A 41,201-nucleotide genomic window follows, 5' to 3' on the forward strand; every position below is an offset into this window, starting at 1 on the left:
TCATCCACTCTTTCAACCTTGTTATAATATAATTCTGCCTGCTTTATATCCTTTTTTTCAATTTGGTAAATCACACCTAAATTACATTGCGCTCTGGCATAGGCTTGGGCATCATCCTCTCTTACAACCTTGTTATAATATAATTCGGCCGTCTCAATATCTCTTTTATCAATTTGGTAAATCTGACCTAAATTACATTGCGCTCTGGCATAGGCTTGGGCATTATCCTCTCTTTCAACCTTGTTATAATATAATTCGGCCTTCTCAATATCGTTTTTATCAATTTCGTAAATCTGACCTAAATTACATTGCGCTCTGGCATAGGCTTGGGCATTATCCTCTCTTTCAACCTTGTTATAATATAATTCGGCCGTCTCAATATCTCTTTTATCAATTTGATAAATCTTACCTAAAATGAATTGCGCATCGGCATAAGCTTTAGGATTAGCCTGCTTGTCAATCGTTAATAAACAAACTTCTGCTTGTTCGATATCTTTTTTATCTAAATAATAAATGGTAGCCAATTGAAACTGAGCATCTATATATTTTTCGATGTCATCTTCCCGAGTTATTTTTTTGAGCTGTTCAATTTTTTGATCAATCGTCATTTCTTCCATTTTAATTCCTATTGTGTTTTATTGTTATATCTAAAAATAAGTTTAATACTTTAGTTTGTTTAGGTAGCATGTTTTAGGTGGGTATTTATTATTTTTGTTTGTATTTTATAGTTTAGTTATGCTAGCTAAACTTATTGCCAATAATTGTGGCAGTAACAGTAATACATAGTTTAGCGTTAAGTTAAAAATTTACCAATAGAATAGATTATATGGAGAAAATCTAAATTTGTTATTGCAAGCCATCCTAAACTTATTTTCATGTCATTTGGAACTAGTTCAAATCATTTTTTTGATTCTAGCAATATGACCATTGTAATTCGGTGGTCACAAATAGTTGCAAAAGCAAGCCTTTACTCGGCACTATCAACATAATAAATAGCATTGTTTAATAAACAATACGTCCATTAAACAAATAACCATATTTGTTTATTTTTATAACGTTATTTCAAACCACACAAGAAAAAATTGAAATCACTCTTTAACACATTGGTAATGTGCTTATATAACATGAATTAAAACTGGTTAAAAAATTTAATAATCTATAAAATAACCGACTCATTTTTATTATAAAAAAACTATAAGGATTTTTGAACTATGCCTGTATTTTATATCGTCATTGGTGTTATTGTTTTACTTGCTTTAATTACTGTCTTAAAAGGCATTACGATTGTTCCTCAAGGTTACCAATATACTATTGAGCGTTTTGGTAAATATACGCATACGCTTGAACCTGGTCTAAATATTATTATTCCATTTATGGACGGTGTTGGCCGTAAGATTAATATGATGGAACAGGTACTTGATATTCCATCACAAGAAGTCATTTCAAAAGATAATGCCAACGTACAAATTGATGCGGTGTGTTTTATTCAAGTACAAGAAGCAGCAAGAGCGGCATATCAAGTAAATCAACTAGAGCGTGCAGTAATTAATTTAATGATGACTAATATCCGTACGGTTTTAGGTAGTATGGAATTGGATGAAATGTTATCACAACGTGATCATATTAACTCAAAGTTGCTAAATATTGTCGATGATGCAACAAGCCCATGGGGAATCAAAATTACCCGCATTGAAATTCGAGACGTTCGCCCACCAGCAGAATTAATTGCTGCAATGAATGCGCAAATGAAAGCAGAACGTAATAAACGTGCTGAAATTCTTGAGGCGGAAGGTGTTCGCCAAGCCGCAATTTTACGTTCAGAAGGTGAAAAACAATCTGAAATATTAAAAGCTGAAGGTGAAAAACAAGCTGCCTTTTTACAAGCCGAAGCGCGCGAACGTGCTGCCGAAGCAGAAGCAAGAGCCACTCAAATGGTATCTGAAGCAATTGCTGCGGGTAATATTAATGCCATTAACTACTTTGTTGCGCAAAAATATACTGAAGCGCTACAACAAATTGGCTCATCTGATAATAGTAAAGTGATTATGATGCCACTTGATGCGTCAAGTTTAATGGGTAGCATTGGCGGTATTGCTGAATTACTTAAAAACACGAAATAAAAATCAAATTTTATACTTAAACATAGTGTTTCCTGAAACTTTTTGACAAAATCTATAAACGCTATGTTTAAGATTTTTACTGAATGGATTTTAAAGGGAATTGATGATGACTGATTTTTTTATGGCTTTTTATAACTCCCCTCATTGGGTGTTTATCGCTTTAGGTGGAATTTTGCTAATTGCTGAACTACTAGGCACTGGTGGATACGGACTTTGGAGTGGGATTGCAGCCATTATTGTGGGTTTAATTGCTTGCGTTATATCGCTTTCTTGGCCAACTTTGTGGATCTTATTTGCAATACTAACCCTTGCATCTGCTTACCTTTGGTGGCTTTGGCTTAAAAAGCAAGGAAAAGATAAATCAACTAAAGGCGAAATTAATCAACCACAACAAGATTTGATTGGTATTAAAACGGTTGTCACTGATGCGATTGTTAATGGTTCTGGCCGTGTAAAAATCAAAGATGGAACATGGTCAGCAAGATGCAATCAAGATCTTAACGTTGGTCAACGTGTTGAAGTTATTGCTGTAGATGGCTTAATTTTGAATGTACTACCTATAAATCATGAATAGTCTTAATTAATTTTATTTATGTGTAAAAATAACCATATACCGATAGTTAGCAAAGAACTCGCATTTTAGCGAGTTCTTTGCCCTAGCAGGCATGTAAAAATAACCTAAGATATTCACTCTGCATACTAGCCTCAGCCCCATACAGCCCTTCCCTTACTCTAGGGGGCAATGTTGTTCAACCACTCTTTCAACTTATTTTCAAATTGAGCTAGTGCAAGATAATTTGATTGTGAGACTGTTTTACACAATTATAATAAGCCTGAATATACAATAAGGTCATTAATTTGATCTGAATCATAATATCTAACTTATCGCTATAAAACCATTGTGCTTGTAACAACCGTTTTTGTTTTTACGGAGTTCAAATTATTTTTTCATTACTTTATTTTGGTGCTCTAGCCCCCTTAATAACGCATACTTTTTATGCGTTATAATTGCTTGTTATGTCGTTTTTTTCATGGTTTTATTACGTTCATTAACAACGCTTTTTATCATTTATCCCTAAACCTTCCGCCATTTACCGATAACCTGTCTGCTATTAAGAGCGAAAAAACGAAAAATAAAAAAGACGCTTTTTTATTTTTTTGATCAACGTACAAATAATAATTTATATTTGGCCATAATAAGCATTTTTACCATGTTTGCGATAATAATGTTTATCTAACAATTCGCGTTGAATTTTTATGCCAAGATTAAGATTGCGGGTCGCTAATGCCATTGCGGCCACCTCTTCTAAAACAACAGCATTATGCACAGCATTGTCGGCAGTTGTTCCCCACGCAAAAGGACCGTGTCCGTATACCAATACGCTAGGTATCGCCATCACATCTATCGAACGTTTAACAAATTCTTCAATAATAACTTTACCAGTGTTTTGTTCGTAATCGGTTGCAATTTCTGCGGTTGTTAACATCCGTGTACAAGGAATGTCGCCATAAAAATAATCAGCATGGGTGGTACCTAATGCGGGAATGTCTAATCCTGCTTGCGACCATATAGTTGCATTGCGTGAGTGAGTATGAATAATACCGCCAATTTGCTCACATGCTTTATAAAGTTCAAGGTGTGTGTCGGTATCACTTGAGGGATTAAGCCGGCCTTCTACTTTATTGCCATTAAGATCAATGATAACAATATCATCAACAGTAAGCTTATCATATGCAACTCCAGATGGTTTAATGGCAATAACCCCATTTTGCCTATCAATTTCTGATACATTACCCCAGGTAAAAGTGACAAGTTGGTAATAAGGCAGTAATAAGTTTGCGGCAAGTACGCGCTCTTTTAATAATGTAAACATGCAAAGCATCCTATTTTTAATACAAATGAATCAAATGATAAGTAACGAAGGTTTAATTTAACTTATTGTTACTTGTTACTTATCATTTATCCTTTAGTGATCACCACCGATATAACGTAATTTTTTCCCTTCCATTAAGTTTTTTTCAATGCGTTCTAATGAAATATTTTTTGTTTCAGGAACAAAAAAGATAACAATAAAAATGAACAAAATATTCATGCCGGTATATAACCAAAATGTTTGTGCGACCCCAATGTGATTTAATAATGTAAGGAAAGTTGCGCCAATAATCATATTGGATATCCAGTTTGTTGTCGTTGAACAAGTTACTCCAAAATCTCGACACTTGAGCGGTTGAATTTCAGAACACAGAATCCAAACTACAGGTGCTGCGCTCATTGCATACCCACCAATACACATAATGGCCATACCTACTGCCGCATAAGAAATGATTGATGATGGGTGACCATTTTCAATAAGTTGTAAGCAGATGCCTAATATAAGCGTACCAAATGCAATAATGCCGAAACCAACTTTTAAGATTGGTTTACGTCCTAATTTATCAACAGTAAAAATGGCAATAAATGTCGCTAAAACAAAAGTAAGCCCCACAATAATTGTTGCTATCATTTGTTGTTCAGTTGTTTGGAAACCAGCAAGGCTAAAAATTCTAGGTGCATAGTACATAATAATATTCATACCAGTAAATTGTTGCATTGCTTGTAATGCCATACCAAGGTAAACGGTGCGACGTACATTTTTATTTACCTTAAATAAAGTCCATCCTTGTTGCTTTTGGGTTAAGCTATTTTTGATATCATCAAATTCTTGTTTGATTTTTTCAGGTTTTCTGCGAATCGATTTTAGTACCTGTTCTGTTTCTTGTAATCGACCTTTCGATGCAAGCCATCTAGGGCTATTAGGTAGAAAAATGACAACAATAAATAAAATAATTGCCGGCACTGAAATGATACCTAACATCATTCGCCAATTACCTGTAAAACTAAAATAGGTATCAGACAAAAAGGCTAATAAAATCCCAATGGTCACTAACAATTGATATCCCGCTATCATTTTTCCCCGAATATGTTCGGGCGCCATTTCAGAAAGATACAGTGGCGCAGTATACGATGCGATCCCAACTGAAAACCCTAAAATGACTCGCCAAATAAGCAGCACTTCAACATTTGGCGCCATGGCGGATCCAAAACAACTTATTATAAAAAACAGGGCTCCTGCTAATAAGCTGTATTTTCTACCTAGATAAAAAGATAACCAACCATTTGATAATGCACCCACAGCGGCACCTAACATCATCGAACTCACTACCCATCCTTGCAGTTCAGTGGTAAGTTCAAATTGAATAGTGATAAACGGTAACGCCCCAGCAATAACGCCAATATCCAAACCAAACAATAATCCTGCCATTGCTGCCGAAAAGCCGATTAAAAATGTCATCGTTCTAGCCGAGTTTTTTGTCGTATTCATCGGTATAGGTGTATGCATATCCATCTATTTACCCCCATTAATTCTGTATTGTTAACAATAATTGGCAACAACAAACCCAATTATCAGCTTAAACTATTCAGTTAAGCATAAGGATGACAATAGGCAATTTCGTTCCAACGCAACTCATTTCTGAAGTGATTAATGTCTGTTTCATCATCAATGACTAATAATTCAATATTATGAAGTTGTGCATAGAGTCTAAAATAGTCCATTGATAGTGCTTGGGTATACACGGAGTGGTGTGCTGCTCCAGCTAAAATCCACGCTTCGGCAGACACCTCTAACGATGGTTTAGTTTTCCAAACAGCGCAGGCAACCGGTAATTTTGGCAATGGTTGTGGCTGTTTAACGGTTTCTAATGCATTTGTGACCAGTCTAAAACGGTTGCCCATATCAATTAAACTCGCATTGATGGCAAACCCCGGTTTAGCAGCAAAAATAAGGCGTGCAGGATCCGCTTTATTACCAATTCCTAATGGTTGAATATCTAGCAATGGTTTAACATCATCATCGACAATAGATGGACAGACTTCTAACATATGTGACCCAATCACCAGTTCATTACCTTTGGTGAAATCATAAGTGTAATCTTCCATAAATGCGGTACCACCTGATAGGCCTTTTGCCATCACTTTTAGGGTTCGAAGCAACGCAGATGTTTTCCAGTCGCCCTCAGCAGCAAAACCGTAGCCTTTTGCCATTAATCGCTGAACAGCCAGTCCCGGCAACTGAGCCATACCGTGCAAATCTTCAAAAGTTGTGGTAAATGCCGTATACCCTCCTTGCTCCAGGAATCGCTCAATACCCAATTCTATTCTTGCTGCATCGATTAGATTTTGACGTTTTGCACCATTGATTTGAGCAACAGGGCTAATTTGATATAGTGCTTCATATTCATCAATTAATTGTGCGACATCTGTGTCACTAACAGCATTAATAACAGACACCAAATCACCCACCGCATGAGTATTGACAGAGTAACCAAATTTAATTTGTGCCGACACTTTATTACCTTCTGTTACAGCAACTTCACGCATATTGTCACCAAAGCGAACCACTTTCATATTTTTTTCTGCATTGATAGCCACACAAACTCTCATCCATTGTGCGATTTTCTCGTGCACAGTTTTGTCTTTCCAATAGCCAGTTACAATTGAATGAATAAGGCGCATACGTGAACCAATAAATCCAAATTCGCGCCCACCATGCGCTGTTTGATTGAGATTCATAAAATCCATATCCATTGAATCCCAAGGCACCTGTTCGTTAAATTGCGTATGAAGTTGCAGCAAAGGTTTTTGTAAATGTGTTAAGCCCCTTATCCACATCTTTGCGGGCGAAAACGTATGCAGCCAAGTGATCAAACCAACACATTTAGGCGAATAGTTAACTTCTTGGCATAATGTATAAATATCATCAGGTTTCGTTGCCAATGGTTTAAGCACAATTTTTACGGGTAAATTAGCGTGTTGATTAAAATAATCTGTTACCAATTGAATATTTTTTTTAATTTGTTCAAGTGTCTGATGTCCATAAAGATGTTGACTACCGGCAACAAACCAAATTTCAGCTTCGTTATAAATAAACATTATGGTCTCCTTCAAAATTTTATCGCTAGGGCACAAACTAAAGATAATAGTTAGGTTCGCAAGTCGCTGACCAAACTAAATACTTTTCATACAGTTGTTGATATTTTGCAACCCGGTCAGCATTAGGCATAAAAGTGATTTCGATCTGACTAGACATAACTTTTTGCGCGGTTGGAATGTCTGGGTAGAGATTGGCAGAAACAGCCGCAAAAATGGCAGCACCAAGTGCACAACACTGTTCGGAATTAACGACTTTTAAGGGACGATTCATCACATCTGCACAAACTTGCATAATCACAGGCGATTTTTTGGCGATGCCACCTAAAGCAACAATATTATTTACCGGCACATGCTGATTAATAAAACATTCCATAATCGCTCTTGCCCCAAATGCGGTAGATAAGATCAATCCACCAAATATCGTTAAAGCGTCGGTCGAAATAGTTAAATTGGTCATAACACCTTTAAGTCTTTGATTTGCATAAGGCGTTCTGCGACCATTGAACCAATCAAGAATCACTGGAATATTGTCTAGATTTGGATTTTGTGACCATTGTATAGCCAATTGATGCAATAATTGCTGTTTTAGTTGTTCAATATTTAATTGCAATTCGGGCGATTGTATTGCTAACTGATCAAGTGGCCAACTAAGTAACTTTTGATACCATGCATAAATATCACCAAACGCCGACTGCCCAGCTTCAAGCCCAATATAATTGGCCATCACACTACCATCAACTTGACCACAAATACCTTTGATAGCACGATCTTTAATGACATTTCGTTCAGCCAATAAAATATCGCACGTGGATGTACCAATTACCTTTACCAAAGTATAAGGTTCAGCGCCGGCACCGACTGCCCCCATATGACAATCAAACGCACCGCCGGCAATAACAACTGATGGTGGTAAACCTAATTTTTTAGCCCATATTGGGGTTAAGGTGCCAACTTTTTCCTCGGCAGTATACGTGTCTTTAAATAGTGGGTATGGCAGTGCATTAACTAATGACTCGTCAAGTTTTTCAAAAAATGCATAAGGTGGCAATCCCCCCCATTGTTCGCTCCAAAAACATTTATGACCAGCAGCACATCGACCTCGCTTTATCTTACTTGGTGCTGTTGTACCTGATAATAAAGCCGGTACCCAATCACATAATTCAACCCATGAAGAGGACGCTTTCTTTACTGCATTATCTTGACCAAAAATATGCATGATTTTTGCCCAAAACCATTCAGATGAATATACGCCACCACAATACGCCAAGTACTTAGAATAAGGTTCTGTTGCACACAGCTGATTGATAACTTCAGCTTCATTTACTGCAGTATGATCTTTCCACAAAATAAACATCGCATTGGGATTATTCATAAATTCTGGTTTTAAAGCTAAAACATCACCATTTTCATCGATCGGTGCTGGTGTTGAACCGGTTGAATCAACACCAATGGCAACAACATAGTTAACATCAGTGTTAAGTTGTTTGACGACAGATTGAATAGCTTGTGTCATTGATTCAATATAATCAAGAGGATGGTGTCTAAATTGATTTTTTTTAGGATCACAAAACAACCCTTTTGCCCAACGAGGATAATAGACAACATCGGTGGCTAATTCCTGACCATTTTGACAATTAACCGCCAAAGCCCTGACAGAGTCACTACCAAAATCTAACCCAATTGCTATTTTTTTACTCATCCAATTACACCTCACACACTTGTTAGTATGGATTTTTTTGGAAGAATAATTAATTTAACTTCAAATAAGTAGGTAATTTACTGCTAAAAATATAGACAATTCTGTCTAGATAATTTGTTTTGTGATAAAGATCTCACAATTAATACTATTCAAAAAAAAATTTTATGTAAAAATAAAAAATGTATAAGAATTAGGAAGTAATAGATGAGTAATGTGCAGCAAAATGATCCTTTACTACCGGACTATTCATTTAATGTCCATCTTGTATCTGGATTAACACCGATCGAAAAGTCGGGTAAATTTGATTTTTTTATAGATCGCCCAAAAGGATTAAATGGTTATATCATCAATCTGACCTATGCAGGTCAAGGCACGATATACCGCAATAATGATTCATTTAACTGTCATCCTGGCGATTTTGTACTTTTTCCACCTAAAGAACCGCATCTTTATGGCCGTAAAGAGGATGAAAGTAACTGGTTTCATTTTTGGATCTATTTCAAACCAAGATCTACATGGAAATATTTACTCTCTTGGGAAAACCGCATAGAAAACACCGGATTTTATCGCCCCAATATCAAAGTAAAAAAAGAACTAGAACAACTATTTATTAAAATTGTCGAAATAGGACAATCCACCTCGATCTATTCAGAAAATTTAGCGATGAGCATGTTAGAACAATTTTTGATAAGACGAGCACAAGAAACATCCAACATATCTTCTAAAGACATTGATATAAGGGTGTTACAGGTTTGTAATTATTTGATTGATACCTTAGATGAAAACGAATTTATGTTAGATAACGTCGCACAAAAAGTGTGTTTATCTGCATCACGAATTTCACATATTTTTAAAGATCAGATGGGAATGTCAATTGGCGAGTGGCGGCAAGAACAACGAATAAGCCGTGCAAAAATATTATTACAAACCACAAATATGAGTATTGCCAATATTGGTCGATCAATTGGGTTTGAAGACCAGCTATATTTTTCGCGTATATTCAAAAAAAGAATCGGACTTAGTCCACAAAAATATCGCAATAGTAGCCAAGAACAACATGAAAGGAAAATTAAAGACATTAATTCGCTTGCTCTATACGATAAAATAACCAAATAGCAGAATTGGTATAAAACTTAATAATCTTGCTAAATATGGCTATTGAGTTTTAAAAAAAGGGCAAACTATATAGCTTATCCTCATATTATTTGCAGTAATTTGAGAAAAGACTGTAATAAATATATACAAACAGCAAGATTATCCCCTTATCTGTTTTTAGACGATTATTTCAATCATAAGAAGATAAAAATTTATTTTTTCAACATATTAAATTTTATGTCTCAATCATTTATCAAATTATAATTAGATTTATCTGAAATTTTTCCTTAATCAACACAGGAATGGAACAACTGAACAATCAAATACAACCTAATGATAATTTTTTTTAGTAATAGATATCTTCTAGTGAAATGGTATTTTCACTTAAACGGAGATATTTGCAATTAAAACAAACAATTGTTTATAAAAATACCGTTCAATAAGGTTACATTATTGGGCAAAAAATAAATTAATATTAAAAACAATAGGATACCTTATTGATTTGGTATCCTATTGATTACAGCTAGTGTGACATTGACGTTTTAACACCACCTTTAGGAATTGGTACGTAAACGGTTTCTTTATCGGTTCTTTGTTTATTATTATGTGCTTTCAGTGCCGTTTTAATACCAAAGAAAATAATACTGTAAACAACCAATAAGAATAAAACACTTAACCCAGCATTGGTGTAATTATTAATGACAATATGGTGCATATTATCGATTTGTTGTGGCATTAAATCACTACCTTCAGCAATTCGACGATTATATTCATTCGCTAAATAGAAGAAACCTTCTAATTGAGGATCTTGACTAAATAACTTCAATGCTAATGCCCATGTGGTACAAATTAACAACCATATAGCAGGAATGATTGTTACCCAAATATATTGAGCACGTTTCATTTTGATTAATACAACGGTTGCTAAAACTAACGCAACCGCAGCTAGCATTTGGTTAGAGATACCAAATAGTGGCCACAAGCTCTTAACGCCGCCTAATGGATCAACCACACCTTGATAGAGTAAATAACCCCATAAACCCACACAACCTAAAGTGCCAATAAAGCCAGCAATAAGAGAGTCTGTTTTTTTCAAAAATGGCACAAAATTACCTAGTAAATCTTGCAACATAAAACGACCAGACCGAGTGCCTGCATCAAGAGCAGTTAAAATAAATAGTGCTTCAAACAAAATACCAAAATGGTACCAAAAGCCCATATTTGCGCCAGGTAGGATTTGATGAAATACGTGCGCAATACCTACGGCTAATGTTGGTGCCCCACCAGCACGATTTAAAACTGATGGTTCACCAATGTCTTTTGCGGTTTGGATAATTTCTTCAGGCGAAATAACAAATCCCCAAGAACTCACTGTTGCTGCGGCATGGGCTGTCACATCTTGTAATTGAGCCATAATCATTGGCGCATCTGCGGTGCCAAGTCGATGTAGATCTGGCATAGTAACGCCTAACGCTGCAGGTGGCGTATTCATTGCAAAATACAGACCTGGCTCAATGATTGACGCGGCCACTAAAGCCATCATTGCAACAAATGATTCCATCAACATTGCACCATAACCAATAAAACGCGCGTCGTTTTCATTGGCAAGTAATTTTGGTGTAGTACCTGATGCAATTAAAGCGTGGAAACCAGAAACTGCGCCACAAGCGATGGTAATAAATAAAAACGGGAATAATGTGCCTTTCCAAACTGGTCCTGTACCATCAACATATTGTGTAATTTCTGGCATTTTTAAATCAGGATTTAAAATAACAATACCAATAGCTAAACCAACAATCACCCCAATTTTTAGGAATGTGGCTAAATAATCACGTGGAGCTAAAATTAACCACACAGGTAACATGGCAGAAACTAAGGCATAACCAACCAATACATAAGTGATAGTTGTTGCTTTAAAGGTTAAAGCCGGTCCCCAATATACATCATGTGCAATAACCCCACCAAACCAGATAGATAAGACAAGTAACACAATACCAATAATTGAAACTTCGGCTACTCGGCCTGGCCTAATAAATCGCATATAGATTCCCATAAATAAAGCGATTGGTACCGTTGAGCAAACTGTAAAAACGCCCCATGGACTTTCAGCTAAGGCCTTAACAACAATTAGTGCTAATACCGCTAAAATGATTAACATAATCAAAAAGCAACCAAACAGGGCAATAGTTCCTGGTATAGGCCCCATTTCTTCTTTGATCATTTCACCTAAAGATGAACCATTACGTCGAGAAGATAAAAATAGCACCATAAAGTCTTGCACCGCACCGGCAAAAACCACACCCGCAAGTAGCCAAAGTGTGCCAGGTAAATAACCCACTTGCGCCGCAAGTACCGGACCGACTAAAGGACCAGCGCCTGCAATTGCCGCAAAATGATGCCCAAATAATACATATTTATTTGTTGGGACATAATTTAAACCATCATTATTAATGACAGCTGGCGTTGCACGAGTTGGATCTAATTGCATCACGCTTTTAGCTATATACAGGCTATAATATCGATATGCGACCAAGTAAATCGAAACCGCTGCTGCAACAACCCATAGCGCACTAATATGTTCACCTCGCCGCAGCGCTATAACTGCTAGGCAGCATGCACCAACTAAAGCTAAGATGAACCATAGAATATGTTTACATACTTTATTATTCATAATGATTCTCTTTGTGATTGATAAGATTAATTAGTTTGATATTTAATACCATAATGCATATTGCAAAAAACTTGTGTCTCATAACATAATAAAATTTAACATGTTATTGTCATTATTGTGTAGTTATTTTTTACACACAGTTAAGGTGGTAAATACCAATTAAAGGTCTTTTTATGCTCAAGCGTATAGTAATTTTTTACTTTTAAGAATGGTAATAGTATTTATCTTATAGGCTAGATTAGGTGGTTGAGTGGTTAAAATTAGCGAATTAGCGGTAAAAAAACAGCAATAAAACAAAGAACTTTTGCGTTGGTTATAAACCCAAACTCTCTTTAAATGGTTTTAAATAACGACGGCTAATCGGCACAGAAACATCATTAATAAGAATGACATCAACACCACCAGTTTGATTGAAGCGAATTTCTTTAATTTTTTTTAGATTAATCAGATATTGCCGATGACACCGAACAAAGGGAGTTTTATCCTCCAGTGTTTTTAAGGTTAGTTCAGTCCGATACTCATTATTTGTTTGATTAAATACATAAATGCCACTTATTTTAGAGGTCACATAAAGTACATCATCAAGATTTAATAAGTAAATTCGGTTATGCCCAATGCATGGAATGTATTTCAAGGTTTGATTAACACCGTCTAATTGATTAATACTCCCTGAAAAACAATGATTATGCAGACGATGCAAGGTTTTATTTAACCGTTCTTGTTCTACTGGTTTGAGTAAATAATCAAAGGCTTGTTCTTCGAAGGCTTTAACCGCAAATTCACCATAAGCCGTTAAAAATACAATCCTTGGCATAGTTTCAGGATCGAGCATTGATAGCATTTCAATGCCATTGATTTTGGGCATTTGAATATCTAGAAATACGACATCGGGTTGACGTCGATGAATCTCACGAATCGCTTCTATGGCGTTATTACATTCAGCAACAATACAAATTTCGGGATCTGTTTCAAGCAAGCAGCGTAGATTTTCGCGTGCAGGTAATTCATCATCAACAATAATAACGTTTAACATTGAATACTTATATCCTTGTGCAAAGGTAATATTAGCATTACTTTAGTATACTCATCGGGTTTACACGCTATCTTTATACCATATTTTTTGCCATAACGAATCTTAATTCGTTTATCGACTAAATTAAGCCCTAAACCTTTGGTATCTTTTTTATGTTCGCGGTAATGTCCAGCATTATCAATCACTTCTAAAACTAACAATTGATTCTTCTTATAAGCCAAAATAGTTACATTGCCATTACCAAGCGACTGGGATGTACCATGTTTAATGGCGTTTTCAACAATAGGTTGTAACGTAAAAGCTGGAAGTTTTGTATATTCTAATTCAGAGGGGATATCGATATTGATCGTTAACTGATCCATAAAGCGCATTTTTTCGATTTGTAGGTAAGCATTCACGTGTTCTATTTCATCTTTCAAGGGAACAATTTCTTCGGTTCGCTTTAAATTTTTTCGGAAAAAGGTGGAAAGGTTTTGTACAAGTTGTGATGCTTGCGTTTTATCTCGACGAATAACAGCCAGCAGTGTATTTAAGGCATTAAATAAAAAGTGAGGATTGACTTGTGCATGCAACAGTTTAATTTCGGTTTTAGATAACAGTTGCTTATAGTACTCATTTTGCCCAGCTAAGATCTGTGCAGATAATAAACTGGCGATACCTTCACCAAGGGTTCGATTGATGGAACTAAACAGCGTATTTTTTGCTTCATAAAGCTTAATTGTACCCACAACCGTATTGTTTTCTCCTCTCAGCGGAATAACGAGTGTTGAACCTAAACGGCAACTTTTATTTATTGAGCATTGATAAGGTTGATGAACCCCATCAAGGTATTGTACTTCATTTTTTTCGATCGCCTCTAACGTACTATTGGATGTGATTAGTGTTCCTGGTAAATGATGATCATCACCAATACCAATAAAAGCTAGTATCTTTTCTCGATCGGTAATAGAAACAGCGCCAATATCAAGCTCTTGATAAATAATTTCGGCCACTTTAGTACTATTTTGTTGATTAAAGCCATCACGCAATAAACCTTCAGTACTGACCGCGATTTTTAACGCCTTAGCCGAAAAGGCTGAAGTATATCGTTCAAATATAGCTCTCCTATCAAGCAAAATCTGCATAAACATTGCAGCGCCAATGCTATTTGCAACAATCATTGGCGCAACAATACTTCTGACCGCATGCAACACCACATCAAAAGGTCTTGAAATTAATAACACTAAAATCATTTCGAGTGATTCAACCAACAAACCTAGCATACCAACTAAAAGCGGGTTATAGATAAGATCGACTCTCCCCTTTCTCATCAACAAATAATGCAGAACCCCACTAATCAACCCAATTAACATGGTGGATAACATACAGCTATCAGCGGTAATACCGCCTAAAGTATATCGATGAAGGCCACCTGTGATACCCACTAAAAGCCCAACTACGGGTCCGCCAAGTAAGCCTCCTAAGATAGCACCAATGGCTCGTGTATTGGCGATGGTATCTTCAATATGCAAACCAAAATAACTACCCATAATACAAAATAATGAAAAAATACAGTAACAAACTAATTTGTGAGGTAAATGAACTGTCACTTGCATAAGTGGAATAACGATCGGCGTTTTGCTAAGTAAATAAGCAATCACCAAATAAACGCACATTTGTTGAAGAAGCTGTAGGACAAGATCAAATTCAAACATAATAATGACTACAGAATAAAAACCGTCGACAAATGTCGACGGAAAAGGATAATATTGCCGACATTTAGTGGCAATATCCATTCAATAATAATTAGTCTCTAAAATTAGTAAATTGAAATGGTTGGCCGAATTCGCCATTTTTGACTAAAGCCATAGTGGCTTGTAAATCATCGCGAGATTTACCTGTAACTCGAACTTGTTCACCTTGCACTTGAGCTTGTACTTTAATTTTGCTGTCTTTGATCGCTTTTACAATTTTTTTAGCTAACTCTTTATCAATACCCTGCTTAAGTTTAACAGTAACACTATAGAGTTTACCGCTATGCTCCATTTCTTCGGGGATCTCAAGTGCACCACCGTCAATCCCACGTTTAGCAAGCTTATCACGTAAAATATCGAGTAATTGTTGCACTTGGAAGTCAGATTGGCTCGTTGCTTTGATCGTCTCATTTTTTTCATTTAATTCAAACGATGCTTCAACGTTTTTAAAATCCCAACGAGTAGTCAACTCTCGAGTTGCATTTTCAACACCATTTTTAACTTCAGGCATTTGGATTTCTGAAACGATATCAAAAGAAGGCATAGATTCTCCTCTTCTAATGGTTATAAACTAAAATTAACTAGTGATTAATAAATGAAATCATCGTCGCCTAACAATTTAGGCGACTTTAAAATATAAATGCGAATTAATCGATAGTACGAAGCAATTCGTTAATACCGACTTTACCTAACGTTTTGGCATCTACTTTTTTAACAATAACTGCACAATACAAACTATATTTACCCTCTTTAGTTGGTAAATTACCAGAAACGACAACTGAACCAGCAGGCACACGACCATAATGCACTTCGCCGGTTGCCCTATCGTAAATTTTAGTGCTTTGCCCAATAAATACCCCCATTGAAATGACGCTACCTTCTTCAACAATCACACCTTCAACAATTTCACTGCGAGCACCGATAAAACAGTTATCTTCAATGATGGTTGGATTAGCTTGTAATGGTTCTAAAACCCCGCCAATACCCACTCCCCCCGATAGATGGACATTTTTACCAATTTGTGCACAAGATCCAACAGTTACCCAGGTGTCAACCATAGTACCCTCATCAACATAAGCACCAATATTGACATAAGATGGCATTAATACGGTATTACGAGCAACATAGGCACCTTTACGCGCAATAGCTGACGGAACAACACGGAAACCTTCTTGTTGAAATCTTGCTTCATCATATTCAGCAAATTTTAATGGCACTTTGTCATAATAGTTAGTTGGCCCGCCATCGATCAGTTGGTTTTCGTTAATACGGAAAGAGAGCAAAACAGCTTTTTTTAACCATTGATGAGTCACCCAGTCCCCATTGAGTTTTTCAGCAACACGCATTTTACCGCTATCTAATAAGGCGATACATTGGTTAATCGCATCACGTGTAACCGTATCTACATTTGATGGTGTAATTTCAGCACGACGTTCAAATGCTGCTTCAATAATAGTTTGTAATTGTTGCATCTCTAGTTTCCTTTAACTTATAAATCCGTTAGCAAATAATAAATGGATAAACAGTATAATATAATCCGCTTTGCTTTTTAAGTGGTTTAATAAGATCATCTAAATCTATACATTTCCCATCGTTGTTTATTATTATGTGATTAGCGCTTGCGCAAAAAAATAAAAAAACCAAAACAAAAAATTCAATAAAATCAACAATCTACCTGAACGATTTTGGGTTGGCTTTTATCAAATTTTTTATTAAAAATAAAAAATCCAATTTATTTGGAGAGTAAATCACAAATTAAGATCACGAAATAACCCATTATTTTATTCAAAGCTACACTAGCTTTATCACAATATTCAAAAAAAACACTATTATGCAAGATTGGGGATTTTCATTACTGGAGTTATTAATAACCATTTGTATTAGTGCCATTTTAGTCTCAATTGGCATAGGGCATTGGAAAGAACAGCAACTCCGCAACGAATTGGTATCCACTACCAAACAATTGGCTTATTTTATATATGAAGTTCAAATAAAAGCATCCAGTAAAAACGAAAATTATATTATTCATCAATATACATCACCTTGGTGCATTACCATTACTCACGATGAAAAACCCAGTTCGTGCAGTGAAGGCATACTTTATTTTATGAAACCTGATAATTCCGTTGAAATTAGTGAATTATCAAACAACAAAAGTGCTTTTATCTTAGGACGTCGCAATATGGCACAAACAATGTCTTTTCAATTAAAAAATAAAATAGGTACCAGCAGAATTTTTGTTTCTTTACTTGGACGCATTCGATTCTGTGCAGAAAACAGCTATATAACCGGTTTACCACCGTGTTAAAAACATCTGGATATTCCTTATTTGAAATGCTGATTAGCATGATATTATCTAGCCTAATTTTTATAGGCATGACCTCTTTTTACATTCAATTACAAACAAGTATCATGCAATATTATCAAAAAACACGTTTGCAACAGGCTATCGAACTTGGATTAGCCGGCATGAAGAAGGACATAAAACGAGCAGGTTTTATTGCTAATAATCCAAACAAAATGACCGCTAAAGCGATTGAAATCGATAAACAGTCTAAATGTATTATTCTTCGATATGATAGTGAAATTCGCAACTCTTGGGTTTGGAACAGATTTAATTCCACCAAATCAGATGTTTTTACTTATCGCTATAAAGAAAACAACATAGCCTATAGAACAGGATCAATAGATTGTTTTGGCAGCAAATGGGAAAACTTATTCGATTCAAACGAAATCAAGGTCACCGACTTTACAATAAAACAGCTACCTGATGCCATTAGTTTATCAATCGCTGCTGAATTAAGAAAAAACAAGCAGATTAAATATCATATAACTGAAATTATTAAAAATGAAAACCGATTTTAAACAACATGATGTTTCGCATGGTTTTAGCACTATTTTAATGGTGATTACTTTAATGGTCATGGGATTGGTGCTATTAATTGGTTTTAATTTGCTTATTACTTCATGGCAAAAAGCGATATTAATGGAAAGCCAATACTATCAGCGATTTAATCAGGCAAGCTCATCGTTAACGTGGGCAATTAATCAAAATTGGCCAGCACCTAAGGCCCATTGGCATTGTATGACCGAGCCAACTTATCAACTAAAAGCCTGCATAAAACAGTCTTTATTAAAAGTCGATAAATATGTATTAGTCCGTGGCGAAGCCAAAGACGAAGACTTCTATTTATATACACTTGCACATTTTGACAATAATCAATTAATTGTTGAAAAAGGTCATTGGCTCGATTATTGCCCAGAAAAAAGGGCTATTTATTGTGAATAACAAAGATATAGCTGGCTTTAGTTTGATTGAAGTTATGATAGCAACACTCCTATTTTCAATTATTATGCTGGGATTGATTAACTACCAACAAGCGTTGTTCAATAAACACCATTACTTTGCAAACCATTTACGCGCTAATAAAATTGCCTTTCAACTACTTGATAGCTATCCTTATCCTCCCAATGAAATTATCCCTTCTGGTTGGCGCTATAAGATCACTAATAAAACATATAATGCCCAGTGTAAAATGGTTGTTATAACGGTTAATGCGCCTAACCAACAAGTTGCCGAGCAGCAGCGATTATTTTGTCATTCACTTTAATATTTACTGGTTAAATACCATTTAGCCCTCTAACCAGTTATGTAAAAGTTGCAAAACTTGCTGCGTTTTTTCAGCATGAACATTGTGCCCAGCCCCTTCAACCACTTCGATTTTGGCATTCGGGAATTGCGCAAAAATAGCATCATATGCCTCATTGGTAATATAAGACGAGTTGCCGCCACGAATAAATAATGTGGGTTTTAACCAAGGGGATATATTTTGCCAATCACAAATATGACCATACTGCGAATTAATCGCTTGAATGTTAAATAACCACTTTTCGTTTTTAAACGATTTTAATAAAAAAAGAATGGTTGGTGCATTAATACCAGCTTGTTCCATTAAATTGATGATCTGTTTTTTATCGGTAATTTGATTAGTCAGGCAATACATTAATACTCTTAAAATAGTGGCATTGCCTGAGCGGTGATATTTTATGGGCGCAATATCAATAACAACCATTTTTTGGATAGTATCTGAGAGCATCTGTGACAAGTGCATAGCAACCTTACCCCCCATTGAGTGACCAATTAATATGATATCTTTTAATTGTAAATCATAACAAAGTTCAGCCACATCTTCGGCCATCGCTTGGTAGTTTATCTTATCAGACCAAGGTGAATGCCCATGGTTACGCAAATCAACTTGCACCGTTTGATAATGCTTTGCAAAATTTTTTGCAAGCATATTTAAATTATCTAAGCTACCAAATACGCCATGCAAAAACACAATCGGCTGTCCGTCACCTTGTAATTTATAGTTTAATTTCATACTTTCCATTCGATCAATTATTCTAAATAGCATTATTATACGTCTATTTTCAACGCCATCACCGATTAATTCAATAAGCACAATTTGCATAACTATGATAGAATTTAACACTAACTTTTTAACTAGTGTTAAGCCATATGTTTCAAAATAACCCTCTACTTACACAATTAAAACAACAACTTCACAAACAAACACCTCGCGTTGAAGGTATTGTACGAACACATGAAAAAGGATTTGGTTTTTTAGATGTAGATAATAAAAAAAGTTATTTCATCCCAATTGCTAAAATGAAAACAGTCTGTAATGGTGATAAAGTATCGGGAACAGTAATAAGTCATAACGATAAAGAATCTTTTGAGCCCGAATCATTAATCGAAAGTGCGTTGCAAAAATTTATTGGCAAAATAGGTTTTCAAGATCGTGCAATGGTAATTTATCCTGAAAATATGCCCGCAAATTTCGCCATTCGTTGCAAAATAAATAAACAAGTTAGCGAAAAACTAAAAGAAGGTGATTGGGTTGTGGCAACACTTGTTTCACACCCTTTGCAAGAAGACAATAATCATTTTCTTGCTGAAGTTATTCGTTTTGTGGCTGAAAATAATTCCCCCTATCAACTGTGGCTAAAAACGTTAGCTCGTTACGATTTAGAAACGCACGCTCCACAAATCGAAACATTAACGATTAACGAGGCTGAACTTGATAACCGTCAAGACTTAACTGATGTTAACTTTTTTACTATCGATAGTGAAGATACTGAAGATATGGATGATGCCATTGCGGTTTCTAAAGATGAACTGGGGCATTATCAACTAATGGTTGCCATTGCTGACCCAACTGCTTATGTATTACAAGATAGTGAGCTTGATCATATTGCCAAAATTAGAAATTTCACAACCTATTTGCCTGATTTTAATATCCCTATGCTACCCAAAGAACTTGCTAATGAACTATGTTCATTAAAAGCAAATCAAAAACGCCCTGCAATGATATGTAAAATGAGTATTGACGAAGCGGGCAATATTATTACCGATAGTATCACCTTTATGTCTGCTTGGATTGAATCAAAAGCGAAACTATCTTATACCAATGTTTCTAATTTTTTAGAGCATGATGGCGAATTAGTAACGAATAACTCTACTATTAAACAACAACTTAACTGGTTAGCAGATTTAGCTAAAATCCGCATAACGTGGCGAAAAATCCATGCATTAGTCTTTAAAGATCAGGGTGATTATCGTTTTGAACTTAATGAAAATCATCAGGTTATATCAATCATTAAAGAAACTCGTCGGATTGCTAATCAAATTGTTGAAGAGGTCATGGTTCTTGCCAACCAAGCTTTAACATTACAATTACAACATAAAATTGGCTTTGGAATTTTTAATATTCATTCAGGTTTTGAGCATAAATATATCGAACAAGTGATAAATTTTTTAAATGACAACGGGATTACAGAGTTTGATAAAGATTCACTCTTATCTTTCGATGGTTATGTCAAGTTGCGACGTGTAATTGACAATAATCCATTTTTAACCACAAAGCTCCGCAAGTTCCAAAGTCCTGCAGATTTTTCAACTGAGCCACAACCGCATTTTGGTTTAGGATTTGACGCCTATGCAACATGGACTTCACCAATACGCAAATACGGTGATATGGTCAACCATCGACTAATCAAAGCGTATATCCGCTCACAAGAATTATCTCCACCAGATAAAGAACAATTAAAAAGCATGAATGAAAGACGCAAAATGTTACGATTTGCTGAACGTGATATGGCGGAGAACCTTTATGCTCAATACTTGTCAGATAAAATCGGTGAAAGTTACTCTGCTGAAATTATCGATATTAATCGTGGTGGCGCTCGAGTTCGTTTATACGATATAGGTGCTTATGCATTTGTGCCACTGTCAATGATCCATTCAGTCAAAGAAGAAATTACTCCATTGCCCGATAAAGGAGTCGTTAAAATTAAAGGTGAAGTTTGCTACAAACTGGCCGACACTATCCCTGTTGTTATCCATCAAGTTAAAAGAGAAAATCTATCAATTATTGCCAAATTAGCTAATAATAAAGAATAAAATAAGATTATTCTCACTTGAATTTATTGTTTCCTTCGCCTTAATTTGCTCCTCTGATTTCTATCAGAGGAGCAATAAATAAAAATTGATGATATTTTTAATATTTATCCCCTTTTTTTTATTCATAATATCTGCTATCTTTCACGACTCAAGATATGAATTTCAAAACTTAAATGAACAACAATCTCAGGAGGCTATAATGTCAATTCATGGGCATGAAGTATTGCAGATGATGGGAAGAACCAGCTACATAGAATCATCTTTACTAAAGCTATCCAAGATAAGTTTGGTGCAAATGCAAAGTTTCATACTTGCTCTCAGTCTGACATGAATGCCTATCAAATTATCGCTTTTTTAAAAGCAAAGTGTAAATTTAAACCTTCTAGCGTTTATGAACGCTGAATTTACAGTCAATAATAAAAAATGCAAACATTAGAAAAACACAACGATATATAGCACGCTTTTTATATGTTTATATTTAATCTACGAGTGTTTTTAAATCAATATGAGTATATAATTTTGCGCTACAACAATTGTTACCTGTGACAGTTGTTACTCATAACACGATTAAAAGTAGTGGCAAAGTTGTTCAATTTGAAAATACACTCAAGAATATGTTCATGGGATTTAATAAATGAAAATAAGTAACATCTTTATATGCGCCATTATCTCTATTCTTGTCGCAAGTTGTGCCCAAAATACATCAACAAAAAATAAAGACACAATTTCAGAAAGTGATCAGCTATTTTTATTAAAACAGCAAACTGAAACTAACAATTCTTATGTAGTAGATGCTAAAAAACAATTGCTTCAGTTTGTCAGCGATAAAGATTTCGATAACTATGTTACCAAACGTGGAATTTTAAATTGCAAAAGTGATAATAACCAATCATTTTGTGTGTTGAGCTTTTATCTGAACGAATATTATAAATTAAGGTATGATATGCAACTTAAGAAAGTAATTGAAGAAAAACAAGTTGAACATGATATTGAATTGAGCAAAATAAAAGCATCTAAAAACAATATTGAAAATTATTGCCAATACTCAGCTGACTTTGTTGCTGCAATTTATACAAAAGATACCACTAAAATAACCCAATATTTTCAACCAAAATTTAGAATGTCTGAGCAAGATATATCAAAATTACAAGCCAAGATTACTCAAGATGATTATTCTCACTTTTTGATCGATGAAAATCCCAGTATCCTTCAAGAAATGAAAACCGATTATGTTGAAAAATGCTTAAATGATCCAAAAAACAATATTATCAATTATTTTAATATTTTTAGATAATGCTAACAAGAGTCTTTTATGTGCAATTTATTACCAATTCGCCAGTTTAATAAAACATTAATTTGCAAGTTGCTTTGCGTTGCTTCAGCTACTTGTCTTAGTTTTTCTGCATGGGCTTTTTCGTTTGACGATGTGGTTGCCAAAGCAGAAAAATCATCCCTAAAGGCTTATGTTCAGCCATCTAAAAATATTCCCAATGAATTAGCTTCGTTACAATTTACTGATTATCAAAAAATTCTATTCAATCACCCAAAAGCCTATTGGGGTGATCGAAAAAGCCGTTTCAAACTTGAATTTTATCATGAAGGAATGTACTTTGACGTTCCAATAAAGATCAATGAAATTGTTGATAATCAAGTTAAGCCAATCCAATATGATCCGAGTTATTTTGATTTAAGCCAGATCAATCTTGATAAGCTAGACAATAAAGAGCTTGGATTTGCTGGATTTAAAGTCCATTATCCAATTAATATTCCAACAAAAACTGATGATGAAATATTTTCAGCACTCGGTGGTAGTTATTTTCGCGCAGTAGGTAAAAATCAACGCTATGGCCTTTCAGCCAGAGGGCTTGCCATTGATACGGGTGAAATGTCGGGTGAAGAGTTTCCGATCTTTAAAGAATTCTGGATTGAAAGACCGAAACCAAACCAAAAACACTTAGTTATCTATGCATTACTCGATTCACCAAGTGTAACTGGCGCCTATAAAATTACATTAGTTCCAAGCATTGATACCACCGTTACTGTCCAAGCAAAAGTGTTCTTTCGTAATTCTGTGAAAAAATTGGGTATCGCGCCACTAACCAGTATGTTCTTATTTGGACCTAATCAACCATCACCATTGCTAAATTATCGCCCTGCAATGCATGATTCTAATGGTTTATCAATTTTAGCCAATAATAACGAATGGATCTGGCGCCCATTAAATAATCCTAAACGTTTATCGTTTTCATCGTATAGTTTAGAAAACCCGAAAGCTTTCGGTTTAATTCAACGCGATAAAGGTTTTGATGATTATCAAGATCTCGATGATCACTATGAAAAAAGGCCAAGTGTTTGGACTGAAATTTTAGGTAATTGGCAAAAAGGACGAGTTGAGTTAGTTGAAATTCCAACAGCAGACGAAACTAACGACAATATCGTTACATTTTGGGTACCCGAAAAACAATATAAAGCTGGCGATGTACTTGATATCAAATATCGCTTACATTATTCATTACATGAACTACAGCGTTACCCTGATAATATAGCAAGAGCAGTTAGTACCCGATTATCACTAGGTGATATAAAACAAGCTAATTTAATTCGTAAGCTTGATGGATCTAATGCATATGTGATTGACTTCGCAGGTCCTGCATTATCAGAAAATGAACCTGTCAAAGTAATTTCGAGTATTAACAACGGTTCTATCGTAAGTTGTGACTTACAATACAATCCTGATATTAACGGATGGCGGGTGATTGTTCGATTCAAAGTTGAAGACAATAAAAAAGCAACTGATATTCGCATACAACTCGCTTCGCAAGCTACAAATGAAGTGATTTCTGAAACTTGGAGTGGGCAATACCCCGCACAATAATTATTATAATAATTAGATAACAATATGAAAAAAGATTACTTTGCAAATCTTTCTGACGCTGGAGTTTGGCGTCAGAAAACCAAAAACAATGCAACGCCACCTGACGATGTCGAATTTTTAAAATATCGTTTAAATCAAATTGGCGATACTCGTTCTTTTATTGATACCCGAAAACAACAGCCGAGTTATCCTGAAGTTGATCGCGTTTCAATCCAACCTCAAATTTGGAATCAACGTTATACTGCCAAATCGAGACATGGCATTAATATTCTAGTTATAATTCGTCGTGTTATTATGTTTGCACTCATTGCAGTACAAACATACTACGGAACCGCTTACCTATCGTCTTTATTACCTTATCAAAATTGGCAAAAAATCAATTTTATGGCGAATTGGGATATCAATCCTGAATTAGCTATTTACAGTATCATACCTTATATTGTTCAAGGTGCAATTATTACCTTATTCGCTATTTTGTTTTGTTGGATCTCAATTGGCTTTTGGACCAGCATTATGGGCCTAATATTAACAGTAATGGGTAAAGACCGTTATACCATTCCTATTCCCAACAATCCTGCATCACATATCGACTCTAAGCATCGTACTGCACTTGTTATGCCAATTTGTAATGAAGATGTCGCACGTGTATTTGCTGGTATACAAGCAACTTATCAGTCCTTAGTTGAAACGGGTCATGCTACTTGCTGTGATTTTTTTATCTTAAGCGATACTAACGATCCCGATCTATATGTTAACGAACTAAAAGCTTGGGCTGAATTTAATGCTGCAAAGCAAAACAATGGCTGCAATATTTTTTATCGTCACCGCAAACGCCGAGTAAAACGCAAAAGTGGTAACATTGATGATTTTTGTCGTCGTTGGGGACATCAATATGAATATATGATGATCCTTGATGCTGACAGTATTATGACTGGGGATTGTATTTTAAAAATGATTGCCATGATGGAAATAACCCCTAAAGCAGGCATTTTACAATCACCTCCAAAATCAGTTAGAATGACGACTCTCTATGGGCGTATTCAACAATTTGCTAACCAGACTTATAGTGATATATTTTGCTCTGGAACACATTTTTGGCAATTAAGCGAAGCACAATATTGGGGGCACAATGCCATGATTCGCCTAAAACCTTTTATTGAGCATTGCATATTATCACCAATTCCAAAATGTAAAGAACCAATTCATATCTTATCGCATGATCTCGTTGAAGCGACACTTATGCGTCGTGCAGGCTATGGCGTTTGGATTGCATATAATATGAATGGTAGTTATGAAGAGCTACCAGGTAATATGATTGAAGATCTAAAACGTGATAATCGCTGGTGTATGGGCAACTTAATTAATTTAAGATTAATCTTTAAAAGCGGCATTAAATTAACCCACCGTATAATGTTTGCCACTAGTGGCATGGCTTATATTTCGTCATTATTGTGGTTAGTGTTTTTAATATTCTCAACACTATTATTATTGGTATTTAATATTTCTGAGCCTCAATATTTCTTCCAACCTAACCAATTTTATCCAACTTGGCCAAGGTGGGATGAACAATTAGCTATACAACTTCTCTCAACTACGATGGTGTTACTGTTTGCACCCAAATTTTTCAGCTATGGCATTATTATAGCTAGAACAGGTGCAAAAGAGGTTGGTGGTATATTTAAATTAACTCTATCAATACTGATTGAAATGGTTTGGTCAATGATCCTTGCGCCAATACGCATGATCTTCCATAGTAAATTTGTACTCAAAGCATGGATGGGTAGCAAAATTCAATGGAAGTCGCCATCACGAAGCGACGATGCGTTAACATGGGGCGAATCATTTTATTTTTGTTGGCCATTATCGTTACTAGGGATTGTGTGGTTAGGCGTAATTATCTGGCTAAATCCCCAATTTACTTATTGGTATATAGCGATATTAATACCTTTAACTATTTCGCCTTTAGTCATTAGAGTATCGGGGCTTTCAAGCATTGGAATGAAAGCTAAAAAGGCAGGGCTATTTTTAACCCCAGAAGAAACTCACCCATCACGAGTAGTCACACTTACAGGTGAATATTTTGTTAAAACCGAAGCGGCATTTGTTGAACATGGTTTTATTATGGCGTTGGTTGATCCTATTTATAATGCGCTAGCTTGTGCCTTATCAACTTCAAGGCATCGAGTTAACAATAAAAACCAACAAAAACGCAATGAACTTATTGCACAGTATCAACACATAGATTTAGAAAAAATGAGTAAAGAACAACAGTTAGCAATTTTAGAGGATCCATTTATTCTTTCCGCATTACATCGTCATATTTGGCAGCAACAAGAAAAATACGACAATTTATTCTCATTATGGCAAAATGAACGCCAACAATAAGAAATAGGGCTTTTGCCCTACTTCTCTTCTTTTTAGTAATTAATCAAAATCCATGGATATGTTTATGACTTGGCAACCTTCTGCATCTATCAATAATTTACTTAAGCGCGCAAAAATTGTTTCTCAAATTCGTCAATTTTTTGCGGATCGCTGTATTTTAGAGGTCGAAACACCGACTTTAAGCCAATATGCAGTAACAGACGTACATTTAAGTTCTTTTCACACTAAATTCTTAAAACCAGGGGAGCACGAAGAACAACAAGGGCAACAAATGTCATTAATTACCAGCCCTGAATATCATATGAAGCGCTTACTAGCCGCTGGCAGTGGTCCTATTTATCAAATGTGTAAATGTTTTCGTAATCATGAAGAAGTCAGCCGTTATCATAACCCTGAATTCACCATGCTAGAATGGTATCGCATCCAATTCGATATGATGCAAATGATCAATGAAGTCGATGACCTATTACAAACTGTTTTAGATTGTGAACCTGCTGAACGAATTTCTTATCAAAAGGTATTTCAACGCCATCTTAATATTGACCCTTTAGAAGCCGATCACGCCACTTTAGTCAAGGCAGCAAACCAACTTGATATTGGGCTTAACACAGACAATTATGATAAAGATGGCTTACTACAATGCTTATTCACTTTTGGTATTGAACCGCATATTGGTCAAGATAAGCCTATTGCCGTATTTAACTTTCCTGCATCACAAGCCGCATTAGCTGCTATTAGTCCAGAAGATCATCGTGTAGCGAGCCGTTTTGAGTTTTATTACAAAGGCGTTGAGCTTGCTAATGGTTTTAAAGAACTGACTAATGCACAAGAACAAAGAATGCGTTTTGAACAAAATAATTTAGAACGCACTAAACAAAATCTACCTGCACAGAATATTGACATTGAGTTACTCGCCGCTATGGAAGCCGGACTTCCAGACTGTGCAGGGGTTGCTGTAGGATTAGACCGTTTAATTATGCTTGCTCTAGGTAGCAATAGCCTAGATGACGTGATGTCATTTACTTTTGAAAGGGCTTAATTATGTTCAATGCTTTAGGATTAACTGGATGGATTGCCATTATTATTGGTATTGCCGCTCTAATTTTATTGGTGTTAGCGATAAAATCTCAACTAACAATTAATAATTTACATCAACTATTTGATCTACAACTGATCCAAAAGAAGGAAGAAATCCAAATTTTAACAATTCAAGTAAAACAGTTAGAACATGAATTAGAACAGTATCGACAGCAGAATCTAGCGCAAAATATCAAAATTAGTGAACTCAAAACGCGTTTAGAAGAAACCTTAAGTGCAACACAAGAAAGGCAAACCATACTAGAACAAAGTGAACAACGGCTCACGACCCAATTTGAAAACCTAGCCAATCGTATTTTTGAACAAAGTGGCAAAAAAATTGAGCAACAAAATAAACAAAGTCTTGATTTTTTACTTTCACCACTCAAAGAACAATTAGAAGGTTTCAAAAAACAAGTGCAAGATAGTTTTGGGCAAGAGGCAAAAGAGCGTCACACATTGACGCACGAAATTCGTAACTTGCAACAGCTTAATGCACAAATGAGCAAAGAAGCAACCAACCTAACTAATGCACTAAAAGGTAATAACAAAACCCAAGGGAACTGGGGCGAATTTATTCTAAGCCAAATTCTAGATAATTCAGGATTACGTTCAGGTTATGAATATGAAACTCAGGTCAATTTAACTAACGAAAGTCATCAGCGTTTACAACCCGATGTCATTGTTCACTTACCGCAAGGGGGTGACGTCGTTATTGATTCTAAAGTAACTTTAGTTGCCTATGAGCGCCATTTTAATAGTGATGACGAAACTGTTAAAGCAAAAGCGATGGCCGAACATTTAGCGGCTGTCCGTAATCATTTAAAACAACTTAGCCAAAAGGATTATCATAAACTCATTGGCATTAATTCATTAGATTATATTTTGATGTTTATTCCTGTCGAGCCGGCATTTTTAAGTGCAATTGATAATGACCCCGCATTAATCAATGATGCCCTAAAAAATAATATTATGATTGTCAGCCCAACAACGTTATTAGTTGCGTTACGAACTATCCATAATTTATGGCGTTTTGAATATCAAAATCGTAATGCTGAGCTTATCGCCGATAGAGCAAGCAAATTATATGACAAAATGCGTGGCTTTATTGAAGATATGGAAAACCTTGGCAGTTGTTTAGACAAAGCTCAACAAACCTATCAAAATTCCATGAATAAATTATCTAAAGGTCGTGGCAATGTAATTGGACAAATTGAACGATTTCGCGAAATGGGTATCGAAGTTAAAAAACCAATTAACCCAGATATTACCTTATTAGCGATGGAAGAATCGAATAACGAAGTTGAACGTAAATCAACAAATTAGCTAATCGCTAAATCAAAGGATAACACATATTAACATCGCTTGTGGTGTTATAAATAAGCAAAAGCCTTGATTCACGATTGTTTGAAATAAGTGTATACTCATCAACCGTAAAGAGGAATTGAATATGGCAAAAAAACAAGATAAAGATGCAAGTTTCGAAGAGACTCTTAAACAACTCGAAACCATTGTAACTCAATTAGAAAATGGCGATTTACCATTAGATGAAGCACTAAATGAGTTCGAAAAAGGAATTAAATTAGCTAAAGCAGGGCAAAAACAGTTACAGCAGGCCGAGCAACGCATTCAGATTTTATTATCTGAAAATAGTGATGCCGAACTGTCAGAATTTTCAAATGATGATAATGAATAACTTAAAACCATTACAAGAACGAATTGACTCGTTTTTAACTGTCTGTATTTCACAAATTGAGCCATCTAAACTTCAACAAGCAATGCGTTACAGCTTGCTGGCGGGTGGCAAACGGATTCGACCTATTTTAGTCTATTTAACGGGTCAAATGTTCAATTGTCCTCTTTCTAAATTAGATGAAGCCGCTGCCGCCATTGAATCAATTCATACTTATTCATTGATTCATGATGACCTACCCGCCATGGATAATGATGATTTACGCCGAGGCAAACCAACCTGCCATATCCAATTTGGTGAAGCTCAAGCCATACTTGCCGGTGATGCTTTGCAAAGTTTAGCCTTTTCATTATTGGCAAGCAGTGAGTTAATTGATGCGGAGGCTAAAATCAAGATGATAGCAGAGCTTGCCCATGCTAGCGGTGTTAATGGTATGTGTCTTGGTCAATCGCTCGATTTACAGGCCACACAACAATCAATTAACCTTGAACATTTACAAAAAATCCATTGTTATAAAACAGGTGCGTTAATCAACACGGCGATCCGTTTAGGGGCTTTTGCTTGTGGTGAAATCGCTAAACCCTACTACCTAACGCTCGATAATTACGCCCAGGCTATTGGACTGGCGTTTCAAATTCAAGATGATATTTTAGATGTCATTGGTGAGCAATCAATTATGGGTAAACCGCAAGGTTCAGATCTGGCCCATGAAAAAAGCACATACCCAGCATTAGTTGGACTTGATAACGCAATAAAGCTCACAGAGCAACTTTACCAACAAGCTATCGATAGTCTAAAGCAAATACCTTATAATACCCAGCCATTACAGGATCTAGCTGGTTTTATTATTAATCGCAATAGTTAACAATTAACTAAAATATAGCATTACATAATGAATTTAGATAATTACCCATTGTTAAAACAAATAAACTCACCCAAGGATCTAAGACGTTTACCGCAATCACAGTTATCGGCTGTATGCTGCGAACTCAGACAATATTTACTCGCATGTGTTAGCCAATCGAGTGGTCATTTAGCATCGGGATTAGGTGTGGTTGAATTAACTACAGCACTGCATTATGTTTATCAAACGCCTTTTGATAAAATTATTTGGGATGTTGGTCATCAAGCTTATCCTCACAAAATTTTGACTGGTCGCCGAGACCAAATGCTCACTATACGCCAAAAAGGTGGACTTCATCCATTTCCTCATCGTAATGAGAGCGAATATGATGTACTAACCACAGGACATTCTTCGACCTCGATTAGTGCGGCGCTTGGAATTGCAATTAGCGAACAAAAAAAACAATCGGGTAAAAAAGTGGCTGCCATTATTGGCGATGGCGCTTTAACTGCAGGTATGGCATTTGAAGCGATGAACCACACAGGCCACATTAAACCCGATATGCTTGTGATTGTTAACGACAATGATATGTCGATTTCAGCAAATACCGGCGCACTAAACCAACATCTTACTCAAATCTTATCAAGTAGAGCCTATACGTCTTTTCGGGAAAGTAGCAAACGTGTATTAGCAAATCTTCCGCCATTAAAAGAGCTGGTTAAAAAGACTGAAGAACACTTAAAAGGATTAGTTACCCCTGCCATCTTATTTGAAGAGCTGGGTTTTAATTATATAGGACCTGTTGATGGGCATGATATTGATGGCTTGATCGCAACTTTACAAAAAGTTCGTCAATTGAAAGGCCCTCAGCTGCTTCATGTGATTACACAAAAAGGCAAAGGCTATGCACCTGCTGAAAAAGATCCGACTTTATGGCATGGTGTACCAAAATTCAATCCTAATGAGGGTATATTACCTACCGCCAAAAAAGTAACCCCAACATATTCGCAAATTTTTGGCGATTGGCTCTGTGAAATGGCGCAAAATGATAAACGCTTAATGGCAATAACCCCTGCAATGAGTGAAGGTTCGGGCATGACAAAATTTGCCAATCGTTATCCTGACCAATTTTTTGATGTTGCAATAGCCGAACAACATGCTGTTACCCTAGCCGCTGGGTTTGCAATTAGTGACTTAAAGCCGGTTGTCGCCATTTACTCAACTTTTTTGCAACGCGCTTACGATCAAGTTATTCATGATGTTGCCATTCAAAACCTACCCGTATTATTTGCCATCGATCGCGCTGGCATCGTTGGCGCCGACGGCGAAACTCACCAAGGAGCATTTGATTTAAGTTATCTACGTTGCATACCCAATATGGTCATTATGACACCAAGTGATGAAAACGAATGCCGACAAATGCTCTACACCGGCTATTTACATAATGGCCCTGCAGCAGTACGTTACCCTCGTGGCGAAGGTACTGGTACACAATTAACACCATTAACCCCAATTCCTTTAGGGCAATCTAAATTATGTCGACAAGGTGAGAATATCGCTTTACTCAATTTTGGTACTTTGCTTACCGAAGTATTACAAGCAGCAGAGCAAATCAATGCTACAGTTATCGATATGCGTTTTGTTAAACCATTAGATGAAAAAGTCCTTTTGCACATTAGCCAAACTCATAATATACTTGTCACCATTGAAGAAAATAGTATTAAAGGCGGGGCCGGTAGCGGCGTCTGTGAATATTTATTATCGAAAAAAATAAAATGTGATATTTTAAATATCGGACTCCCTGATAAGTTTATTTCTCAAGGATTTCAAAGTGAAATAAGACAAGAGATAGGGTTAGATCAAAAACACATTATCGATAAAATTAATAATTTTATGAATCAATAGGTTAAATATGGAAACTCAAGCTGTCACTATTCAGATTTTTGGACGAACATTAAAGTTCAATTGTCCTGTTGATGAAGTCGATGCACTTAATAGTGCCGCAAAAGATTTAGATGCGCGCTTAACAACTTTACGAGAAAAGTCACCGCAAGTTGGTAGCGATCAGCTTATTATGACTGCAGCGCTGAATATTTCTTATGAACTCACAAAAGAAAAAGAAAAAAGTAATGAATTTGGCGATCGGCTAAAAATGTTACAGCAATTACTCGATTCAGCCCTAAATACCAACAATTAACTATTTTAATTGTAAATTTAATACAAATGGTATTGTATGATTTGTTAAATTTTGTATTATTATATTCAACTCTGAGATGATCGCGATATGGGTTAGTCCCCTGAGCCGATATTCTTAACTTAAGAACGGAGTGACTTTTAATTGGTGTGTATGCCTTACTTGTAAGGAAACCTAAAAATTAAAACACGATGTTCACCTTGAACTCTGGGTTCAAGGGTTACGACCCTAACGACATCTTGGAGCCTTCTATTTACCTTTCAGCAACAATAGAAACTGATGAATATTAGGCAAAATATCCGTCAAAAAAGACGACAATTATCTTCCTGTGAACGCAATATTGCACAGCAAGCTATATATCAAAAAATTATTCATCATCAAGCGATTAATGCTGCGAAAAATATCGCCATATTTTTATCATTTGATGGCGAAGTCGAAACCCAACCCATAATTAACTATTTATGGCAAAAAAATAAATCTGTCTATTTACCTATTATTCACCCTTTTTCCTCCAAACATTTACTTTTCTTAAAATATACTAGTCAAACTCAGCTTATAAAAAATAAATTTGGTATATTAGAACCAGAATTAAACATATTAAATGTGCTTCCTTCCCACCAACTTGATATTATTTTTACTCCATTGGTTGCTTTTGATCAACGAGGTTATCGTATGGGAATGGGAGGGGGATTTTATGACCGGTTGCTAGCTAATTATCAAACCCAACAAATTTTACCGATTGGGCTTGCATTTGCTTGCCAAAAAGTCCGACATATTGATAACCAACCTTGGGATATTCAATTACCAGAGATCATCTATGCCTAAATTGTTTTATTTTTCATTGAAAATATAAATCCTCCTCTAAAATGAACTGAACCCAAAATAAAATATTCTCTCAAATCGTATCTAGTTTAAAAGGATCTAGAGTGTGCATTCCAATTAAAGCGCGTTGCTTTAAATATAGTATAACTCATTCAACTTTTTATAAAAAAAGAAAAATTATGCTGGTATGGAAACCTCAGATATCAAACGTTTTTTATTATGAATTTATTGTTTTACATGATGCCGTTGTTTAATTTCAGCGAGCTCTGCTTGCGATGTGGCATTAAACGCTTCGACCATCCATTCGGGCCAGCCTTGACCGTCAATTCTATGGGCTTTAAATTCCGTTTCTTGATCTGATTTATATTCACCATCATCGATATTGGCCACATCACAAAAAAACATAAAACTATTGATCCACCCCCAAACAAATGTACTACCAGCGCCCGCTCGAATAGGATCTAGCATGATATGATCAATCACTTGATGCGTACCGGGTTGGCACACCATTAGCACGGTCGAGGTTAAAGCATTACGTGACATATTATGGATAATAACACCATGCAAATCATCCCAATCATACTCTTTTATTCGGCGTTTTTTCGGTTGTAAAAATACTGCTGGATGGCGTAAAAACTTAAAGTTAAAAAAGTCACTTTCGTTAACATAGACTTTACCCGTTTTACGGTTAAATATAATGGGGCTACCACGACGGGAAAATAGATTATGATAGATTTCTGGAATAACAAAATACATAGCAATAAAGCATAAAATAACACCACTTAACGCCGCTAAAAACATGTTAGTTTCTAAAATTGGATTACATAAATAAGTCAATATAGATAATATAGATAATATAGATAATATAACCACTGCAGAGCATAAAAGAATAACAGCAATGATGTAAATACATAAATAAAAAACTTGATCAGAAGGAATCTTACGAATAAAGGCACAATAGTTATTATTGGCATAGCTTAAACGATCGTCATGCAGGGGCACTAAACGTGGACCTTTATCCAGATCGCCAAACCAACCAAAAATTTGTGGACGGTATTTTGATGGCATGATGACTCTCCTTTTTATTTATTCATCGTGAAATGGGTTACTGCTGCGATTTATGATGAGTGGGATTTCGTCATCATCTTAGCTATTCCGTTATACTGTGCCGTTGTTTAATTTCAGCTAACTCTTCTAATGATGTGGCATTAAACGCTTCAACCATCCATTCGGGCCAGTCTTGACCGGCAATCCTATGGGCTTTAAATTCCGCTTCTTGATCTGATTTATATTCACCATCATCGATATTGGCCACATCACAAAAAAACATAAAACTATTGATCCAACCCCAAACAAATGTACTCCCTGCGCCAGCTCGAATAGGATCTAACATAATATGATCAATCACTTGATGCGTTCCCGGTTGGCACACCATTAATACGGTTGAAGTTAGGGCATTACGTGACATATTATGAATAACAACACCATGCAAATCATCCCAATCATACTCTTTTATACGGCGTTTTTTCGGTTGTAAAAATACCGCCGGATGCCGTAATACTTTAAAGTTAAAAAAATAACTTTCGTTAACATAGACTTTACCCGTTTTACGGTTAAATATAATGGGACTGCCACGGCGCGAGAACAAATTTAGATAGAGTTCAGGAATTAGAACATACATGCCTAAACAACTTGCAATAAATCCAACTATAATTATCATTAAAGTAAACGGCTTAATTGTAGGATTATCATATTCCGTTATTAACCAAAGAAAACTAAAAGTAGAGCCAGTTCCAAAGATAAAACCGATAATATACAAACAAGCATAAAAAATCTGATCATTATAATCCTGACGAATAAAGGCACAGTAGTTATTATTGGCATAGCTTAAGCGACGATCATGCAGGGGTACTAAACGTGGACCTTTATCTAGATCACCAAACCAACCAAAGATTTGTGGACGGTATTTTGATGGCATTTTATTCTCCTTTCTATTTATTCATCATGAAATTGGTTACTGCTGCGATTTATGATGAGTGGGATTTCGTCATCATCTTGTGCATTAGAGCTGATATTGATTTGATAGCTATTTACTAGATCATAAGCAAAGGTGCCCGCTATCCAAGTTATCACCGTTAGGTGGCTATCTGACTGATGAGGATCGTTTTTTTTTACTTCGATTTTTTCAATATCGTTAAAATGGGCTTGCCATAATACTTTACCCATTCTTGCCAAACTGTAACGGCTTTTGGGCTATTCCGTTATATGGTGCCGTTGTTTAATTTCAGCTAACTCTGCTAATGATGTGGCATTAAACGCTTCAACCATCCATTCGGGCCAGCCTTGACCGGCAATCCTATGGGCTTTAAATGCCGCTTCTTGATCTGATTTATATTCGCCGTCATCGATATTGGCAACATCACAAAAAAACATAAAACTATTGATCCAACCCCAAACAAATGTACTCCCTGCGCCAGCTCGAATAGGATCTAACATAATATGATCAATCACTTGATGGGTGCCAGGTTGGCACACCATTAGCACGGTCGAGGTTAGGGCATTACGCGACATGTTATGAATAACAACACCATGCAAATCATCCCAATCATACTCTTTTATTCGGCGTTTTTTCGGTTGTAAAAATACCGCAGGGTGCCGTAAAAACTTAAAGTTAAAAAAGTCACTTTCGTTAACATAGACTTTACCCGTTTTACGGTTAAATATAATGGGACTGCCACAACGGGAGAAAGCATTTTGATAAAATTCAGGAATGGATAGATATAAAGCGGCACAACAGGTAATAACGCCACCAACTCCTATAAAACAAAGCATGCTACCGCTATCAGGGTGATCATAATCCATAATAAATGTACAAGATCCGACTATTAATATACTTCCCAAAATAATAGCAACAAAATAGAGACAGGTATAAAAAATCAGATCTGAGGGAATTTGACGAATAAAGGCACAATAGTTATTATTGGCATAGCTTAAACGATCGTCATGCAGGGGCACTAAACGTGGACCTTTATCCAGATCGCCAAACCAACCAAAAATTTGTGGACGGTATTTTGATGGCATGATGACTCTCCTTTTTATTTATTCATCGTGAAATGGGTTACTGCTTCGGTTAATGATGAGTGGAATTTCGCCATCATCTTGTGCATTAGGGCAGATATTGATTTGATAGCTATTTATTAGATCATAAGCAAAGGTGCCCGCTACCCAAGTTATCACCGTTAGGTCACTATCTGGCTGATTAGATGTGGATTTTTTCACTTCGACTTTTTCAATATCGTTAAAATTGGTTTGCCATACCGCTTTGCCCATTTTTGCCAAACTGCAATGACTTTTGGGCTATTGCGTTATATTGTGCCGTTGTTTGATTTCCACGAGCGCTTCTAATGATGTGGCATTAAATGCTTCTACCATCCATTCGGGCCAGTCTTGACCGTCAATCCTATGGGCTTTAAATTCCGCTTCTTGATCTGATTTATATTCGCCATCATCGATATTGGCAGATTTATAATACACCATAAAACTATTGATCCACCCCCAAACAAATGTACTACCAGCGCCCGCTCGAATAGGATCTAGCATGATATGATCAATCACTTGATGCGTACCGGGTTGGCATACCATTAGCACGGTCGAGGTTAAAGCATTACGTGACATATTATGAATAATAACACCGTGCAAATCGTCCCAATCATATTCTTTTATTCGGCGTTTTTTCGGTTGTAAAAATACTGCAGGATGCCGTAAAAACTTAAAGTTAAAAAAGTCACTTTCGTTAACATAGACTTTACCTGTTTTACGGTTAAATATAATAGGACTACCACGACGGGAAAATAGATTCTGATAGAATTCAGGGATAGCATAATACATAGTGAGGCAACAGGTAATAAAACCAATTGCACCTATTATTGTTAGTTTGTCACCAATTTCAGAATCATTGAACCAAAAAATCATTATAAAAAAACCAACAGTTAATATGCTTCCCAAAATAATAATAACAAAATAGAGACAGGTATAAAAAATCAGATCTGAGGGAATTTGACGAATAAAGGCACAATAGGTATTATTGGCATAACTTAAGCGATCGTCATGCAGGGGCACTAAACGTGGACCTTTATCTAGATCGCCAAACCAACCAAAGATTTGTGGGCGGTATTTTGATGGCATTTTATTCTCCTTTTATTTATTCTTCATGAAATTGGTTACTGATTCGGTTAATGATGAGTGGAATTTCGCCATCATCTTGTGCATTAGGGCTGATATTGATTTGATAGTTATTTATTAGATCATAAGCAAAGGTGCCCGCGACCCAAGTTATGGCCGTTAGGTGACTTTCTGGCTGGTTAGGAGCGGGCTCTTTTACTTCGATTTTTTCAATATCGGTAAAATTAGATTGCCATACCGCTTTGCCCTGAGTGAGGGTTTTAAAGGTTTTTGCTTCATAATGGTCGATAAAGTAGTTTTTATCGGTGGTGACATATTCGGTGATTTTTAGGGTCTCTTTGGCTTTATCTTCGTTTAGGTGGATTGGGGAATGCGCCTCTCCTGAGTCGTGATTTACCCCTGTTGAACGGATATTAAAGCGAGATTCAATCATATCCTCATAACTTTGCCCATTTTTACCAAATAATTTAACTGAAGCCTGTAACGGCTTTTGGGCAATAGTAGCGCAGTTTGGGTATGTTAAATAAAAATAGAGGTGGCGGTGATGTAGCCTCATCCCACTAAATGAACTTGGTTTTTTAAAGATGATAAAAGTTTCAATGCCTGATACCGCAACCAAATAGTCATTCACCGAATGACCAAAACCGACAAATGTCTTTTGCTCTTCGTGATAAGCATCGTACCCTAAATAGGCAAACTCTTCTTGCACCCCAAAATAACAGCGGTTTAACCAGTGATCGATAGGGGTAAAATTATCGTATTCTTTACTCAAAGCAATTAGGTATAACCCCACTAATGAGAATATAACGCCAAAGCCTATTACAAAACCTGAACTGGCTAATAAAAATATAGCGCTAGCTCCTAATAATACAGCTCCACCAACTCTAGCCATGAAATATTTTTTATCTTCCATATTCCACATCCCCAAGGCACTTTTTAATTCACCTAAGGCTTCAAAAATAGTTATGGTAGCAAAAGCTTTGGCTACGGTTTTAGAAATCAAGGTATTTAATGTCAGTTTCGCTTCGATTTCAGGTACTAATGTCGTTGCAACACGCGATCGCATGGCTTTGACTAATTGCATTTTTAATTTGATGTCACGGTATAGGGCAACGCTATCAACACTTAATAATGCTAACGAGCCTAAGTCGATCGCCAGTTGGCGCATTTTTTTATCTTGACTTTCGCCTTCTTTAACGGTGTCCATTATTTTGATTATATTTATATTATTAGCTTATATTGTGCCGTTGTTTAATTTCAGCTAACTCTTCTAATGATGTGGCATTAAACGCTTCAACCATCCATTCGGGCCAGCCTTGTCCTTTAATAATTTTTTCTTTAAATTGGGTTTCTTGTTCCCATTTGTATTTGCCATCGTTTAGACCCGCTAATTTGTTAGCGCACATAAAGTTATTGACCCACCCCCAAACCAGATAACTACCTATGCCAGCACGTAATGGGTCTAATAATATATGGTCAATTGTTTTATGGGTATGGGGTTTGCACGCCATTAATATGGTGGTGTTGAGTGAATATCGTGAAAAATTATGCACCACCACCCCTTGTAAATGGGCCCAGTCATATTCTTTTATGCGTTTTTTATTAGGGTGCAAAAAGGTTAGCGGATTACGTAACACTTTAAAATTAAAAAAATAACTTTCATTGATATACACTTTACCCGTTTTGCGGTTAAAAATAATGGGGCAACCTCGGCGTGTAAAAAGATTCTGGTAAAATTCTGGTAACATTAAATATAATGTAATAATAAATAAAATTATGATCACCAATGGAAGAATAAGCATAGAAGCCAATTTTATCCATGTAAGCAAATATATTAATATAGGAATAATAAATATTAATCCAATTGAAATTACGCCTGAAAGACATACATAAAAAATCTGATCAGATTTTGTTTTACGAATAAAAGCACAGTAGTTATCATTGGCATATAGAAGACGCTGATCCGCACCCGTTAAATAGTTACCGCCTTTTACTAAATCGCTTATCCAACCAAAAATTTGGGGTTGATATTGTGATGGCATTGTTCTGCTCCTTAATTTAAATTTTATTGTTTTGAGTCACGATTAATGGCACGTCTTCACGGTTATTGTATTGAATAATAATTTGATATTTTACAATATTAAACGCGCTTATGGTGCCGGCGATCCATTTATTGATAATAAGCCCATTTTGAACTGGCTTGTCGCTATTGGTTATTGTTTTATCAGTAAGATGATTAGCCGATGTGGTTAATGTAAATTCGTCTGGCTCGTCAATAGTGTTATAATCAGGCTCAGGCAGCCCTGTCATGACATTACGGTTGCGATCATACTTATCAAAATAGGCTTTTTGTCCGTCCCCGCCCTGAGCTATTAAAACTTATTGTTTGACATGATGCCGTTGTTTAATTTCGGCGAGCTCTGCTTGCGATGTGGCATTAAACGCTTCGACCATCCATTCTGGCCAGCCTTGTCCTTTAATAATGTTGTCTTTAAATTGGGTTTCTTGTTCCCATTTGTATTTGCCATCGTTTAAGCCAGCTAATTTGTTCGCGCACATAAAGTTATTGACCCAACCCCAAACCAGATAACTGCCTATGCCAGCACGTAATGGGTCTAGCAATATATGGTCGATTGTTTTATGGGTATGGGGTTTGCACACCATTAATATGGTGGTGTTGAGTGAAGAGCGTGAAAAGTTATGCACCACCACCCCTTGTAAATGGGCCCAGTCATATTCTTTTATGCGTTTTTTATTAGGGTGCAAAAAGGTTAGCGGATTACGTAACACTTTAAAATTAAAAAAATAGCTTTCATTGATATACACTTTACCCGTTTTACGGTTAAAAATAATGGGACTACCTCGACGTGTAAAAAGATTTTGATAAAATTCAGGAATCATTAAATATTCGAGAATAATGTAACAAAATAAACCAGAAGTTAAAAGATAGAAAAGTGTATCACTATTGCACGTTATAATAGAATATATCAAAGATGGAATTAAAAAGATCCCCGAAATTGAGAGAAAAAAACTCATACATAAATAAAGAATCTGATCAGATTTTGTTTTACGAATAAAAGCACAGTAGTTATCATTGGCATATAGAAGACGCTGATCCGCACCCGTTAAATAGTTACCGCCTTTTACTAAATCGCTTATCCAACCAAAAATTTGGGGTTGATATTGTGATGGCATTGTTCTGCTCCTTAATTTAAATTTTATTGTTTTGAGTCACGATTAATGGCACGTCTTCACGGTTATTGTATTGAATAATAATTTGATATTTTACAATATTAAACGCGCTTATGGTGCCGGCGATCCATTTATTGATAATAAGCCCATT

Annotated in this window: 40 protein-coding genes and 1 other RNA gene; 20 read left to right on the forward strand and 21 right to left on the reverse strand. The window is 35.9% G+C overall.

Annotation, left to right across the window (positions count from 1 at the left end):
- The coding region (locus A9G22_RS08410; RefSeq protein ID WP_141670020.1) for a tetratricopeptide repeat protein at positions 1-617 on the reverse strand (617 nt) is incomplete at its 3' end.
- Between the two features lie 594 nt (positions 618-1,211).
- Here A9G22_RS08410 and A9G22_RS08415 point away from each other — a divergent pair.
- Both A9G22_RS08415 and A9G22_RS08420 read left to right on the forward strand, forming a co-directional pair.
- The gene (locus tag A9G22_RS08415; protein ID WP_075508693.1) at positions 1,212-2,120 is read left to right on the forward strand and encodes an SPFH domain-containing protein; all 909 of its coding nucleotides are present in this window, start codon (positions 1,212-1,214) and stop codon (positions 2,118-2,120) included.
- 106 nt (positions 2,121-2,226) lie between these two features.
- Complete coding sequence (locus A9G22_RS08420; protein ID WP_176700257.1) at positions 2,227-2,694, forward strand: NfeD family protein; 468 nt, start codon at positions 2,227-2,229, stop codon at positions 2,692-2,694.
- A gap of 607 nt (positions 2,695-3,301) precedes the next feature.
- Here the strand turns inward: A9G22_RS08420 and A9G22_RS08425 are convergent.
- From A9G22_RS08425 to A9G22_RS08440, 4 genes are all read right to left on the reverse strand, one after another.
- Positions 3,302-3,994, reverse strand: a complete 693-nt coding sequence (locus A9G22_RS08425) for an L-ribulose-5-phosphate 4-epimerase (protein ID WP_075508695.1) — start codon at positions 3,992-3,994, stop codon at positions 3,302-3,304.
- Positions 3,995-4,087: 93 nt separating this feature from the next.
- Positions 4,088-5,506, reverse strand: a complete 1,419-nt coding sequence (locus tag A9G22_RS08430; protein WP_082264523.1) for a sugar porter family MFS transporter — start codon at positions 5,504-5,506, stop codon at positions 4,088-4,090.
- Positions 5,507-5,583: 77 nt separating this feature from the next.
- Positions 5,584-7,092 carry an L-arabinose isomerase gene (gene araA / locus A9G22_RS08435; RefSeq protein ID WP_075508696.1) on the reverse strand — a complete coding sequence of 503 codons (1,509 nt, stop codon included), beginning with the start codon at positions 7,090-7,092 and terminating at the stop codon, positions 5,584-5,586.
- Between the two features lie 37 nt (positions 7,093-7,129).
- Positions 7,130-8,791: a ribulokinase gene (locus tag A9G22_RS08440; protein ID WP_065586542.1), complete on the reverse strand. Its 1,662-nt coding sequence runs from the start codon at positions 8,789-8,791 to the stop codon at positions 7,130-7,132.
- A 204-nt stretch (positions 8,792-8,995) separates the two neighbouring features.
- Between A9G22_RS08440 and araC the strand changes: the two genes are divergently transcribed.
- On the forward strand, positions 8,996-9,907 hold the full coding sequence (araC, locus tag A9G22_RS08445) for an arabinose operon transcriptional regulator AraC (RefSeq protein WP_065586543.1): 912 nt from the start codon (positions 8,996-8,998) through the stop codon (positions 9,905-9,907).
- Positions 9,908-10,409: 502 nt separating this feature from the next.
- Here araC and A9G22_RS08450 read toward each other — a convergent pair.
- The 5 genes from A9G22_RS08450 to dapD all read right to left on the reverse strand — a co-directional run bounded on the left by A9G22_RS08450 (position 10,410) and on the right by dapD (position 16,795).
- Positions 10,410-12,557, reverse strand: coding sequence for a carbon starvation CstA family protein (locus A9G22_RS08450; protein WP_075508697.1), 2,148 nt, complete (start codon positions 12,555-12,557; stop codon positions 10,410-10,412).
- A gap of 313 nt (positions 12,558-12,870) precedes the next feature.
- A complete protein-coding gene (btsR, locus tag A9G22_RS08455) occupies positions 12,871-13,590 on the reverse strand; it encodes a two-component system response regulator BtsR (protein ID WP_075508698.1) in 720 nt (239 codons plus the stop codon).
- Entirely contained in the window at positions 13,584-15,284 is a 1,701-nt protein-coding gene (locus A9G22_RS08460; protein ID WP_075508712.1) for a sensor histidine kinase, read from the reverse strand. Before A9G22_RS08460 ends, btsR begins: the two co-directional genes overlap by 7 nt.
- A gap of 91 nt (positions 15,285-15,375) precedes the next feature.
- On the reverse strand, positions 15,376-15,867 hold the full coding sequence (locus tag A9G22_RS08465) for a YajQ family cyclic di-GMP-binding protein (RefSeq protein ID WP_065586546.1): 492 nt from the start codon (positions 15,865-15,867) through the stop codon (positions 15,376-15,378).
- A gap of 103 nt (positions 15,868-15,970) precedes the next feature.
- The gene (gene dapD / locus A9G22_RS08470) at positions 15,971-16,795 is read right to left on the reverse strand and encodes a 2,3,4,5-tetrahydropyridine-2,6-dicarboxylate N-succinyltransferase (protein ID WP_065586547.1); all 825 of its coding nucleotides are present in this window, start codon (positions 16,793-16,795) and stop codon (positions 15,971-15,973) included.
- A gap of 359 nt (positions 16,796-17,154) precedes the next feature.
- On the opposite strand from dapD, the gene A9G22_RS08475 reads away from it, so the two are divergent.
- From A9G22_RS08475 to A9G22_RS08490, 4 genes are read left to right on the forward strand one after another with little or no spacing between them, the layout of a single operon-like run.
- On the forward strand, positions 17,155-17,631 hold the full coding sequence (locus A9G22_RS08475; protein ID WP_065586548.1) for a prepilin-type N-terminal cleavage/methylation domain-containing protein: 477 nt from the start codon (positions 17,155-17,157) through the stop codon (positions 17,629-17,631).
- 38 nt (positions 17,632-17,669) lie between these two features.
- Positions 17,670-18,188, forward strand: coding sequence for a hypothetical protein (locus A9G22_RS08480; RefSeq protein WP_065586549.1), 519 nt, complete (start codon positions 17,670-17,672; stop codon positions 18,186-18,188).
- Positions 18,172-18,612 carry a DUF2509 family protein gene (locus A9G22_RS08485; protein WP_075508699.1) on the forward strand — a complete coding sequence of 147 codons (441 nt, stop codon included), beginning with the start codon at positions 18,172-18,174 and terminating at the stop codon, positions 18,610-18,612. The genes A9G22_RS08480 and A9G22_RS08485 overlap by 17 nt, the downstream gene beginning before the upstream one ends.
- A complete protein-coding gene (locus tag A9G22_RS08490; protein WP_065586551.1) occupies positions 18,605-18,934 on the forward strand; it encodes a type IV pilus modification PilV family protein in 330 nt (109 codons plus the stop codon). The genes A9G22_RS08485 and A9G22_RS08490 overlap by 8 nt, the downstream gene beginning before the upstream one ends.
- Before the next feature lie 21 nt (positions 18,935-18,955).
- On the opposite strand, the gene A9G22_RS08495 is transcribed toward A9G22_RS08490, so the two are convergent.
- A complete protein-coding gene (locus A9G22_RS08495) occupies positions 18,956-19,816 on the reverse strand; it encodes an alpha/beta fold hydrolase (protein WP_141670023.1) in 861 nt (286 codons plus the stop codon).
- 26 nt (positions 19,817-19,842) lie between these two features.
- Between A9G22_RS08495 and A9G22_RS08500 the strand changes: the two genes are divergently transcribed.
- From A9G22_RS08500 to A9G22_RS08560, 13 genes are all read left to right on the forward strand, one after another.
- A complete protein-coding gene (locus A9G22_RS08500; protein WP_075508700.1) occupies positions 19,843-21,786 on the forward strand; it encodes an exoribonuclease II in 1,944 nt (647 codons plus the stop codon).
- 273 nt (positions 21,787-22,059) lie between these two features.
- The gene (locus A9G22_RS11660) at positions 22,060-22,188 is read left to right on the forward strand and encodes a DUF2492 family protein (protein ID WP_255306886.1); all 129 of its coding nucleotides are present in this window, start codon (positions 22,060-22,062) and stop codon (positions 22,186-22,188) included.
- 232 nt (positions 22,189-22,420) lie between these two features.
- Positions 22,421-23,080, forward strand: a complete 660-nt coding sequence (locus A9G22_RS08510; RefSeq protein WP_065586554.1) for a hypothetical protein — start codon at positions 22,421-22,423, stop codon at positions 23,078-23,080.
- Positions 23,081-23,098: 18 nt separating this feature from the next.
- On the forward strand, positions 23,099-24,661 hold the full coding sequence (locus A9G22_RS08515; RefSeq protein WP_081296959.1) for a glucan biosynthesis protein G: 1,563 nt from the start codon (positions 23,099-23,101) through the stop codon (positions 24,659-24,661).
- A 24-nt stretch (positions 24,662-24,685) separates the two neighbouring features.
- The gene (mdoH, locus tag A9G22_RS08520) at positions 24,686-27,046 is read left to right on the forward strand and encodes a glucans biosynthesis glucosyltransferase MdoH (RefSeq protein ID WP_065586555.1); all 2,361 of its coding nucleotides are present in this window, start codon (positions 24,686-24,688) and stop codon (positions 27,044-27,046) included.
- 52 nt (positions 27,047-27,098) lie between these two features.
- Positions 27,099-28,085: an elongation factor P--(R)-beta-lysine ligase gene (gene epmA / locus A9G22_RS08525; RefSeq protein ID WP_065586556.1), complete on the forward strand. Its 987-nt coding sequence runs from the start codon at positions 27,099-27,101 to the stop codon at positions 28,083-28,085.
- Positions 28,086-28,087: 2 nt separating this feature from the next.
- The gene (gene rmuC, locus A9G22_RS08530) at positions 28,088-29,449 is read left to right on the forward strand and encodes a DNA recombination protein RmuC (RefSeq protein WP_075508702.1); all 1,362 of its coding nucleotides are present in this window, start codon (positions 28,088-28,090) and stop codon (positions 29,447-29,449) included.
- A gap of 124 nt (positions 29,450-29,573) precedes the next feature.
- Complete coding sequence (gene xseB / locus A9G22_RS08535; RefSeq protein WP_065586558.1) at positions 29,574-29,819, forward strand: exodeoxyribonuclease VII small subunit; 246 nt, start codon at positions 29,574-29,576, stop codon at positions 29,817-29,819.
- A complete protein-coding gene (ispA, locus tag A9G22_RS08540; protein WP_075508703.1) occupies positions 29,803-30,681 on the forward strand; it encodes a (2E,6E)-farnesyl diphosphate synthase in 879 nt (292 codons plus the stop codon). The genes xseB and ispA overlap by 17 nt, the downstream gene beginning before the upstream one ends.
- A 27-nt stretch (positions 30,682-30,708) precedes the next feature.
- Positions 30,709-32,565, forward strand: coding sequence for a 1-deoxy-D-xylulose-5-phosphate synthase (dxs, locus tag A9G22_RS08545; protein ID WP_075508704.1), 1,857 nt, complete (start codon positions 30,709-30,711; stop codon positions 32,563-32,565).
- A 7-nt stretch (positions 32,566-32,572) separates the two neighbouring features.
- Entirely contained in the window at positions 32,573-32,857 is a 285-nt protein-coding gene (zapA, locus tag A9G22_RS08550) for a cell division protein ZapA (RefSeq protein ID WP_065586561.1), read from the forward strand.
- Between the two features lie 65 nt (positions 32,858-32,922).
- Positions 32,923-33,104, forward strand: a non-coding RNA gene (gene ssrS, locus A9G22_RS08555) — 6S RNA.
- 29 nt (positions 33,105-33,133) lie between these two features.
- Positions 33,134-33,679 (forward strand): 5-formyltetrahydrofolate cyclo-ligase, encoded by a 546-nt coding sequence (locus A9G22_RS08560; protein WP_075508705.1) that lies wholly within the window; start codon positions 33,134-33,136, stop codon positions 33,677-33,679.
- A gap of 222 nt (positions 33,680-33,901) precedes the next feature.
- Here A9G22_RS08560 and A9G22_RS08565 read toward each other — a convergent pair whose 3' ends face one another.
- The 10 genes from A9G22_RS08565 to A9G22_RS08610 form a co-directional block, all read right to left on the reverse strand.
- A complete protein-coding gene (locus A9G22_RS08565) occupies positions 33,902-34,744 on the reverse strand; it encodes a DUF6708 domain-containing protein (protein ID WP_075508706.1) in 843 nt (280 codons plus the stop codon).
- A gap of 82 nt (positions 34,745-34,826) precedes the next feature.
- A complete protein-coding gene (locus A9G22_RS08570) occupies positions 34,827-35,654 on the reverse strand; it encodes a DUF6708 domain-containing protein (protein ID WP_075508707.1) in 828 nt (275 codons plus the stop codon).
- Between the two features lie 17 nt (positions 35,655-35,671).
- A complete protein-coding gene (locus A9G22_RS08575) occupies positions 35,672-35,911 on the reverse strand; it encodes a hypothetical protein (RefSeq protein WP_141670024.1) in 240 nt (79 codons plus the stop codon).
- A gap of 18 nt (positions 35,912-35,929) precedes the next feature.
- Positions 35,930-36,757 carry a DUF6708 domain-containing protein gene (locus A9G22_RS08580; RefSeq protein WP_075508708.1) on the reverse strand — a complete coding sequence of 276 codons (828 nt, stop codon included), beginning with the start codon at positions 36,755-36,757 and terminating at the stop codon, positions 35,930-35,932.
- Between the two features lie 18 nt (positions 36,758-36,775).
- Entirely contained in the window at positions 36,776-37,015 is a 240-nt protein-coding gene (locus tag A9G22_RS08585) for a hypothetical protein (protein ID WP_141670025.1), read from the reverse strand.
- An 18-nt stretch (positions 37,016-37,033) separates the two neighbouring features.
- A complete protein-coding gene (locus tag A9G22_RS08590) occupies positions 37,034-37,861 on the reverse strand; it encodes a DUF6708 domain-containing protein (RefSeq protein ID WP_075508709.1) in 828 nt (275 codons plus the stop codon).
- A gap of 16 nt (positions 37,862-37,877) precedes the next feature.
- Complete coding sequence (locus A9G22_RS08595) at positions 37,878-39,065, reverse strand: hypothetical protein (protein WP_075508710.1); 1,188 nt, start codon at positions 39,063-39,065, stop codon at positions 37,878-37,880.
- Between the two features lie 22 nt (positions 39,066-39,087).
- Positions 39,088-39,900, reverse strand: a complete 813-nt coding sequence (locus tag A9G22_RS08600; RefSeq protein ID WP_065587368.1) for a DUF6708 domain-containing protein — start codon at positions 39,898-39,900, stop codon at positions 39,088-39,090.
- Positions 39,901-39,916: 16 nt separating this feature from the next.
- Positions 39,917-40,168, reverse strand: a complete 252-nt coding sequence (locus A9G22_RS08605; protein WP_065586504.1) for a hypothetical protein — start codon at positions 40,166-40,168, stop codon at positions 39,917-39,919.
- Positions 40,169-40,237: 69 nt separating this feature from the next.
- Entirely contained in the window at positions 40,238-41,053 is an 816-nt protein-coding gene (locus A9G22_RS08610) for a DUF6708 domain-containing protein (protein WP_065586508.1), read from the reverse strand.
- Positions 41,054-41,201: the final 148 nt, after the last annotated feature.

Origin of the sequence: Gilliamella sp. App2-1, from assembly GCF_001690255.1 — a bacterium.
Lineage (GTDB): Bacteria > Pseudomonadota > Gammaproteobacteria > Enterobacterales > Orbaceae > Gilliamella > Gilliamella apicola_G.

Coding starts and splice junctions, on each gene's coding strand:
- A9G22_RS08415 (WP_075508693.1), top strand. CDS start 1,212: ATGCCTGTATTTTATATCGTCATTGGTGTTATTGTTTTACTTGCTTTA.
- A9G22_RS08420 (WP_176700257.1), top strand. CDS start 2,227: ATGACTGATTTTTTTATGGCTTTTTATAACTCCCCTCATTGGGTGTTT.
- A9G22_RS08425 (WP_075508695.1), bottom strand. CDS start 3,994: ATGTTTACATTATTAAAAGAGCGCGTACTTGCCGCAAACTTATTACTG.
- A9G22_RS08430 (WP_082264523.1), bottom strand. CDS start 5,506: ATGGATATGCATACACCTATACCGATGAATACGACAAAAAACTCGGCT.
- araA (WP_075508696.1), bottom strand. CDS start 7,092: ATGTTTATTTATAACGAAGCTGAAATTTGGTTTGTTGCCGGTAGTCAA.
- A9G22_RS08440 (WP_065586542.1), bottom strand. CDS start 8,791: ATGAGTAAAAAAATAGCAATTGGGTTAGATTTTGGTAGTGACTCTGTC.
- araC (WP_065586543.1), top strand. CDS start 8,996: ATGAGTAATGTGCAGCAAAATGATCCTTTACTACCGGACTATTCATTT.
- A9G22_RS08450 (WP_075508697.1), bottom strand. CDS start 12,557: ATGAATAATAAAGTATGTAAACATATTCTATGGTTCATCTTAGCTTTA.
- btsR (WP_075508698.1), bottom strand. CDS start 13,590: ATGTTAAACGTTATTATTGTTGATGATGAATTACCTGCACGCGAAAAT.
- A9G22_RS08460 (WP_075508712.1), bottom strand. CDS start 15,284: ATGTTTGAATTTGATCTTGTCCTACAGCTTCTTCAACAAATGTGCGTT.
- A9G22_RS08465 (WP_065586546.1), bottom strand. CDS start 15,867: ATGCCTTCTTTTGATATCGTTTCAGAAATCCAAATGCCTGAAGTTAAA.
- dapD (WP_065586547.1), bottom strand. CDS start 16,795: ATGCAACAATTACAAACTATTATTGAAGCAGCATTTGAACGTCGTGCT.
- A9G22_RS08475 (WP_065586548.1), top strand. CDS start 17,155: ATGCAAGATTGGGGATTTTCATTACTGGAGTTATTAATAACCATTTGT.
- A9G22_RS08480 (WP_065586549.1), top strand. CDS start 17,670: ATGATATTATCTAGCCTAATTTTTATAGGCATGACCTCTTTTTACATT.
- A9G22_RS08485 (WP_075508699.1), top strand. CDS start 18,172: ATGAAAACCGATTTTAAACAACATGATGTTTCGCATGGTTTTAGCACT.
- A9G22_RS08500 (WP_075508700.1), top strand. CDS start 19,843: ATGTTTCAAAATAACCCTCTACTTACACAATTAAAACAACAACTTCAC.
- A9G22_RS08510 (WP_065586554.1), top strand. CDS start 22,421: ATGAAAATAAGTAACATCTTTATATGCGCCATTATCTCTATTCTTGTC.
- A9G22_RS08515 (WP_081296959.1), top strand. CDS start 23,099: ATGTGCAATTTATTACCAATTCGCCAGTTTAATAAAACATTAATTTGC.
- mdoH (WP_065586555.1), top strand. CDS start 24,686: ATGAAAAAAGATTACTTTGCAAATCTTTCTGACGCTGGAGTTTGGCGT.
- epmA (WP_065586556.1), top strand. CDS start 27,099: ATGGATATGTTTATGACTTGGCAACCTTCTGCATCTATCAATAATTTA.
- rmuC (WP_075508702.1), top strand. CDS start 28,088: ATGTTCAATGCTTTAGGATTAACTGGATGGATTGCCATTATTATTGGT.
- xseB (WP_065586558.1), top strand. CDS start 29,574: ATGGCAAAAAAACAAGATAAAGATGCAAGTTTCGAAGAGACTCTTAAA.
- ispA (WP_075508703.1), top strand. CDS start 29,803: ATGATGATAATGAATAACTTAAAACCATTACAAGAACGAATTGACTCG.
- dxs (WP_075508704.1), top strand. CDS start 30,709: ATGAATTTAGATAATTACCCATTGTTAAAACAAATAAACTCACCCAAG.
- zapA (WP_065586561.1), top strand. CDS start 32,573: ATGGAAACTCAAGCTGTCACTATTCAGATTTTTGGACGAACATTAAAG.
- A9G22_RS08560 (WP_075508705.1), top strand. CDS start 33,134: ATGAATATTAGGCAAAATATCCGTCAAAAAAGACGACAATTATCTTCC.
- A9G22_RS08565 (WP_075508706.1), bottom strand. CDS start 34,744: ATGCCATCAAAATACCGTCCACAAATTTTTGGTTGGTTTGGCGATCTG.
- A9G22_RS08570 (WP_075508707.1), bottom strand. CDS start 35,654: ATGCCATCAAAATACCGTCCACAAATCTTTGGTTGGTTTGGTGATCTA.
- A9G22_RS08580 (WP_075508708.1), bottom strand. CDS start 36,757: ATGCCATCAAAATACCGTCCACAAATTTTTGGTTGGTTTGGCGATCTG.
- A9G22_RS08590 (WP_075508709.1), bottom strand. CDS start 37,861: ATGCCATCAAAATACCGCCCACAAATCTTTGGTTGGTTTGGCGATCTA.
- A9G22_RS08595 (WP_075508710.1), bottom strand. CDS start 39,065: ATGGACACCGTTAAAGAAGGCGAAAGTCAAGATAAAAAAATGCGCCAA.
- A9G22_RS08600 (WP_065587368.1), bottom strand. CDS start 39,900: ATGCCATCACAATATCAACCCCAAATTTTTGGTTGGATAAGCGATTTA.
- A9G22_RS08605 (WP_065586504.1), bottom strand. CDS start 40,168: ATGACAGGGCTGCCTGAGCCTGATTATAACACTATTGACGAGCCAGAC.
- A9G22_RS08610 (WP_065586508.1), bottom strand. CDS start 41,053: ATGCCATCACAATATCAACCCCAAATTTTTGGTTGGATAAGCGATTTA.